The organism is Pseudomonas fluorescens, assembly GCF_002022275.1.
Lineage (GTDB): Bacteria > Pseudomonadota > Gammaproteobacteria > Pseudomonadales > Pseudomonadaceae > Aquipseudomonas > Aquipseudomonas fluorescens_AJ.
On record NZ_MSDF01000007.1, the window covers coordinates 199,822 to 257,492 of the forward strand.

Here is a 57,671-nt window from a genome sequence, read left to right on the forward strand (position 1 = left end):
CATCAATGCCTTCATCGAGCTGCCAGCTGGCCACACCAAAACTGGCAGTGACCACCCCCACCGCCTCCATCGGCGCACTGCGCAATGCCTGCCACAATTCCATCGCCACGCTGTACGCCTGCTCGCCATCGGTATTGGGGCACAGCACCACAAACTCTTCGCCGCCCAGGCGGCAGAACACATCGGTGCGACGCAGGCGCTGGCCGATGCGCGTGCACACCTCCTGCAATACCCCGTCTCCCACGCCGTGCCCGTGCAGGTCGTTGATGCGCTTGAAGTGGTCGATGTCGAGCATGATCAACGACAGGGTTCCCGAGTTGCGGTTGAGCCGGAGCATTTCGGCCTTCAGGCGATCCTGAAAATAGCGGCGGTTATGAATGCCCGTCAGGGCGTCGGTGATGGACAGCGCACGCAGTTCTTCCTCAACGCGCTTGAGATCAGAAATGTCCGACACGTAGCCGTGCCACAGCGTACCGCCTCCCGGTAACTCTTCCGGCGTAGCCTCGCCGCGAATCCAGCGCAGGCCTCGCTGCGGCAACAACACGCGATACTCTTCGCGCCAATGGCTCAACTGCAGCGCCGACAGGCGGATCGACGCCCGCACCCGCTCGGCGTCCTGGGGGTGGATGCGCTCGAACACCTTGTTCGCATCCTGCTGCAGCACCCCGGGGTCGATCTCATAGATGTCGCGCATGCCATCGCTGGCGTAGATGAAACGCCAATTGTCCTGAGGCTCCAGGGTGAACTGAAAGATACCGCCGGGCACATGGGAACTGAGTTTTTTCAGCAACCGATCTCGCGCCGCCAGCGCCTCATAGGCACGCTTTTGCTCGGTGACATCCAGGTAAATCGCCAAGTGCCCGATCCACAGGCCATAGTCGTCGAGCAATACAGTCCCGAGCATGTTCACGGTCAACGGGCTGCGGTCCTGGCGTAACAGCGTCCACTCGCGCGCTTCGTGCAAGCTATCCGGGCTCTCCACCAACATTGCCTGGCTCGGCGGAATACGCTTGCCCAAGGTGATGCTTAAACTGGCGGCGCGGGCTTCAAGCTCGGCAGCCAGGTGCAGGCTTTCCAGGGTCATGCGCCCAAGCACTTGCTCGGCCTTGAAACCGAGCATCTGCTCGGCGCCTGCATTGAACGTATTGATCACGCCACGCAAGTCAGTGGCAATGATGGCGACCTGAGTGGCGGCATTCAGCACACTGCGCAATTGCCCGTGCGCGCCGCGCAATTCCTGCTCACGCGAACGCAACTGCAGGGTACGCTGCTCCACCAGCTTCAGTGCGCGTTGACGTTGGCTGACCAACACATACAGCAGCGCGCTGAGCAGCAGGCTAAGGAGCCCGCCCATGGTCAGGATCGTGTTCATCGAGGAGTGGTTGGCCAGGTCAAACACCTGGCTGGTGCGCAAGGTCAGCGCGTAGACATGATCGCCAAGGGTCAAACGGCGCGCCGCCGTGAGGTCGCTGTTGCCCACCGCATTGCTGGACGCGTAGAGCACGCGCTGTTGCGAATCGGAGGTGTCGACGATCTGCATCACCAGGTTATCGCGATTGGGTTTGGGCAAGCCGTCGGCCACCAGCTGACGCATGCTGATCACCGCCATCACAAACCCGTAAGGCTCGGCATTCGGGGTTTCACTGACGGGTGAGACCAACAGAACCCCGGCAGCATAGGCCGGCTCCACGCCCACCAACTGCATCGGCTGAGACACGGCAGGCTCACCACTCTTTTGCGCCCGCTCCACGGCCGAACGCCGCAGCGGCTGGGCCAGCAGGTCAAACCCTAACGGCGATCCCAGCAGGCTTTGAGTCTGGCTGTACAACACCGGCACGTATTCATCACGCTCGGAGGCCGGCGAAAGCTCTCCCGATGAATTGAGTTCGCGAATGGCAAACGGAGTGCCGCGCTGGCGCGAAATTTCCTGCTCGAACTGGCTGCGTTGGTCGCGGTAAATCCGCGGTGCCCACGCATAAGCACGGGTGCGCAATAGCAGGGGTTGGGCAAAGCCCTCAAACTCGGCGCGGGACACATCGCTGGAATTGGCGAAGAAGCGCCGCAGGCTGCCAAGACGTTGCTCCTGGTCTTCAAACCGCTCCTGCAGGCGGGTGTAGCGCTCGTTGACCAACAGCTGAAAACGCTGGCGAACCTGTTGGTGGTAGAGGTCGGCTGCCGCCCAGGCAACGATCGCCGTCAGCGCGCAACCTGCCAATAACACCACCAATGCCACCAGCCAAGCCGACGCCTGCTCACTGATAAAGCCTAGGATTTTCGGGCGTACGGCTTGCATCGGCATAGGCAACACTCACAACGCCAGCGTGCGGGGGTGTCACTTTGGCTAGGCTTTCATTTATAGCCACAGGGTTTGTATTTGACCAGCGCAAAAAAGCCGCAAGCCTCGAATAATCAAGGCTTGCGGCTTTTATGTGCCAACTTGGTGCAGCGATCAGCGCGCGGTGATTTTCCACGCCCGGTGGATCTTCGCGTTACGTGCGAAATCCGGGTCGATGGTCTTGTCGCTGATCTCCTCGACCGCGTAGCGCTCGACGAGGTTGTCCTCCAGCACAAACTTGCGGAAGTTGTTCGAGAAGTACAGCACGCCGCCCGGTGCCAGGCGCGCCATGGCCAGGTCGAGCAACTGCACGTGGTCACGCTGCACGTCGAAGATGCCTTCCATACGCTTGGAGTTGGAGAAGGTTGGCGGGTCGATGAAGATCATGTCGAACTCATCGCGGCTGGCCTCCAGCCACGCCATCACATCACCCTGCTCCAGACGGTTCTTGTCGGAGAAACCATTGAGGGAGAAGTTGCGACGCGCCCAGTCCAGGTAAGTCTTGGACAGGTCGACGCTGGTGGTGCTGCGCGCGCCGCCCTTGGCTGCGTGCACACTCGCGGTGGCGGTGTAGCAATACAGATTGAGGAAGCGCTTGCCGGCCGCTTCTTTCTGGATGCGCAAGCGCATCGGACGGTGGTCGAGGAACAGGCCGGTGTCGAGGTAATCCGTGAGGTTGACCAGCAGCTTCACGCCGCCTTCGCTGACTTCAGTGAACTTGCCCTGGGCGCTCTGACGCTCGTATTGCTTGGTGCCGCTCTGGCGCTCGCGACGCTTGACCACCACACGACTCTTGTCGATGTTCAGTGCCTGAGGAATAGCGGCCAGGGCATCGAACATGCGCGCGGAGGCTTTTTCCGGGTCGATGGATTTCGGCGCGGCGTATTCCTGCACATGGACCCAGTCGTGGTACAGGTCGATGGCCATGGAGTATTCCGGCATGTCGGCGTCGTACACACGGTAGCAATCCACGCCTTCACGCTTGGCCCACTTGCCCAGCAGCTTGAGGTTTTTCTGCAGGCGGTTGGCGAACATTTGCCCACCTTCGCTCAAGCGCGCCTGTTCAACCACAGGGGCCGGAGCAGGTTTGATCGGGTTGCCGTTCTTGTTGTACTGGCGCTCTTGCGGCTCGACCGGGGCTTGATCGTAAGCGGCTTGCTCGCGCTCGGCCTGGCGCTGCTCCGGAGTGCGACGCTCGCCGGTGACGAACTGGTCCGGGTTGACCTTGATCAGCAGCAACTTGCACGGCAAGGCGCCGTTCCAGAACGAATACTGTTTGTGGCTGCGGATACCCATGCGCTTGCCCAGGTCCGGCGCGCCGGTGAACACCGCCGCTTCCCAGCCCATGCACGCTTGGCGCAGGCGCTCGCCGAGATTCTGGTAGAGGTACAACAGGCTGGCTTCATCACCCAGACGCTCGCCGTACGGCGGGTTGCAGATGACGAGGCCTTTCTGGTTCTGGTCCGGGCGCGGCTCGAAGGTGCCGACTTCGCCCTGGTACACCTTGATCCAGTGGCTCAGGCCTGCGCGTTCAATGTTGTTGCGCGCGGGCTGGATCAGACGCGGATCGGCTTCGTAGCCACGAATCCACAACGGTGTCTTGTTCATGCCGATGGCGGCACGTTCACTGGCTTCGGCGTGGAGTTTTTTCCACAACGCAGGGACGTGCCCCAGCCAGGTGGTGAAACCCCACAGTTCGCGATTGAGGTTGGGCGCCATGTCGGCCGCGATCATCGCGCCTTCCACCAGGAAGGTGCCCACACCGCACATCGGGTCCGTCAGCGCGCCGCCTTCGGCAGCAATGCGCGGCCAGCCCGCGCGGATCAGGATCGCGGCGGCCAGGTTTTCTTTCAGCGGTGCCGCGCCCTGCTGCAGGCGATAACCGCGCTGGTGCAGGCTGTGGCCGGAGAGGTCAAGGGACAGGATCGCTTCACCACGGTCCAGACGCAGGTGGATGCGCAGGTCAGGGTTGATCTTGTCGATGGACGGGCGCTCGCCGGTCGGCGTGCGCAGCTTGTCGACGATCGCATCCTTGACCTTCAACGCGCCGAAGTGGGTGTTGTCGATGCCTGAACCGTGACCACTGAATTCCACCGCCAGGGTGCCGTCGGACACCATGTGGTCAGCCCATTCGATATCCAGCACGCCGTGGTAGAGGTCTTCGGCGTCCTTCATCGGGAAGCGCTTGAGCACCAGCAATACGCGGTTGGCCAGGCGCGACCAGAGGCAAAGGCGGTAAGCGGTTTCCATGTCGGCCATGCCGCGCACGGCCGAGGTGTGCTCGCGGGCTTCCTCAAGGCCAAGCCCGACGGCTTCCTCGATCAGCAGGCCTTCGAGGCCTTTGGGGCAAGTGAGGAAGAGTTCAAAACGGTCCGACATGGGGCATTCCAGGCTTTTCAGCAATAAATGAACGGGCGACGCATCGCCGGCTCGGTTTTCAATCAAGCACTTTTCTTGAAGAGTGCTCGCGTGGCACGAATGTGCCGTCCCACCCCGTCTGCCGGGCCTTTGGGCCTTGGTGGACGGGGCAGATAAAGCTTTTGGTGACAGAAGTCACGCAACAAAAAGAAATATTCCGACCCTTCGTCGAATAATAACCGACTGCAACGGGCGGGCATTCTCACTAAAGGATTAAACCCATCCTCTTTGCAGGGCACATCATAGCTGGGTTTAGCGATTAAAAGGGGCGAAAAGCCATCCCAGCTTATGGCTATAGCATCATTATCGTTACGTGCTTATGACAAAACGGTCATTGAATCCATGTGACCTATTGGTTAGAACTCAACACAGGTTGACGCCGTAACGACGTCGACACACAGGCTCGCCACGCCGGCAGCGAGCCCACCAACGGCAGAAAAACTCTGCCCGGCTTCCCCCGAAGCCGAAGGATATCAAGACAGTCAACAAGTGAGGGAAACACCCTATGAGAAGACTTAAGCGTGATCCGTTGGAAAGAGCATTTTTACGCGGATATCAATATGGCGTTCATGGCAAATCCCGTGAGCTTTGCCCATTTACTCTACCGTCGGTACGCCAAGCCTGGATCAACGGCTGGCGAGAAGGACGCGGCGACAACTGGGACGGTATGACTGGCACTGCGGGCATCCACAGACTCAACGAACTTCACGCCGTCGGCTAATCAAGGGCATTTAATTCCGACATCAGCACGAATATGTAATGACTTAACCACGCGCGCCCCATCCGGGCGGCGGGCTTCGGCCCAGGGGCTCCTTTAGGGAGCCCTTTTTAATGGCTGATGTTTTTTAAGGTTTTATCGTTCCCATGCAGAGCGTGGGAACGATAAAAGCATCAGCGCAGGGCGGCGATCGCGTCCACCGACTCGCGAATCAGCGCCGGGCCTTTGTAGATAAAGCCCGAGTACAGCTGCACCAGGCTGGCGCCGGCGGCGATTTTCTCGGCCGCGTGTTTGCCTTCGGTAATGCCACCTACGGCAATGATCGGCAAACGCCCCGCCAGCTCGGCGGCCAGCACTTTGACGATGTGGGTGCTCTGATCACGCACCGGCGCGCCCGACAGCCCGCCCGCCTCGTCACCATGGGCCAAGCCTTCGACGCCAACACGGCTCAGGGTGGTGTTGGTGGCAATCACCGCGTCCATACCCGAATCCACCAGGGCCTGGGCGACCAGCACGGTTTCTTCGTCGCTCATGTCCGGGGCAATCTTGATAGCCAACGGCACACGCTTGCCATGACGCACGGCCAGGTCTTCCTGACGCTGACGCAGGGCTTCAAGCAGTTGCTTGAGGGAGTCGCCAAACTGCAGGCTGCGCAGGCCCGGGGTGTTGGGCGAGCTGACGTTGACGGTCACATAGCTGGCGTGGGCGTAGACCTTGTCCAGGCAGATAAGGTAGTCATCGACCGCGTTCTCCACCGGCGTGTCGAAATTCTTGCCGATATTGATACCCAGGATGCCCTTGTACTTGGCCGCCTGAACCCGCGAGAGCAGGTGATCAACGCCCAGGTTGTTGAAGCCCATGCGATTGATGATCGCCTCGGCTTCCGGCAAACGGAAGATACGCGGCTTGGGATTGCCCGGCTGCGGACGTGGCGTCACGGTGCCGATTTCGACAAAACCGAAGCCCAGTTGCGCAAAGCCATCAATGGCCGCGCCATTTTTGTCCAGGCCAGCTGCCAGGCCGACAGGATTAGGGAAATCCAGACCCATTACCGACACCGGCATTTTCGCCGGTGCCTTGCATACCAGGCCATTGAGCCCCAGACGACCACCGGCACCGATCAGGTCCAGGGACAGATCGTGGGAAGTTTCCGGGGAGAGTTTGAACAACAGCTGGCGGGCCAGGGTATACATGGGCGGGCTAGACTCGGATGGCAGCGAAAGGTGGCGCCGATTATAGCCGGGGTGGCGGCTCGGGTGCGAGGCGTGCCGCCCAATCGTCAGTGACGTTGCGCAACCAATGCTTCATACCGCGCCCATATTTTTTCGGCATACCGCAGGCGTAAGGCTTCGCGCTCGGGTGCTGAACCCGCGTTGTAGGAGCCCACGGCGGTCCAGTTGTAGCCGAATCGCTGGATAAACTCGGCAAGGATCGATGCACCCACCTCGACCGATAAGCACGGTTCACTCAGCAGCCGCTCTTCGGTAATCCCCTGCTTGGCCAGACGCGGCAAGTGCATGCTGTTGATCTGCATCAGGCCGATATCCCGGGAGCCATCGCTATTGGCGGCGTTCCTTGCATCCGCACGGTAACCCGACTCCACCGCCGCAATGGCTTGCAGCAACTCGGGCTCGATATCGTACCGGCGAGCCACCTCATCCCAGCAACCGGCCCAGACTTGCTGAGCACCCATCAATGCACTCAACAACATGGTTTTAACCATTGCCTTAATCATGTTTCACCTGGCCGCACGCCAAACAAATATGCTGCGCGCCCCTCTGACCCTGCGGGCGGGAGGCGAGCTGCTCGATTCGCACGGCACAGGTAAAGCGATATCCCCGGCCATAGATCGTCTTGATAAACCCCTTGTCCTTTTTCAGGTGTTTGCGCAACGCGTAGATGCAGCGGGTGAGCGACTCCTCGGCTACGTCCCCGCCGGGCCAGACCGTTTCCAGTAAACGGTCCTTGGTCATCAGCGCCCCGTCGGAGGTCAATAACAGCCGAAGTACATGCCATTCCTTGGGCGGCAATTGAATATCCGCGTCCTCGCCGGTCAACCGGCCGTCGCCATGCAAGGACCAACCGGCAAAAAACCGTGAGGCCGTCAGCCCATCACTGTCGATGGTCATACACACCTCTACATCCGACTACAGACATTGAATTCCTTACTTCCAGAAACGGCCGATACGCCAACACCGCGACTATAAAAACCTGAGCCCCGAACAACGTTAGGAAAAAGCCGATGTAATCGAAGCTTTTGGCGGGTACTGCGTAGGACTTTGCGCATGCACTTGCCGCGCGCTCACTCCAATGCCGGGATTTCACGGTTCTCCCGCACAAACGCACGTTGCACGCGCTCATATTGGCTCTGTGTCAGGGGCGGAGGCCCGATCGCTCCAGACAGCAGCCTGGGCTCGTTGCCAACCGCCCGCGCCTGAATCACGAACAGCCGTACGTCGGCACGCCGACTTGCGACCGCGCCCTCATCCTCACGCCGAAATCCCCCCACCCACAGGCGCCGGCCCTGGGGCACACGTACCACCGTGCTGATGCCCACCCGCCCCACCGTCGCCGCCAAGTCCGGCTTGGGTTTGCCCCCCATCTGCCGGTCATCCTCAAGGGTCAGTTGCATTTCAATCTGATTGGCTTGCGCAAAGCGCGGCAGCACGCTGGCTTGCGTGCCATAGCGCACCGGTTGCCATTCGCTGCCCTCGTCTGCGGGTTTTGGCAGGTAAAACGTGTGGTCATCCTGGAAGACTGCCGGCACATTTTCCTGAGTGAGAATGACCGGAAACGCGACGATCCTGGCCTTGCGTCGACGCTCCAGCGCGACGAGTTGCGCCATCAAGCGATTATCTTCCAGGGGTTCCGCGACGTGGGTCGCCGCAACTGTGGGGTCACTCGCCCGCGCCCACGCCACGTCCATTTTGCGCAACTCGTCCCGGTCCACATCCACTCGCCATAGCGATACTTCAATCGCCCGCTTCGGCTTGTCGAGTTCCGCCACCAGCTCTTCAAGCACCTTGATCTGGGCAGGTTTGCCCTTGACCAGCAGGCTGTTGGAGTCCGGATAGGCCATGACCACCAGGCTCTTGTCAGCCAGCACATTGGGCGGGCGCTGCGTTTCACCCTTCTGCTCGATGGCCAGCATGGCTTCGATCATCGAAGCCATGCCCGGCACCTCGACCGTCTCATTACCCAAGACGTACTGACGATCTGCCACGTGCGTGTTGAACACCTGCACCACGCCGAAGGACTGGGCACCCACACGCACTTGAGTGCGTTGCCTGTCCATCAATTGGGCCAGGTGCAGCACCTGATCCACGTAATTGGGTGGCCCGGACACATAGAAGGTGCGCCCGCCGCTCTCCCTGAGGGGATAGCTCGACTCATCCAGCCCCGAGCGACGCATAAAGCCCCGCAACCGGTCGACCGAAATATGCCGCAACGCCACCGCCGTACTTTTCGCTTCCGCGGCGTCATACACATAGAACGCCTGCCCGTCGCTGTACCAGATCAGGCGTTGCTGCTCGGCGATTAACGCCAGCGTCTGCTGCGCCGCTCCCAGGTCAAAGGTGCCGGAAATACGCGTGCGCGCCACATCGCGACTGACAACGACAGGCAGGCCCAACGGCACCGACAACGCGGTGAACAAGGTGTGCAGGCTGTCATCCTTCGCCTGGTAGCTCTCTGCCAGGGCGGAAATGTTGATCAACATCAGCGCGAAACACAGCAGCCATCGGCACAACCAACGGCAACTCAGCATGGCCTGGGAATCGATAGACACCGTGGGGTTCCTGGTGGTCTGGTGTAAAGAGGCGGCCATACTGAGAGGGCGTCAGCTTTCAATCTTGATGGAAAGCTGACGGCAGACACCGCCTGTCTGCCCGTGGCATGTGCCTTGCTTTGCACTCTGCATCAGAGCGCGCGCCAACGTCGGAGCGGGCTTACGGACAAAGGCGTCGTTACCTTCAATGGCCTACATTGCCATCCGGGGAAACGGCGCTTTTTTTTGAGAGAAAAGGTAGGTGTTGATGAACGATTCGGAGGGCAACAGCCCGGTGAACAATCCGCTGGCCTGGGTACATGGCAGTGACGCCCCGGAGAAAAGCAGCCTGGACCTGGGCTTCATGGCCCTCACCGACTGCGCCTCGCTTGTGGTCGCCGCCACCCAGGGCTTTGCCCAACCCTACGGCCTGACACTGAACCTCAAGCGCCAATCGTCCTGGGCCAACTTGCGCGACAAACTGGTCAGCGGTGAACTGGACGCCGCCCACAGCCTGTACGGGCTGATTTACGCAGTGCACCTGGGCATCGGCGGTGTAGCGCCCACTGACATGGCCGTGCTGATGGGCCTGAACCAGAATGGTCAGAGCATCAATTTGTCCCACGCCCTGCAACAACAAGGGGTGGTCACTCCTGAGGCACTGGACCGTCACGTGCACCAAAGCCGAACAAAACTGACCTTCGCCCAGACATTTCCCACAGGCACCCACGCCATGTGGCTGTATTACTGGCTCGCAAGCCAAGGCATCCATCCGTTGCAGGATGTTGACAGTGTGGTGGTGCCGCCGCCGCAGATGGTCGCCCACCTGCAAGCCGGGCGCATCGACGGCTTTTGTGTCGGCGAACCCTGGTGCGCCAGCGCGGTGAAGCAAAACCAGGGCTTTACCCTGGCGACCACCCAAGCTATCTGGCCAGACCACCCTGAAAAAGTCCTCGGCTGCACCCAGGCCTTCGTCGACCAATACCCCAACACGGCCCGCGTGCTGGTCATGGCGATCCTGGAGGCCAGCCGATTTATCGAGCAAAGCCAGGAAAACCGCCGCTCCACTGCACAGTTACTCAGTGCCCGCGACTACCTCGACGCACCGCTGGACTGCATCGAACCACGCCTGCTCGGCACTTATGACGACGGCCTGGGCAACCGGTGGCAAGATCCGCATGCGCTGCGGTTTTTCGGCGACGGCGAGGTGAACCTGCCCTACCTGTCCGATGGCATGTGGTTCATGACCCAATTCCGACGCTGGGGCCTGCTGCGTGAAGACCCGGACTACCTGGGCGTCACCCGTCAGGTGCAGCAGCTGGCGCTGTATCGCGAGGCCGCCAGCGCTGTCGGCGTCCCGACCCACAGCCAGGACCTGCGCAGCAGCCAACTGATTGATGGCAAAATCTGGGACGGCACCGACCCCGCCGCCTACGCTCGCAGCTTCCGCCTGCATGCCATGGCCGACCACATCGGCCGTCAGGCCTTGCGCTGACAGGAGGACGACTATGTTACGAATCCTGTTGATCAACGACACCCCGCGCAAGGTCGGGCGCCTCAAGGCCGCGCTGATCGAAGCCGGGTTTGAGGTCATTGACGAGTCCGGCCTGACCATCGACCTGCCCGCGCGCGTCGAAACGGTGCGCCCGGACGTGATCCTGATCGATACCGAGTCACCCGGGCGCGATGTGATGGAGCAGGTCGTGCTGGTCAGCCGCGATCAGCCCCGGCCAATCGTGATGTTCACCGACGAGCACGACCCGAACGTGATGCGCCAGGCGATCAAGTCCGGCGTCAGCGCCTACATCGTCGAGGGCATCCAGGCCCAGCGCCTGCAACCGATCCTCGACGTCGCCATGGCGCGCTTCGAGAGCGACCAGGCCCTGCGCGCCCAGCTCCAGGCCCGCGACCAGCAGCTCGCTGAGCGCAAGCGCATCGAACTGGCCAAGGGCATGCTGATGAAAATGAAGAGCTGCAATGAGGAAGAGGCCTACACCCTGATGCGCCGTCAGGCCATGAGCCGCCAACAGAAACTGATCCAGGTGGCGGAGCAGATTATCGCCATGAGCGAGCTGCTTGGCTAATCTGGCTCAGCTCTTGCTAAGCATTCATCACAGGTAACCAACGGCGGTTGCCCCTCCACGACAAAGACGTCGCACATCCGGTTTGCCCTTGCGAACCCGGTGGCGGCGTTTTTTCGTTTTGGCCCCAGCGCATGGGGCCGGTGGGGCGGCCTTTTACCGGAGCCCCATCACCAGGCCTTCTTACAAGACCCCCAACCGTTGAGGTGCGTGATGAAATCAAGCTTCTGGAAATCCGGGCACACCCCGACCCTGTTTGCCGCGTTCCTGTATTTCGACCTGAGTTTCATGGTCTGGTACCTGCTGGGCCCTTTGGCGGTACAGATCGCCGCCGACCTGCACCTGACCACTCAACAGCGCGGCCTCGTGGTGGCGACGCCGATCCTGGCGGGTGCCGTGCTGCGCTTTCTGATGGGGATGCTGGCCGATAAGCTGTCGCCCAAGACGGCCGGGCTGATCGGCCAGGTGATTGTCATCGCGGCGCTGTTCGGCGCCTGGAAACTCGGGATTCACAGTTACGAACAAGCGTTGTTGCTGGGCGTGTGCCTGGGCATGGCCGGCGCGTCCTTTGCCGTCGCCCTGCCCCTGGCGTCTCAGTGGTACCCGGCTGAACACCAAGGCAAGGCCATGGGCATCGCCGGCGCCGGTAACTCCGGCACCGTGTTTGCGGCCTTGTTGGCGCCCGTACTGGCCGCCGCGTTCGGCTGGAGCAATGTATTCGGCTTTGCGCTGATTCCGCTGATCATCACCCTGATCGTCTTCGCTTGGCTCGCGCGCAATGCACCGCAGCGCCCGAAAGCCAAGTCCATGGCCGACTACTTCAAAGCCCTGGGCGACCGCGACAGCTGGTGGTTCATGTTTTTCTACAGCGTGACCTTCGGCGGTTTCATCGGCCTGGCCAGCGCCCTGCCCGGCTACTTCAACGACCAATATGGCCTGAGCCCGGTGACCGCCGGTTACTACACAGCCGCCTGCGTGTTCGGCGGCAGCCTGATGCGCCCCTTGGGCGGCGCACTGGCCGATCGATTTGGCGGGATTCGCACCCTGCTCGGCATGTACAGCGTGGCGGCCATCTGCATCGCGGCGGTGGGTTTCAACCTGCCGAGTTCCTACGCGGCACTGGCGCTTTTCGTCTGCACCATGCTCGGCCTCGGCGCAGGCAATGGCGCCGTGTTCCAACTGGTGCCCCAACGCTTTCGCCTTGAGATTGGCGTGATGACCGGCCTGATCGGCATGGCCGGCGGTATTGGCGGCTTCGCCCTCGCGGCGGGCATGGGCGCAATCAAACAGAGCACCGGCAGCTATCAACTGGCCCTGTGGTTGTTTGCCAGCCTCGGCGTGTTGGCCTGGTTCGGCTTGCACGGCGTGAAACGTCGCTGGAGAACCACCTGGGGCTCGGCTGCCGTGACCGCTGCCCGCGTCTGATGGGCCTGCAACTGAGCATTGCTCAGGCCAGTGCCATCGGGCCTCGAGCGGAAAATCAGGACGCGCTGCGGGTGGTCACACCCGTGGCGGAACTGGCGGCGAGCAAAGGCTACCTGTGCGCATTGGCCGACGGCGTGAGCCAGTGCGCCGACGGCGGCCTGGCCGCACGCTCGACCTTGCAAGCGCTGGCCCTGGACTACTACGCCACGCCGCAAACCTGGGGCGTGGCCCAGGCACTGGAACGCCTGCTGCTCGCGCAAAATCGCTGGCTGCAGGCCAATGGCGGTGGCCAGCCGTTGCTGACCACCCTCAGCGCCCTGGTGTTTCGCGGCAGGCGCTTCACCCTGGCGCATGTCGGCGATTGCCGGGTGTATCGCTGGCTGGACGACGAGTTGCAGCGCATCACTGAAGACCATGTGTGGGAACAACCGGGCATGCAGCATGTGCTCAAGCGCGCCCTGGGTCTGGATCAGCACCTGGTGCTGGACTTCCTTGATGGCGAGCTGCGCGCCGGCGAATGTTTCCTGATGCTCAGTGATGGCGTATGGGCCACGCTCGGCGATCACAGCATTTGCGCGATCCTGCGTGAGCAAGCCGACCTTGAGGTGGCGGTCAACACACTGGTCAATGCTGCGCACCTGGCCGGTAGCCTGGACAATGCCAGCGCTCTGCTGGTACGCGTCGATGAACTCGGCGCGGCGACCCTCGGCGATGCATTGGTGCAGTTGCAGCAATGGCCATTGCCACCGCCGCTCAAACCCGGTCAACGCTTTGAAGGCTGGCACGTTGAAAGCGTGCTGGCGCAGAGCCGACAGTCTTTGCTGTACCGGGTCCGTGATACCCAGCAGCAACCCTGGCTGCTGAAAACCTTGCCCCTCAACCGCGACGATGACAGCGATGCCGGCCAGGCATTGCTGTCGGAGGAATGGTTTCTGCGGCGTGTTGCCGGGCGCGCATTTCCTGAAGTCCACGCGGCCGCCGGGCGTCAGCATTTGTACTACGTGATGCGTGAATATTCCGGGCAAACCCTCGCAGCGCTGTTTAAGCATCAGGGCCCATTGCCGCTGGCGCAGTGGCAGTCCATCGCCGAGCGCCTGCTGCGGGCGGTGGGCCTGCTGCACCGGCGGCAGATTCTGCACCGCGATATCAAACCGGAGAACCTGTTGCTGGGCGAGGATGGCGAGCTGCGCGTGCTGGATTTCGGCCTGGCCTACTGCCCGGGGCTCTCCGAGGACCGCGCTCACTTGCTGCCCGGCACGCCGAGTTTTATCGCGCCCGAGGCGTTCGGTGGCGAGCGTCCTACGCCGCAGCAGGATTTGTACAGCGTTGGCGTGACCCTGTATTACCTGCTGACCGGGCATTACCCCTACGGAGAAATCGAGGCTTTCCAACGGCCCCGCTTCACCCAAGCGGTCAGCGCCAGTCGTTACCGCCCTGACCTGCCCGACTGGTTGCCACTCAGCCTGGAACGGGCCGTGGCGGCGCAACCTGCGCAGCGTTATGAAACCGCCGAAGAATGGCTGCTGATACTGGAACAGGCCGACCGCCGCGAACTCAGCGTGCGGCCGAGGCCATTGCTGGAGCGTGAACCGCTGAAGGTCTGGCAGACCCTGGCGATGGCGTCCTTGTTGATCAATCTGGTGCTGCTGTACTGGTTATTGCACCACTAAAGCGCGAAACCTGACTGGCCATTACGGGCGCACCCCCTAAATCCGGGCGCCTGGCAACTTGGCACAACCGCTGCATTAGCTAACCCAACAACATACATATAGCCGCCCCTTCAACGTCGAAGGGTCGTGCTTCCCGAGAGAACGGGACAAGGACAAAGGCGTCCTCGCTAGCTTGCTAGCGGGGACGCCTTTTTTTGTTTGCGCGTGATTTGTCGAGCCATTGCGGAGAACGACATGAAAAAACTCAAATTGGTGATGATCGGCAACGGCATGGCCGGGGTTCGCACCCTTGAAGAATTGCTCAAGCTGAGCAGCGACCTGTACGACATCACGGTGTTCGGCGCCGAGCCCCACACCAACTACAACCGTATCCTGCTGTCGCCGGTGCTGGCCGGTGAACAGACGTTTGAAGAGATCGTGCTCAACGACCTCGACTGGTACCTGGATAACAACATCAAGTTGTTGCTCAACCGCAAAGTCGTGCAGATCGACCGCGTCAAACGCATCGTCATCGCCGAAGATGGCACCGAGGCCGAGTATGACCGCCTGTTGATTGCCACCGGCTCGACACCGTTCATCCTGCCGATTCCGGGCAATACATTGCAGGGTGTGATCGGCTACCGCGACATCGCCGACACCCAGGCCATGATCGACACTGCCAAAACCCACACACACGCGGTGGTGATCGGTGGCGGCCTGCTCGGCCTCGAAGCCGCCAACGGCCTGATGTTGCGCGGTATGCACGTGACCGTGGTGCATATCGGCGAGTGGCTGCTGGAGCGACAACTGGACAAGACCAGCGGCCAATTGCTGCAAACCGAACTGGAAAGCCGTGGCCTGGTGTTTCGCCTGTGCGAGCAGACCCAGGCGCTGCATGACGCGGGCAATGGCCGGGTTGGATCGGTGCAATTCAAAAATGGCGACATCATCCCCGCCGACCTGGTGGTGATGGCCGCCGGCATTCGCCCCAATACCGAACTCGCGGAAAAATCCGGCATCCCGTGCAACCGTGGGATTTTGGTCAACGACACCCTGCAGACCTACGACCCACGCATCTACGCAATTGGCGAATGCGCCAGCCACCGCGGAATCGCTTATGGCCTGGTCGCCCCATTGTTCGAACAGGCCAAGGTCTGCGCCAATCACCTCGCGCAGCTGGGCTTCGCCACCTATAAAGGCTCGGTCACGTCGACCAAGTTGAAAGTCACCGGCATCGACTTGTTCTCCGCCGGCGACTTCATGGGCGGCGAAGGCACCGAAACCATCACCCTCTCCGACCCGATTGGCGGCGTGTACAAAAAACTGGTGATCAAGGACGACATCCTTGTCGGCGCCTGCCTGTACGGCGACACCGCCGATGGCGGTTGGTATTTCCGCCAGATCCGTGAGAACCATGCCATTGGCGAAATTCGTGATCACCTGATGTTCGGCGAAAACGCACTGGGTGATGTAGGCCACCAAGGCCAGGACAAAGCCATGAGCATGGCCGACACTGCCGAAGTCTGCGGCTGCAACGGCGTGTGCAAAGGCACCATCGTCAAGGCGATCCAGGAACACGGGTTGTTCAGCGTCGATGATGTGAAAAAACACACCAAAGCCGCCAGCTCCTGCGGCTCCTGCGCAGGCTTGGTGGAACAAATCCTGATCAACACCGTGGGCGGTGCAGCCGACGTCAAACCGAAAAGCGAAAAAGCCATTTGCGGCTGCAGCGACCTCAACCACGGGCAAATCCGCCAGGCCATTCGCGATCAGCACCTGCTGACCATCGCCGGCACCATGAGCTACCTGAACTGGCGTACACCGAATGGCTGTGCCACCTGCCGTCCGGCGCTGAACTACTACCTGATTTCCACCTGGCCCGGTGAGGCGAAGGACGACCCGCAATCGCGCCTGATCAACGAACGCGCCCACGCCAACATTCAGAAAGACGGCACCTACTCGGTAGTCCCAAGGATGTGGGGCGGTGTGACCAATCCGTCAGAGCTGCGGCGTATTGCCGACGTGGCCGACAAGTACAACGTGCCGATGGTCAAGGTTACCGGCGGGCAACGCATCGACTTGCTGGGTATCAAGAAGCAGGACTTGCCGGGCGTCTGGAAAGACCTCGACATGCCGTCCGGCCACGCCTACGGCAAATCCATCCGTACCGTGAAGACCTGCGTCGGCAGCGAGTTCTGCCGCTTTGGCACGCAGAACTCCACGCAGTTGGGGATTGAGCTGGAGCATGACCTGTTCAATATGTGGTCGCCTCACAAGGTGAAGCTGGCGGTGTCCGGATGCCCACGCAACTGCTCGGAAGCAGGCATCAAGGACGTAGGAATAATAGGCGTCGACTCGGGCTGGGAGATGTACATCGGCGGCAACGGCGGGATCAAAACCGAAGTCGCGGAGTTCTTCGTCAAGCTGAAAACCGCCGAAGAAGTGCGTGAATACAACGGTGCATTCCTGCAGCTTTATCGCGAAGAAGCCTTCTACCTCGAGCGCACTGTGCACTACCTGCAACGGGTGGGCATGGAGCACATCAAAAAAGCCGTGCTGGAAGACCCGGCGCGGCGCCAGGCCCTCAATGAGCGGCTGCAATTCTCGCTGTCCTTCGAGCAGGACCCCTGGAAAGAACGCCTGGAACAGCCGCTGCTGAAAAAGGAATTTGATGTGATCCCCGTCAAACAGCTGGAGGTATTGGCATGAACTGGCTGGATATCTGCGCCCTCGATGAAATCAACGCCCTGGGCTCGCGCATCATCAGCGGGCCGAAAGGCGACATTGCGATTTTTCGTACGAGCGACGACGAAGTTTTCGCCCTCGACGACCGCTGCCCGCACAAAGGCGGCCCGCTGTCCCAAGGCTTGATCTACGGCAAACGCGTGGCGTGCCCGCTGCACAACTGGCAGATCGACCTGGCCTCCGGCGAAGCCCAGGCGCCGGATATCGGCTGTGCCCATCATCACGCCGCCCGTGTGGAAAACGGCCGGGTGATGCTGGCCCTGCGGGACGCCGGTTGATGAACCGCCAGACCACCGCGTCCACCTGCTGTTATTGCGGGGTGGGTTGCGGCGTGCTGATCGAGCATGACGGCGAGCAGATCCTGGGCGTGACAGGCGACCCGAGCCACCCGGCGAATTTCGGCAAACTGTGCAGCAAGGGATCGAGCCTGCACCTGACCGGCGACTTGAGCGCTCGCGCCCTGTACCCGGAGCTGCGCCTGGGCAAAGGCCTGGCGCGCGCCCGCACCGATTGGGACACAGCGCTGGAACACGCCGCCAACGTGTTCGCCGACACCATCGCCGAACATGGGCCGGACAGTGTGGCGTTCTACATTTCCGGGCAATTGCTCACCGAGGACTATTACAGCTTCAACAAGCTGGCGCGGGCATTGGTGGGCACCAACAATATCGATAGCAACTCGCGGCTGTGCATGTCCTCGGCAGTGGTCGGCTACAAGCGCAGCCTGGGCGCCGATGCGCCGCCGTGCAGTTATGAAGACCTGGAAAGCAGCGACTGCGTGATGATCGTCGGCAGCAATATGGCCTACGCCCACCCGGTATTGTTCCGACGCCTGGAGGAAGCCAAAGCGCAGCGCCCGCAGATGAAAGTGCTGGTGATCGACCCACGCCGTACAGACACCTGCGATTTGGCTGACTTGCACCTGGCGATCTTGCCGGGCACGGACGTGGCGCTGTTCCACGGGATTTTGCACCTGTTGCTGTGGGAAGACTGGATCGACCGCGCGTTTATCCAGGCGCGCACCGAAGGCGTGGCCGAGCTTAAACGCTTGGTGCATGACTACACGCCACAGATGGTGACGCAGCTGTGCGGGATCAGCGTCGAGCAATTGCGCCAGTGCGCGGAATGGGTCGGCACCTCCAGCAGTTTTCTGTCGTTATGGTGCATGGGGCTGAATCAGTCCACCGCCGGCAGCGCGAAAAACAGTGCGTTGATCAACTTGCATCTGGCTACCGGTACCCTCGGCCGGCCGGGGTGCGGGCCGTTTTCTCTGACCGGTCAACCCAATGCCATGGGTGGGCGCGAAACCGGGAGCCTGTCGAATTTGCTGCCGGGTCATCGCGAAGCGTCCAACCCCGAACATCGGGCAGAAGTCGCGGCCTACTGGGGGATTGACTCGTTGCCGGCATCGACCGGGCTCACGGCCGTCGAGCTGTTTGAACAGGTCCAGGCGGGCAAGATCAAGGCTCTGTGGATCGCCTGTACCAACCCGGCGCAATCGCTGCCGGACCAGAACAGCGTGCGCGCAGCATTGGAGGCCTGCCCCTTTGTGGTCTTGCAGGAGGCTTTTCGCACCACGGAAACCGCCGCCTATGCCGACTTGCTATTGCCCGCCGCCAGTTGGGGCGAGAAGGAAGGCACCGTGACTAACTCCGAGCGGCGGATTTCCCACGTGCGCCGCGCCATTGTCCCACCGGGAGAAGCGAGGTCGGACTGGGCGATTACAGTGGATTTCGCTCAGCGTCTGGAGAAACGTCTGCGCCCAGGGATGACGAGCCTGTTCGCTTTCGAGGGCCCTGCGCAGATCTTTGATGAATACAAGGTCCTGACCCGCGAGCGAGACCTCGACCTGTCGGGCATCAGCCATGCCCTGCTTGACCGTATAGGCCCACAACAATGGCCATTTCCCGAGGGCGCACAGGCCGGAACGCCACGCCTGTACACCGATAGCGTGTTCCCGACCACCAACGGTCGTGCGCGCTTTATTGCCGACCCTTACCGCGCCGCCAAGGAGCAGCGCGACGCGCGCTTCCCGCTGACGTTGATCACTGGGCGCCTCCGCGACCAGTGGCATGGCATGAGCCGCACCGGCACGGCAGCACAATTGTTCGGGCATGTGAGCGAGGCGTTATTGAGCCTGCACCCGGATGAACTGCGTCGCCATCGCTTCAAGGAAGGCGACCTGGTCAACCTGAAGAGCCGTCGCGGCAACGTCATCGTCGCCGTCAGCAGTGATGACAGCGTGCGCCCGGGTCAGGCGTTCTTGCCGATGCATTGGGGTGATCGTTTTCTCAAGGGCGGCGTCAATGCGCTGACCCAACCGGCATTCGATCCCTTGTCGAAACAGCCGGAACTCAAGCACAGCGGCGTACGTCTGGAAGCGGTGCAATTGCCATGGCAACTGTTTGCGCTGATCGAAGGAAATGTTCAGCAACACTTTGAAGCGCTACGCCCCCTGTGTGAGGGCTTTTCCTACGTCAGCTTGAGCCTCACCGGGCGTGAGCGGCCGGCCTTATTGGTGAGGGCTGCACATACCGAGGCGCCTGATCTGCAACTGCTGACCCGAATCGATGAGCTGTTGGGCCTGAACGACGGCCCCGTGATGGCTTACGACGACCCGCGCCGTTCAATCGGCAAGCGCGTGAAGATCGAGAAAGGCCGTATCACGGCCCTGCGCCTGGCCGGTGAAACCCTGGCGCGGCATTGGTTGCAGAGCCTGTGGCTGGAAGGCCGCGCTGACGATCAACTGCGCCGCTGGCTGTTGGCGCCGTTAAGCGCGCCACCGGGTGGCGCGGCGGTGAGCAGCAAGATCCTGTGCAACTGCAAAAACGTCAGCGAGAGCGCCGTGTGCGCCGGTATTGCCCGTGGCCTCGGCCTGGATGAGCTCAAACAGGCACTCGGTTGCGGCACGCAATGCGGCTCCTGTGTGCCGGAAATAAAACGTCTTTTGGCAAGCAATCCGAAGCCAATCGCACTAGGTGTGTAAGGGGAAGAACATGAGCGCAAAAGTCTGGCTGGTGGGCGCAGGGCCCGGTGATCCGGAGCTGTTGACCCTAAAAGCGGTTAGGGCGATGCACGAAGCCGATGTGGTGTTGATCGACGATCTGGTCAACCCGGCAGTGCTGGAACACTGCGTAGGTGCGCGCGTAATCACCGTAGGTAAACGTGGTGGCTGCCGTTCTACACCGCAAGACTTCATCCACCGCTTGATGCTGAGGCATGCGCGCCAGGGCAAATGCGTGGTGCGCCTCAAAGGCGGTGACCCGTGTATTTTTGGCCGGGGCGGCGAAGAAGCCACGTGGTTGCGTGAGCGCGGGGTGGAAGTTGAGCTGGTCAACGGCATTACCGCGGGCCTGGCGGGGGCGACGAATTGCGACATTCCACTGACCTTGCGCGGTGTCAGCCGTGGCGTGACGCTGGTGACGGCACATACCCAGGATGACAGCAGCCTGAATTGGCGCGCGCTCGCAGAGGGCGGAACGACGTTGGTGGTTTATATGGGTGTGGCCAAGCTGGAGGAAATTCGCCAGCAATTGCTGGACGGGGGCATGGCCGCGGATATGCCGGTGGCGATGATCGAAAATGCATCGCTGCCCCAGCAGCGCGAATGCCGCAGCGATCTGGCACGCATGCATATCGATGCGCTGGCGTTCGCCTTGAAAAGCCCGGCGATCCTGGTAATTGGCAGCGTCGCCGCCGCTGCTCAGGCCGTCTGCATTGCTGTGTCAGCCAGCGCCTGAGTCAAATTCGAGGCGAAAAAAGCCCGGCCTAAACCGGGCTTTTTTCTACCACTCAGTAATTACTGAGCAGCTTGAGCTTCAACCGAGGCTTCTACGCGACGGTTAACAGCACGGCCTGCTTCAGTTGCGTTGTCAGCAACTGGACGGGATTTACCGTAACCAACCGAGCTAACGCGGTTAGGAGCGATACCGTCTTTGACCAGAACTTGCTTGACCGCGTCAGCACGACGCTGGGACAGCTTCTGGTTGTAAGCGTCTGGACCTACGGAGTCAGTGTGACCTTCAACCACGGTGGTGGTCTGTGGGTACTGCTTCATGAAGTCGGCCAGGTTTTTCACGTCGCCGTAGCTGTTAGGCTTAACAACGGACTTGTCGAAGTCGAACTTGACGTCCAGCTCAACACGAACAACCTGAGCAACTGGAGCTTCTGGCTCTGGAGTTGGCTCTGGAGCTGGTGCTGGGGTAGGAGCTGGAGCTACTGCGCCAGCGTTGCCGCCGAAGTTCACACCCAGGCCGACCAGTGCGGAGTAGTCCCACTTGCCGTTGTCGATAGCGTAGTCAGCTTCAACGCCAGCACGAGCGAACAGGTTGTTGGTGAAGTAGTACTTCACGCCTGCGCCAGCGATAGCCAGAGTCGACTGATCGCGACCTTTGTGGCCGTCGGCTTCTACGTTGGTGCGGCTCTGGTGACCGAAACCACCTTCTACGTATGGACGCAGGGAGTCAACACCAGCCTGACCGAAGTGGTACTGAGCAGTCACGCTGCCAGTGTCACCCTTGATCTTCTGGCTACCAGTACCGTCGTTCGAACGGGTGTGGTTAGTAGTGTCGTAGTTCAGGTTGATCGACACATCGTCGGTCAAGAAGTAACCGATGCTCGCGCCAGGGTTGAAGCCGTCTTCGATGTGCTTGACGCTATCGTTGAACTGCTTCTTGTAGAACAGCTGGCCTTCAACTGCGCCTTGGCCTTGTGCCAGTGCGCCGAAAGAAGTAGCGGCAATAAGAGTACCAATGGCCAAGCCCAAGGTGTTTTTCAGTTTCATCCGTTAAATCCCCATCTGGTGATTGTAAAGCAGTCCCACAAACCGGGGGACAACTCGGCGACAAGTCTAACAGAACTTGCCTACACGTAAGAGATATTTGCCACGCACTAAGTTTCAGTCTCGCCCGCAAATTTCTCACGTAATTTATCAAGAGCACGTTTGTAACGCATTTTTGTAGCACTCAAACCCATGTGCATGATGTCAGCAATTTCCTGAAACTCCAGCTCTGCGACAAAACGTAGCACCAGAATTTCGCGGTCAATCGGATTCACATGCACCAACCAGCGATCAAGTCCGGCCTTTTCCTCGGGTGCTGGCGCCTTCTCTTCAGACGCTTCCTCAAGGGGGTCCAGACTCAAAGCGTCCATCAAGCGACGCTTTCGCCGTTCCTTACGATACTGCGTGATGCACTCGTTGTACGTGATGCTGTAGAGCCATGTCTTGAACTTCGATTTGCCCTCAAAGTTCTTCAGGCCGTACAGCACCTTGAGCATCACTTCCTGACAGACATCGTCCGCATCTCTATCGTTCCCTAAATACCTTGAACAAACGTTGAACAGAGTGCGTTGATATCTGCGCATCAATTCTTCGTACGCGCGTGTTACGTGAAACAGCTCCGTGTGCGAGCGCGCGACCAACTCCTCATCAGAGAGCTCACGGGGGTCATAGCGCGTGGACAGCGTTTGGGCTTTATTCAAAACAAGTCGTGCCGACAGTCAGGTCAATGTCCGCTACAGCCCGGTCAACCGGGTTTGCGGCGGCGTACATTAGCAGGGTTTGCCGGGTTAGCGGCTACTGACCTGCTGCTCCAGGAGAATCCGATTGGACAGCGACACTAGCTCACCGTCATCGGTCAGCACCGTCGTCTTGACCGTACCGATCTCCTCGATTTGCCCTTCAACCTCGCCCACACGCACCTGTTGCCCTACCTGATACAACTCACGCACATAGATTCCCGCAAGAATCTGACCGGCAATTTCCCGGCTTCCCAACCCCATGGCCAGCGCAACGGCCAGACCAACGGTAATCAAAACAATCACAATCACGTGGTTGAGCAGGTCAGTTTTGACCTCCAACTGGCTGATCGCGACGGAAATACTGATGATGATCACCAGGCCTTGGGCGATTCGCCCCAGGCCCGCAGCATAGTCCAACCCCACGCCTTCAGCCGCCCCGCGCACCAGCCCATTGGCCAGCTGCGCCAGTAAAACGCCTACCAGCAACACCAGCGCGCCGCCGAAAACCTTTGGCAAATACAGTGCCAGCATGTCGAGCGTAGCTGAAACTCGCTCAAGGCCAAGGGATTGAGCTGCCGAAACCAGAAAAACAAGCAAAATAAACCAATAGACGATCTTGCCGATCAACGTAGAGATCGGCACCTGCAACCCGACGCGGCCCAGCATCTTGGTCAGGCCAGTGCCTGCCATCAGTCGGTCAAGGCCCAGCTTTGCGAGTAGTTTGGACAGCAAGGTGTCGAGCAGCTTGGCCACGACAAAACCCAGCAGCACCAACACCAGGGCACCAAACAGGTTGGGAATGAAATTCGCCACCTTGGTCCACAATGCGGTCATAGCGGTGACCAGGCTCTGGGTCCAGAGATCAAGTTCCATATTCAATCAGCCTTATCAGCAGTGCGAGCAAGAGGTTTACGACGGGAAACCGGGGATACGTGGGCCGAACCATTGTTCAGGGCCATCATCAACGCCGGTACCCAACGACCGAGCAGACCGAACAGATCCCCCGCCCCAACCTGACGGTTGGCGGTTTTCAACACGCGGCCCAGGCAGGCGTCGTCATCACGGTTGGATGGCGAAGCATTGAGCATGTCACGCAAAGACTGTTCGAACGGATCGTGCATAAAGACCTCTCGCAAGTGATTTAAAAGACGAGGGTAAAATTCTTGGGGTCACATAGGACCCTTCCTACGTTCAGGTCATATTCAGGTCAAACCCAGCGCAATCGTCGAAATAGCCACCATTGTCCCAGCGCAACCGCCACCATCATCAAGCAGGCAATCACGAATCCATAGGGGCTGGCGGAGAACGGAATACCGCCCACATTGATACCCAGCAAGCCGGTCAGAAAACTCATCGGCAGGAAGATCCCGGTGATGATTCCGAAGCGGTACATCGTTCGATTCATGCGCACGCTCAAGCGCCGATCTTCGGCCTCAAGCACCAGCCCTACGCGCTCCCGGGTCAATTCGAGCTCTTCCAGGTAGCGGGTCAGGCTGTTGTTCAATTCGTTCCAGTAGTCGGCATCGTCGTCACAGAACCACGGCAATTTGATGCGCGTCAATTGAGCAAAAATATCGCGCTGCGGCGCGAGAAAACGCTTGAGCCCAGCGGCTCGCCGACGGATCTGCAAAACGTTGCCATGCTCGGGAGTATACCGTTCGTCGGCGTCGAGTTTTTCTTCTTCGGAATCGACGATTTCAGACAGGTCAGTGACCAGATCCTGCACTTTATTGGTCAGGTACTGCGCCATATAAAGGATGAGTTCAGACGCAGTTTTTGGCCCTTTGCCGTCCGCCAGCTGCACCAGCAGCTCATCGGTCGCGCGCAATGGGCGCAGGCGCAGGGAAATGACGCGGCTGGCGGCGGCGAAGATACGCACCGACACCATGTCTTCCGGCTCGGCACCCGGGTTGAGGTTGACCCCGCGCAGGAACAGCAGCAATTCAGCGTCCGGCAGCGGCAACAGGCGCGGCCGGGTGTTTTCTTCCAGCAGCAGATCACAGGCGAACTCACTCAAACCGCTGGATTTACGCAGCCAGGTCTGGGTTTGCGGGTGGCTGCGATCCCAATGCAGCCACAGGCTTTCCTGGGGCTGCAGCTGCAAGTCGTCGAGCTCAGTCCGGGCAATCGAACGCGCACCGCCTTTACCGTCCAGCACCAGGGCATGCACCAGCCCCCATTGCGCGTTTTCTTCCTCGAACATCCTCACCCCTGTCGGCTATTGCGGTTTATTCAGGCATCTTCAGCGGGCTGGGCGACACGATCACGCCATTATTGTCGGCGTAAACATATTCACCCGGGCGGAACGTCACGCCGGCAAACGTCACCACTACGTTCAGGTCGCCGATACCGCGCTTGTCGGTTTTCATCGGGTGAGTGGCCAGCGCCTGCACCCCCAGGTCGGTCTGGGCGATGACATCCACATCGCGGATGCAGCCGTAGATCACCAAGCCTTCCCAGCCGTTTTTCGCGGCTTTCTCGGCGATCATGTCGCCCAGCAGCGCACGGCGCAGGGAACCCCCGCCATCGACCACCAGCACCTTGCCGGCGCCCGGCAGGTCAGCCTGTTCCTTGACCAGGGAATTGTCTTCGAAGCATTTGATGGTGACGATTTCGCCACCAAAGGAATCTCGGCCACCGAAGTTACTGAACATCGGCTCAAGCACCTGCACCAGGTCGGGGTAGGCGTCGCACAGGTCGGGGGTCACGTAATGGTTCATTGAAAAATTCCTTTCTGTCAAAGAGGTGTCTTTCGAAAGAAGCGCCAGGCAAAGCGGGTGTGGACAATCCCACCCGCACCGCCGCAACGCAATAGCCACTGCGCGACTGAATATGACCAGAAGCGTTTAACGCGTCATATCTTAGCCGCAACCACGCATGAGCGAAACGCCCTTGGTAGAGCGCTTCGTCAATCCACTGCCGCCACTTCCGATTGCGCCCCGAATAAAGGTGTCAGAGGATCTTTCAACCACTGCCCCACCAGCGGCCACACTTCGGCCTGGGCGGCTTTGCTGACCAACATTTCAACATGCCCGAAATCGCCGGTGAACCCCTGCCGGCGTCCCAGACACAGGTACTGACGGTGCTCGGAACCGACTTGCTCGAACAGCTTGCGGCACGCCCAGTCCGGGTCTTGCTGATCACCTGCCGCGCTGACGGCCAGCAGTGGCACGTCAACTTCGGCCAAGCCTTTCCACCAGTCACGCTCAGCGTCGCCAAAACGCCCGAACAGGCCATTCCAGCGCATGGCTTCGATCATCACGCCCGCCGGCTCGTCTTCAGGGCCACGCTTGAAGCGCGGGCCAGACACTCGAGCGAAGCGTTTCAGAAGGAAACGACTGCCCCACTCCACCGGCGGAATTTTCAGCGGCCAATGAGTACGACTGACCTGACAGCCGAACAGCGCCACAGATGCCACCGCAGGCGCGCCGAGGTGCTGGCCGCCAAGCGCGGCTGCCAGGGTGGTCGCACCCAGTGAATGGCCGACCCAATGCGGGACCTGCCCGCTTTGCTCACGCACAAAGGCGCCAATGGCGGGCAAGTCGAAACGTGCATAGTCCGCCACGCAATTTTTGACGTAGTGCTGATTGCGCTTGGACAGGCCATGCCCGCGCATCTCGGGAATCCACACATCAAAACCCTGGCATGCCAAGTAGGCGCCCAGCCCGATACCCTTGGGTGAATACCAAAAGCGCCGATTGGAAAAACTGCCGTGCAATAAAATAACCGGCGTGCCCCGGTTTTCCGGGACATCGGCCAGGCCCAAACGGGTCACAGCCAGCTCGACAGTGCCGTCGGGGCTGTTACCGGGTTTAAGGCGGTACACATCTTCACTCAGGTCGCCACGACGTTCAGCACTGATCAGGGCGACGGGAAACAGGTTGCTGCTGCTTTGCATAATGCTCTTGCACAAAAAAGGGCGACGTCCGCAAGGATTCCGCCCTGTACAGAAAAGAATGCCAGTCACCCTCTAAGAGTGACCGGCACTTTTGACGTTTCGACCTTAGGCGGGCGCTTGACTTTCCGCGAGGAAGAACCAGGTTTCCAGCACGGAGTCGGGGTTCAGCGAGACGCTTTCGATGCCCTGCTCCATCAGCCATCGGGCCAGGTCAGGGTGGTCGGAAGGGCCCTGGCCGCAGATGCCGATGTACTTGCCGGCCTTGTTACAGGCCTGGATGGCGTTGGACAGCAGCTTCTTGACCGCAGGATTTCGCTCGTCGAACAGGTGAGCGATGATCCCGGAGTCACGGTCCAGGCCCAGGGTCAGCTGGGTCAGGTCGTTGGAGCCGATGGAGAAACCGTCGAAGAACTCCAGGAATTCTTCGGCCAGGATCGCGTTGGACGGCAGTTCGCACATCATGATCACGCGCAGGCCGTTGTCGCCGCGGCTCAAGCCGTTTTCAGCCAGCAGGTCGACCACCTGGCTCGCCTCGCCCAGGGTGCGCACGAAGGGCACCATGATCTCGACGTTGGTCAGGCCCATCTCGTTGCGCACGCGCTTGAGGGCGCGGCATTCGAGCTCGAAGCAGTCACGGAACGACTCGCTGATATAACGCGAGGCGCCACGGAAGCCCAGCATCGGGTTTTCTTCTTCCGGCTCGTAGAGCTTGCCGCCGATCAGGTTGGCGTATTCGTTGGACTTGAAGTCCGACAGACGCACGATGACCTTTTTCGGGTAGAACGCTGCCGCCAGGGTGCTGATGCCTTCCACCAGCTTCTCGACGTAGAAGCCTACCGGGTCGTTGTAGCCGGCGATGCGCTTGTCGACGCTTTCCTTGATGTCCAGCGGCAGGCCGTCGTAGTTCAACAACGCCTTGGGGTGCACGCCGATCATGCGGTTGATGATGAACTCCAGGCGGGCCAGGCCCACACCGGCGTTCGGCAACTGTGCGAAGTCAAAGGCGCGGTCCGGGTTGCCGACGTTCATCATGATCTTGAACGGCAGGTCCGGCATGGCGTCGACGGAGTTTTGCTTGATGTCGAAGCCCAGCTCGCCTTCAAAGATGAAACCGGTGTCGCCCTCGGCGCAGGAAACCGTCACACCCTGACCGTCTTTCAACAGTTGGGTGGCGTTGCCGCAACCGACGACTGCCGGAATCCCCAGCTCACGGGCGATGATCGCCGCGTGGCAGGTACGCCCGCCACGGTTGGTGACGATGGCACTGGCGCGTTTCATCACCGGTTCCCAGTCCGGGTCGGTCATGTCGGACACCAGCACGTCGCCTGGCTGGACTTTGTCCATTTCGGACACGTCCTTGATGATCCGCACCTTGCCCGCGCCGATGCGCTGGCCGATGGCACGGCCTTCCACCAGCACCGTGCCGGTTTCTTTCAGCAGGTAGCGTTCCATGACGTTGGCCGAAGTGCGGCTTTTCACGGTTTCCGGGCGGGCTTGCACGATGTACAGCTTGCCGTCGTCGCCGTCTTTGGCCCACTCGATGTCCATCGGGCACTTATAGTGCTTTTCGATGATCATCGCTTGTTTGGCCAACTCGCTGACTTCGGCGTCGGTCAGGCAGAAACGCGCCCGTTCAGCCTTGTCCACATCAACGGTTTTTACCGAGCGACCGGCCTTGGCCTCGTCGCCGTAGATCATCTTGATGGCCTTGCTGCCAAGGTTGCGGCGCAGGATCGCAGGGCGACCGGCCTCAAGGGTGTGTTTGTGGACGTAGAATTCGTCAGGGTTGACCGCGCCCTGTACGACGGTTTCGCCGAGGCCGTAGGCGCCGGTGATAAACACCACGTCGCGAAAGCCCGATTCGGTGTCCAGGGTGAACATCACGCCGGCAGTGCCGGTTTCCGAACGCACCATGCGCTGCACGCCGGCAGACAAGGCCACCAGCTTGTGGTCGAAGCCCTGGTGCACGCGGTAGGAAATCGCGCGATCGTTGAACAGCGAGGCAAACACTTCCTTGGCCGCGCGGATCACGTTGTCGACGCCGCGGATATTCAGGAAGGTCTCTTGTTGACCGGCAAAGGAAGCGTCCGGCAAGTCTTCGGCGGTGGCCGAGGAACGCACGGCGACGGCCATGTCCGGGTTGCCCGCCGACAGGGTGGCGAAGGCGGTGCGGATTTCTTCGTTGAGCTTCTCGGGGAACTCGGCTTCCATGATCCATTGGCGGATCTGGGCACCGGTCTTGGTCAGGGCGGCGATGTCGTCGACATCAAGAGCGTCCAGCGCGGCGTGGATCTGAGCATTGAGGCCGCTCAGTTCGAGGAAATCGCGGTAAGCCTGGGCCGTGGTGGCGAAACCACCGGGCACCGAGACACCAGCGCCTGCAAGATTACTGATCATCTCGCCGAGGGATGCGTTCTTGCCCCCCACATGCTCTACATCATGGACGCCGAGCTTATCGAGGGAAACTACGTACTCTACCAAGGTGATCTCTCCACTAACTGTGTTGGAAAAGCTCAGGACGCCGACTGCTCAGTAGGAGCTTTCTGCGGCGTTTGTGGCCTGGACCTGGAAAATAAGTGAGAATGCGGCCCACTGCGGGACGGCAAAATCGCGCCTATCATATCCAAGATTCGCCATCAGCTTAAGGCCCAGGGCTCAAATGAAACGATCTGCTTTCTTTATCTCCGACGGCACCGGCATCACAGCCGAAACATTGGGTCAAAGCCTGCTCGCGCAGTTCGAAAACATTACCTTCGCCAAATTCACGCGGCCCTATATAGACAGCGTGGATAAAGCCCGGGCCATGGTACAACAAATCAATCTGGCGGCCGAAAAAGACGGCATGCGCCCGATCATTTTCGACACCATCGTCAATCAAGACATTCGTGAGATCCTCGCAACCTCCAATGGTTTCATGATCGACATTTTCTCCACGTTCCTGGCGCCCCTGGAACAGGAGTTGAGCGAACACTCGTCTTACTCCGTAGGAAAGTCCCATTCCATTGGGCACAACTCCAATTATATGGAGCGTATCGAGGCGGTGAACTTCGCCCTCGACAACGACGACGGTGCCCGCACGCACTACTACGACAAGGCCGATTTGATCTTGGTGGGCGTGTCCCGCTGCGGCAAAACGCCAACCTGCCTTTATATGGCCATGCAGTTCGGCATCCGCGCCGCCAACTACCCGTTGACCGAAGACGACATGGAGCACCTGACGCTGCCCGCCGCCCTGCGTGCGCATTCGCACAAGCTGTTCGGCTTGACCATTGATCCGGACCGCCTCACGGCCATCCGCAACGAGCGCAAGCCCAACAGCCGCTATTCCAGCTATGCCCAGTGCGAGTTCGAAGTGCGCGAAGTGGAAAATCTGTTCCGTCGCGAGAATATTGCGCACATCAATTCCACGCATTTTTCGGTGGAAGAGATTTCGGCGAAGATTTTGGTGGAGAAAGGGGTGGAGCGGCGGTTCAAGTAATTTTTGTTGCCAGGGCCGGCCTCATCGCAGGCAAGCCAGCTCCCACATTTGACTGCATTCACACATCAAAATGTGGGAGCTGGCTTGCCTGCGATGAACGATAACGCGGTAAACCTGCCTACAGATGAAACCTGCCGCCACCCTGCCCCAAGGCGGTGGCCAACGCATCAAACCCCTCCTTCAACAACTGATCATCCCCCGACGTATTACAAATACTCGCCCGAATAAACTGCGGCACCGCCGTCTGCCCAACGGCAAACGCTTCAGCGGTGGCGATCAGGTAATTATTCTGCCTGAGCTCAGCCTCGATTTCCGACGCGCGCCATGGCTCCGGCACTTCAATCCAGAAGTGCGGACTGTTCAGATGAGTACGGTATTCCAGCCCGCCCAACAGGTCACGCACCAGGGCTTTTCGCCGACTGATCTCGTTGATCTGCTGACGCAGCAGGTATTCCGCCGTGCCGTTTTCAATCCACTGCGTCGCCAATTCCAGGGTGACCGGCGTGGCCATCCAGCAGGTTGAACGCAACGCTGCTGAAATACGGCTGACCAGCGCCGGCGGCGCGTGCACATAACCCACACGCAAGCCGGCCGACACTGCCTTGCTCAGGCTGCTGATCAAAATCGTACGTTCAGGGGCGAAATAACTGAGGGGCGGCGGCCGGTCTTCGACCAACACGCCGTGGGCTTCGTCCTCAAGAATCAGCAAATTGTGTTCGCGACACACTTTGGCCAAGGCTTCGCGGCGCGCAACCGAGAGTACGGCCGTGGTCGGGTTCTGGATAGTCGGGGTGCAGTACAACGCCGAAACCCGGTGATTTCGACAGACTTCATCCAGCGCGCCCGGCAGCACGCCCTCCTCATCCATCTCCAGGCCAATCAACCGCACACCGAGCATGCGCGCGGCGGTGATCAGCCCAGGGTAGGTCATTTGTTCGGTGACCACCGTATCGCCCGCGCGCAGCAGCGCCATCATTGCGCACAGCAAGCCATGCTGGCCGCCATTGACGCAGATGACCTGCTCGGGAATCGGGTGGAAATCGCGCTGCACCAGCCACTGCGCTCCGGCTTCACGGTAGCGCGGCAAACCGGCGTCCGGGGTGTAGGCGCTGATGTCCTGCAGAAACTTGGCGTTGGTCGACAGGGTCTGGAAGCTCTGGGCGAGAAACACGGTCTCCTGCCCGGGAATATGCATGTTGCGGCTCATGTCGAAGTATTGGCGCGGCTCTTCGCTGAAATTGCGAAAGCCCTCATCGCGCTGACGCTCCATCCCACGCTTGCGCACGAAGGTGCCGTCACCCACCCGCGCCACCACCAGCCCCAGGCGTTCGAGCTCGCCGTAGGCCCGGCTGATAGTGCCGATGGTTACACCCAGATTGTCGGAAAGCACCCGATGGGGCGGCAGTTTTCTTCCCGGTTCAATCAAGCCTTCAAGGATGCCCCGTTCCATGACATCGGACAGGCGCTTGTACTTCACGCCCTGCCCGTTGGACAACCCCTCACGCATAATTGACACCATGTCAATATTTGTTTTGACAGTCATCTTTGGCCCTAATAGTGTGCTTTTACGGGTTCAATCACCGGATGAAACAACTTAATACACAGTCAATATAGAGTTCAATTCCGGCTCAGGGAAGCAATAAACGATGCCAATGTCCGCCGTTCTCGAAAACACAACAAAAACAAAAACTCAGAAGCAGTGGTTGGCCGGGCTGGTCACCAGCGTGATGTTCCTTATCGTGTGCCTGAGTTGGGGGACTACGTGGCTGGGCATCAAGATTGCCGTGGAGAGCGTGCCGCCGCTGACGTCCGCAGGCCTGCGCTTTCTGATCGCCTTCCCGCTGTTCCTGTGTTTCGCCTTCGTGCGCCGCGAGCCGATTCTGTTTCCGCGCGAAAGCCGCTGGTTCTTCGTCTTCGTGACGCTTTCCTACTTCAGCGTTCCGTATTACCTGCTCAACTACGGCGAGATGCATGTGTCGTCCGGCCTTACTGCACTGCTGTTCAGCTGCATGCCGGTGTTCATCTTGATTTTCTCCGCGCTGTTCCTGCGTGAGCGCATCTACTTCTCCCAAGTGGTCGGCATCGGCATCGGTTTCGGCAGCCTCTACATGATCATCAAGAGCCAGGGCCTGCACCTGGACCACGCCGAGTTCTTCGGGGTGCTGGCGATTCTGACCGCCGCGATCATGCATGCCTTGTGCTACGTGATTACCAAGCAAAAAGGCAGCGCCATCAGCGTCATCACCTACAACACCCTGCCCATCGGCATTGCCGGGCTGATGCTGTTCGTGGCCGGCCTGTGGTTTGAAACGCCGGCCTTCGAAAACATCACGCTGCGCTCGTGGAGCGCGCTGTTTTACCTGGGGCTGGTGGCGTCCGTGGGCGGGTTTATCGTGTATTTCATGCTGCTCAAGCGCTTGAGCCCGATCATTCTGTCGTTCGTGTTCATCATCTTCCCGGTGTTCGCAGTGATCATCGGTGCCTGGTACGAAGGCGTGACGCTTTCCCGCGACCTGATGCTCTACTCGGCCATCCTGCTGGCCGGCTTTGCGATCACCAAGTTGCCGATTGAAAAGCTCCTGGCCAAGAAAAATTGACCCTCCCAACCCAACGACATCAGCCACGCGAGAGCAACATGGAAGTCCTCCGCCCCGAAGCCCTGGAACAGATCTACGCCCACGCCAGCCGCAGCTATCCCGAGGAGTGCTGTGGTTTTGTCTTCGCCGACGGCAGTGTGTACCTGGGCAGCAATATCCAGAACGAGCTGCACCGCAAGAACCCCGAGATCTACCCGCGCAGCGCGGCCAATGGCTACACCTTTTCAGTGGCCGATACGCTGTTGATGAACAAGGCGTTTCGCAGTGACAACCCGGTGGTGGTGATCTACCACTCCCACCCGGATGTCGGTGCCTATTTCAGTGACGAAGACCAGGACAAGGCGCTGTTCCTGGGCGAGCCGATCTACCCCGTCAGCTACCTGGTGGTCGATGTTCGTCAAGGCCAGGCCCTGGGTTCAAAACTGTTCGCCTGGGACGGCAAACAGTTCGCCCTTAACCCTATCAACGACCTGCACACGGAGTTGTCCATGAACGCTGTCTCTTTCCCTGACATTCTGGTTCGCGTCGCCAAGCTGCCGGAATCGACCCTTGAGGGCACCGGATCGACATTGCGCGAAGTCATTGAAAACCTCTGTAGCAGCCACCCGCAATTGCGCCCGCACCTGTTCCACGAAAAGAACAACCAGCTCAAGGAGCATTTCCTGTTCACCGCCGAAGAAGAACTGATCGGCGCCGATGAGCCGCTACCGGAAAAAGCCAAAATTGAAGTACTGCTCGCCACCTCCGGCGGTATGGACGTGGACGCCCTGAGCAACGAGGAAGTACAACGCTACGTACGCCACATCACCCTGCCCGGCGTTGGCCGCGAAGGCCAATTGAACCTGAAGAAAGCCAAAGTGCTGATCATCGGCACCGGCGGCCTCGGCTCGCCCATCAGCCTTTACCTCGCGGCAGCCGGCATCGGCACCCTCGGTCTGGTGGATTTTGACGTAGTGGAAAGCAGCAACCTGCAACGCCAGATCGTGCATGGCAACAGCACGCTGGGCATGCCGAAAGTCGAGTCCGCCAAGAGACGCCTGCAGGATCTGAACAGCCATATCCAGATCAATGCCCACGACACCGCCCTGAACGCCGACAACGCCCTGGAACTGGTGGGCGCCTACGACCTGGTGATCGACGGCACCGACAATTTCGACACGCGCTACCTGGTCAACGACGCCTGCGTGCAACTCGGCAAACCGTTGGTCTACGGCGCCATCTACCGTTTCGACGGGCAAATCAGCGTCCTCAACTATAAAGGCGGGCCCTGCTACCGCTGCCTGTTCCCCTCACCACCGCCGGCTGAACTTGCACCCAACTGCAGCGCGGGCGGCGTGATCGGCGTACTGCCGGGCGTGGTCGGGATGATCCAGGCCACCGAAGCCATAAAACTGCTGATCGGCATTGGCGAACCCTTGTCCGGGCGCTTGATGCGCTTTGACGCACTGGCGATGAGGTTCAGCGAAATCCGTTTCAAACGCCGCGCCGACTGCCCTTGCTGCTCCGAGCTGCGTCACAGTGAAACCCTGGCCCCGACAGTCTGTGCAGATGCCGTCCCCAGCCAACCGTCCCTCGCCGAAGAGCGCTACATCAAGCCACGTGTACTCAAGCAAGTGCTCGACCATCACCGCAGCGCCGACGTGCTGCTGGATGTACGCGACGCCAGCGAGCTGGAGGTGTGCAAATTGCCGGGCGTGGTGCATATCCCCCTCGCCGAGCTGGATGGGCAACTCGACCGCCTCAGCCGCGACAACACCCACTACCTGATCTGCTACGCCGGCACTCGCGCCGAGCAAGCCGCCAGCACGCTGTTGGCCGCTGGGTTTGCCAACACCAAGGTCTTGCAGGGCGGCATGAAACACTGGGTTCGCGACGTCGAACCCGACATGCCGTTGTATTGAGTCGGGGGCTGACTGATGTTGCATAACTCCATTCTCGACGTGATCGGCCAAACGCCGATCGTGCGCCTGGCGCAGTTTTCCGAAGACCTCGGCATCGAGGTCTACGCCAAGCTTGAATCCCTCAACCCCGGCGGCAGTCACAAGGCGCGCATCGCCCTGGGCATGATCCTCGACGCCGAACGCCGGGGTGTGCTGATCCGCGATTCCGGGCAAACCATCATCGAACCCAGCGGCGGCAACACCGGCATCGGCCTGGTGATGGCCGGCAATGTGCTGGGCTACAAAGTAGTGCTGGTGATCCCCGACAATTACAGCCCCGAGAAACAGAAACTGCTGCGCCTGTACGGCGCCAGGGTGGTGCTGTCGGACAGCCGCCTGGGCAACAATTCCCATGGCGAAAAGTGCATGGAACTGCAGCTGGAAAACCCCAATTACGTGATGCTCAACCAGCAGCGTAACGGCGCCAACCCGCAGACCCACCGCGACACCACCGCGCCGGAAATCCTGCGCGCCTTCGGTGCGCAGCACGTGGACTATTTCGTCAGCGGCATCGGCACGGGTGGGCATATCACCGGCATTGGCGAAACCCTGAAAGCCGCATGGCCCGCTCTGCGCGTGATGGGCGTGGAGCCGGAGGAGTGCGACCTGCTGAAAGACCGGCACGCGCCGCACCACATCCAGGGCCTGTCGATTGGCCTGATCCCGAGCATTCTCAACGTGGACGTGCTGGACGGCATGCTCAAGGTGTCCCGCCAAGCGTGCATCGACATGATGAAACGCATCATGCGCACCGACGCCATCAGCCTGGGCTTGTCATCTGCCGCCAACATGGTCGCCATCGCTCAACTTGCCCCCGAACTGCCGCCCGAAACGGTGGTGTTGACCATGGTCTACGACAATGCTGACAGCTACCTGCCCAGTTTCGAATAACCGGTTTTCCCACCAACCAGATTGCGGGGGTGCCTCCATGGGGGGCTTTATCGACATGCAACAGTTGCACGATGAGCTGATCACCCACCTCATCAAGACCCTGACGCCTGCGCAAATGAAGCAGCTGGAACCGCACCTGGCACCGCTGATTCAGAACGCCGCCCAAGCCGTCGCCGAAGATTTGATTGCCTATGCCTACCGCGACCCGGCATCCCGTGGCCGTGGGGAATTGATCCTCGAGTCCTACGCCTCGTTCAAGGCGGTATTGTTCTATCGCCTTGCACACCTGGTGTGGAACTTCCCCGACCAGACCAACGGCGTGTTTTCGCGCATGGCCCTCAAGCTCAGCAACCAGGGCAAGATCCTTTCCGGCGCCGAAATTCACCCGGCGGCGCGCATCGGCCGGCGCTTTGTGCTGGACCACGGCTACGGCACGGTGATCGGCGAAACCTGCGAAATCGGCAACGACTGCTACATCCTCTGCGGCGTGACCCTCGGCGCCCGGGGCATCGCCAACAACCCGGACGGCAAGCGCCACCCGCGGCTGGGCAACAATGTCGAGGTCGGCGCCGGTGCGCGTGTGCTGGGTTACGTGCTGATCGGCGACAACGTGTTCATCAGCCCATCGTGTGTGATCACTCAAGACGTTCCGGCCGGCACAAAGGTCAAAGTGGTCAACCAGATTCAATTACAGAAAAACACCGAATCCGACCACAGCAACTACCTCGGCGCCTTTGCCCTGGATGAACGCTTGCATGTGGTCGGTGAGGTCAATGCCAGCCACAAGGTCACTGTGCTGGATGCCGACTTTCATCCCTTGCAGGGCTTGATGCTGGAACCCACGGTCAAGGAACGTCACCACCTGCAATTTCGCCTGCGGCGCCTGGAGGTCAGCGAGCACCTGCCGCGCCTGCCGCTGAACCTGAAAGTCAGCGGACCGGAATTTGAAATTACCCTGCTCTCCCCCCCTGGTTTGAGTGCAATGGTGCGTCACCTGTTGCAAGCCAGCCCACTGATTGTCGGAGGTTGAAGATGTCTGTGCACACCATGGAAACCCTGGCGCTGTTTGACAGCGCGCCCTACCAGAACGCCTTCAGCGCCCGGGTGATTGCCGTCAGCGAACACGGCATCGCCCTGGAGCACACGCTGTTCTATCCCACCGGCGGCGGGCAGCCGGGTGACACCGGGCACCTCACGCTGGCGGATGGAACGCGAGTCGAGGTGACCGGCACCGTGCGCGACCCGGTGTTGCGCTCAATCATCTGGCATCAGGTTGAACACTGCCCCGAACAATTGACTGCCGGCGTGCAGGTGGACGCGGGCCTGGATTGGGAGCGCCGCTACCAGCACATGAAGATGCACACCTGCCTGCACTTGTTGTGCTCGATCATCGATGCACCTGTGACCGGGTGCAGCATAGGCGCCGACAAAGGCCGGCTGGATTTCGACCTGCCGGAAATGACCCTCGACAAAGACACCATCACCCGTGACCTGAACGCCCTCATCGAACAGGCTCACGCCGTGAAAACCCTGTCGATGCCCGCTTCGGAGTATTCGACCCTGCTGCAGATCACCCGCACCCAGGCCGTCGCACCACCGGTGATCCAGGGTTCGGTGCGGGTGATTGAAATCAGCGGAATCGACATCCAGCCCTGTGGCGGCACCCACGTGATCAACACCGAGGAAATCGGCCGGGTGTTCTGCGAGAAGATCGAGAAGAAGAGCAAGCATAACCGTCGGGTGATTCTGCGATTCGAGGGCTAGAGAGAGCAGATACGGCAAAGCGTGGGCGCGAATGCCCACACTTGCCGGGGCGAGGCTGAGCGTTACTGTTTTCGCTTGTTGATTTGTGCTTTCACATCCTCAATGGACTTTTCAAGCTCTGAAATTTGAGTATTGAATTGTGTCTTGGTGCTCGCAATCGCCTCCTCAAGCTCAGTGTTGTTGTTCCTGTAGTCATCCGCTGTCGGTGTGTTCTGCCCTGAAGACTCACTTGTAAAGGTCGACTGTTCATCTGTGTGCGGTGCCGATGTTGCTGGCTGCACAGGGTCCTGCTCATGAGAAGTGTGGGATTCAGGCTTGTTCATGGCCTTGACTTGCTGAAGCACCTTTTCGAGCTCCTTTTTCAGCTGTGCAAATGACTCAATGATCGTGCGAATGAGGTCATTGATGTCCTGGCGCAACTCATTGTTAAGCTCGTCAGCCTCGTCAAGCTCAGGTTGCCGGGCAGGCTCAGTGGTCGGCGGCGCAGCCTTTTGCTCATTGACGCGGCTCTGTGGCTGGGTGTCAGGGGCGATAGCGTTTTTATCGGTACCTGCGCCTGATGCATCGAGCTGCTGACTCAGCCCGGCCAGCTCTTTCTGAAGTGCTGCAATCTTCGCCTTGCACTCGGAGAGAAGCGCTTTGTACTCGCTGAGAAGCTGATTATTTTTGGTCGCCAACTCCCTCAACTCGCGCTTTGCGTCAGCCTGTTGCGACGGCGACTGATTGACGAGGTTGCCATGGCTGGAAAACTGACCGCGCTGCTCCGGGGTCATCGGGGGCTTGGGAGGTGCGGAGTTGGCGTGTGTATCTGCGCTTGCAGAGGTATCGGCGTTGTTTACCTCGGGGGAACGGGCCGGGTTTTGGCCCGCGTCATAGCTCGCGGTGTAAGGCGTTTGTGGCTGAGTGTTTACGCTGGTCATGGGGCACCTTTCAGGCTCGGATAGTCAATTCTTGATTGGCGATAAGCGAAAGACCTGCAACGGCAAGTCATCTGGTTACCTGATTGGCATTTATCTGAAGGAGGTTCCCTGGGCGGTGGGCACATGAGTGGCCAAATGTATCGTCACCTGAAAACTGCAGGGTCTGCCGGGGGGTTCAGGGCCCAAGCCGCGTTTCGTACAGGAAACTGACAGCAAATTTATGCGCCTGTAACATTTAGAAACGTACAATTCCGCCAACAGCCCATCGCCCCCAGATGCGCTGCCCCTGACTCATGGAGAAAGAGCGCCAGCCCCTTCTCGGTGGGTGCTTGTAGAGAAGCTAAGCTCACACCCACCACGCCTTTGCGAACCTGATTGCCGCAGGACTGACTGCCTATGAACAAAGTGTTTCGTGACTACCTGCCGGCGTCCACATTGCGTTTGCTGCCCAACCGCTGGGATTTGGTCGCCCTGCCCCTGGTCATCGGCTTTCTGCTGTTTTTCTCCATCACTGCTCGGGAAACCTGGGCCCCCATCGCCACCTTGCAAAGCGAAGTAATCTCGCTGGACCCGGCCAACCTGCCGGAGTACGCGATGCGCACAACCTTGCGCATGCTCGCAGCGATGGTTGCGGCGCTGGTCTTCACCTTTTTGTACGGCACGCTGGCCGCCAAAAGCCGGCGCGCTGAAAAGCTCTTGGTGCCGGTGCTCGACATCCTGCAATCGGTGCCGGTGCTGGGCTACATCTCGTTTACCGTGACCTTCTTCCTGCTGCTGTTCCCCGGCCGGGTGCTGGGTGCCGAGTTCGCGGCGATCTTTGCGATCTTCACCAGCCAGGCCTGGAACATGACGTTCAGCTTCTACCAGTCGCTGCGCATGCTGCCCCACGACCTGGTGGAAGTGTCGACCAACCTGCGGCTTTCCGGCTGGCAGAAGTTCTGGAAGCTCGATGTGCCGTTCGCCATGCCCGGGCTGGTCTGGAACATGATGATGAGCATGTCCGGCGGCTGGTTTTTCGTGGTCGCCTCCGAAGCCATTACCGTCGGCGACAAGACCATCACCCTGCCCGGCGTGGGTTCATACCTCGCCCTGGCCATCGCGCAGAAAGACCTGCACGCCGTGGGTTATGTGATCCTCGCCATGGTCGCGGTGATCCTGATGTACGACCAGTTCCTGTTCCGCCCGCTGGTGGCCTGGGCCGACAAGTTCCGTATGGAAACCACCGCCTCACAGGGCGCAGCGCCGCAATCCTGGCTGCTGAACCTGATCCAGCGCACGCGCATCGTGCAGCGCATTCTGCGTCCGATTACCCGCGCCATCAGCCGTATCGGTAACAAACGTTTCAGCTTTGGAAGCGGTGCGTTCAGAGCGTTGCCGGCAGAAACCCCGGCAGCCTCGAAAGTGATCGATCTTGTCTGGGGCACGGTGATCGCGCTGATGGCCGCCTACGCGCTGTATCACATTGTGTTGTACGTCGGCACCGAAGTGACCTTCGCCGAAGTCGGCCATGTGTTTGTGTTGGGCCTGATCACACTGCTGCGGGTGGCCGGGCTGATCCTGATCGCTTCGCTGATCTGGGTGCCGTTGGGTGTGATGATCGGCCTGCGCCCGCGCCTGGCGGAAAAGATCCAGCCACTGGCGCAGTTTCTTGCGGCCTTCCCGGCGAACCTGCTGTTCCCGGTGTTTGTGATTGTGATCCTGCACTACAACCTCAACCCGGACATCTGGCTGAGCCCGCTGATCGTGCTGGGCACCCAGTGGTACATCCTGTTCAACGTGATCGCCGGGGCCAGCGCGTTCCCGAATGACTTCAAGGAAGCCGCCGCCAACTTCCGCATTCGCGGCTGGCTGTGGTGGCGCAAAGTGATGTTGCCGGGGATTTTCCCTTACTACGTGACCGGCGCGATTACCGCGTCGGGCGGTGCGTGGAACGCCAGCATCGTGTCCGAGTATGTGTCGTGGGGCCAGGACAACGTGGTCGCCCACGGGCTGGGCGCCTACATCGCCCAAACCACCGCCGCCGGCGACTTCCCGAAAATCGCCCTGGGCGTGGTGGTGATGTCGATCTTTGTGGTGGCCTTCAACCGTGCGGTCTGGCGGCCGATGTACGCCATCGCTGAAAACAAACTTCGTTTGAATTGACGGGATTCGCCGTGATGACTACCTCTACTGAACACACTGTCGACACCCCGGAAATTTACTCGCTGAAAAACGTGAACCGGGTGTTCGGCAAAGGCAAAGACGAGCTGCAAGTACTCAGCGGCGTGGACCTGAGCCTGCACGAAGGCGAGATCGTGGGCATGCTCGGCCGCTCCGGCTCCGGCAAGTCTACGTTGCTGCGCATCATCGCCGGGCTGATCCAGCCCTCGTCGGGCGATGTACGTTATCGGGGCAAACCGCTCAATGGTCCGGCCGAAGGCGTGGCCATGGTGTTCCAGACCTTCGCCCTATTCCCGTGGCTGACCGTGCTGGAAAACGTCGAAGCCGGCCTGCAAGCCTTGCAGGTCGAGCGCAAGGAAACCCGCCGACGCGCGCTGGCGGCCATCGACCTGATCGGCCTCGACGGTTTCGAAAACGCCTACCCCCGCGAATTGTCCGGTGGCATGCGCCAGCGCGTGGGCTTCGCCCGTGGCTTGGTGGTCAACCCGACGCTGTTGTTGATGGACGAGCCCTTCTCTGCACTGGACGTACTCACCGCCGAAACCCTGCGCACCGACCTGCTGGATTTGTGGAGCGGCAAGCAGCTGCCGATCAAGTCGATCCTGATCGTGACCCACAACATCGAAGAAGCCGTGTTGATGTGCGACCGCATTCTGGTGCTGTCGTCCAACCCCGGCCGCGTGGTCGCCGAGATCAAGGTGCCATTTGCCCACCCGCGCAATCGCCTCGACCCGACGTTCCGGCAGATGGTCGATGACATCTACGCGCTGATGACCGACCGGCGCAGCGCCGATGCCAGCCGTGGCTTGCCCGAGCTGAAAATGGGCAGCCTGTTGCCGGAAGTGTCCACCAACCTGATGGCCGGTCTGATCGAAACCCTCGCCGCCGAGCCTTACAACGGCCACGCCGGTCTGCCCACCGTGGCTGAACGGCGCTTGCTGGAGGTCGATGATCTGTTTCCGGTAGCCGAAATGCTCGAGCATTTGGGCTTCGCCGAACTCAAGGGCGCCGATATCACCCTCACCGACGCTGGCAAGCTGTTCGCCGACTATGGCACTCAGGAACGCAAAACCCTGTTCGCCGAGCATTTGATCCGCCATGTGCCGCTGGCCGCGCGCATTCATCAGGTGCTGCTGGAGCGCAGCGGCCACCGCGCGCCAAGGGTGCGTTTCGAGCAGGAACTGGAAGACTCGATGACCGAGGCCTTTGTCGAGAAAACCCTGGAAAGCGTGGTGGCGTGGGGGCGGTATGCGGAGATTTTTTCGTATGACGACCATACCGAGACGTTCAGCCTGGATGATGTGGAAGGCAGTATGTAAACCAGCTTGAACAACACCGAACAACTGTGGGAGCAGGGTTTGTGTGGGAGCTGGCTTGCCTGCGATGCGGGCAACTCGGTCTTTCAGTTAAACCGAGGTGATGCCATCGCAGGCAAGCCAGCTCCCACAAAAGCCAGCTTCACATCGACGGGTTAGATCACGAACAAGTCCACAAACCGGTTCACCGGAGTGGCCTCAAGCTTTGCCTGATCCTTGCACAACGCAAAAATCTCCCCACTGCGCTGCGCGGTAAAGCGCGTGGCCAGGTTGGCCTTGAATTTGTCTTCCAGCAACGGAATGCCATCCGCCCGGCGACGGCGATGGCCGATCGGGTATTCCACCGCCACTTGCCCGGTGCTGGAGCCGTCCTTGAAAAACACCTGCACCGCGTTAGCAATGGAGCGCTTGTCGGCCTCCAGGTATTCGCGGCTGTAGCGCGGGTCTTCGACGATTTCCATCTTGTCACGCAGCGCGTCAATGATCGGGTGCGCGGCGTGGAAATCATCTTCGTACTGCTCGGCCACCAGGTTGCCGAACGCCAGCGGCACGGCGGTCATGTATTGCAGGCAATGGTCGCGGTCGGCGGCATTGGCCAACTGCCCGACCTTGGAAATGATGCGAATCGCCGACTCGTGAGTGGTGATCACGATGCGCTCGATCTCGTGCAGGCGATGCTTGACCTGCGGATGCAAGGTCACTGCCGCCTCACAAGCGGTTTGCGCGTGGAATTCGGCGGGGAAGCTGATCTTGAACAGCACGTTTTCCATCACGTAGGTACCGTACGACTGGGACAGGCTGAACGCCCGCTTGTCCTCGGGCTTGAGCGCCAGATCCTTGTTGGTGTGGCTGAACAGCACGTCGTAGAAGCCCCACTGCGGCGCGCTCAACACGCCAGGAATGCCCATCTCGCCGCGTAACGCGATATCCGCCAGGCGCACGCCCCGGCTCGACGCATCCCCCGCCGCCCAGGATTTGCGCGAACCGGCATTCGGCGCGTGGCGGTAAGTGCGCAACGCCTGACCATCGACAAACGCATGGGATAGCGCGGCAAGCAGTTGCTCGCGATTGGCGCCCATCAGCTTGGCCGTAACGGCCGTGGAGGCGACTTTCACCAGCAGCACGTGATCAAGGCCTACACGGTTGAAGGAGTTTTCCAACGCGATCACGCCCTGGATTTCGTGGGCCATGATCATCGCTTCCAGCACCGCGCGCACCGTCAGCGGCGCATCGCCATTGGCCACGCGTTTTTGCGAGAGGTGATCAGCCACGGCGAGGATACCGCCGAGGTTGTCCGAGGGGTGGCCCCATTCGGCGGCGAGCCAGGTGTCGTTGTAGTCGAGCCAGCGCACGATGCAGCCGATATCCCACGCAGCCTTGACCGGATCCAGACGGAACGACGTGCCTGGCACGCGAGCGCCAAAGGGTACGACCGTGCCCTCCACGATGGGCCCCAGGTGCTTGGTGCACTCGGGGAAACGCAGGGCCAGCAGGCCGCAACCGAGGGTGTCCATCAGGCAGTTGCGGGCGGTGTCCAGCGCGGCTTGGGAGTCGATCCGGTAGGTGAGGACGTAATCGGCGATGTCCTGCAAAACCTGGTCGTAGTCGGGGCGGTTGTTCTGGTCGACGTTGGCGCTCATGGCAGTACTCCAAAAGTGGGTGGGGTAGTCCTCGGGCTCACGGTTGTTGGAGAGCAGATCTTGTGTGTCTGCCTTGAAATACAAATCACCTGTGGGAGTGGGCTTGCTCGCGAATGCGGTGTGTCAGCTATGAATCTGGTGACTGACACACTGCATTCGCGAGCAAGCCCGCTCCCACATTGGGTCGGTGCAAGCCTCTAGAACGCGTCGCCGGGCACGCGCACGAAGCCTTCCATCAGGACCCGCGCGCTGCGGCTCATGATGGCTTTTTTTACCACCCATTCACCGTTCACCTGACTGGCTTCAGCGCCCACGCGCAGGGTGCCGGACGGATGCCCGAACCGCACCGCGTTACGCTCAACACCACCGGCCGCAAGGTTGACCAAAGTCCCGGAAATCGCCGCTGCCGTGCCAATCGCCACCGCCGCCGTGCCCATCATGGCGTGGTGCAATTTGCCCATGGACAGCGCGCGAACCAGCAAATCCACGTCACCGGCCTTTATCGCCTTGCCGCTGGACGCCACGTAATCCGCAGGCTTGGCCACAAACGCGACTTTCGGCGTGTGCTGACGCTGGGCGGCTTCGTCCAGGTGTTTGATCAGGCCCATGCGCAAGGCACCGTAGGCCCGCACGGTCTCGAACATCGCCAGGGCTTTGGGGTCGCTGTTGATTGCACTTTGCAGCTCAGTGCCGGTGTAGCCGAGGTCTTCGGCGTTGATGAAAATCGTCGGAATGCCCGCGTTGATCAACGTGGCCTTGAAGGTGCCGACACCCGGCACTTCCAGGTCGTCGATCAGGTTGCCGGTGGGGAACATCGAGCCGCCGCCGCCCTCTTCTTCCGCCGCCGGGTCCATGAACTCCAGTTGCACTTCGGCGGCCGGAAAGGTCACGCCGTCGAGCTCAAAGTCACCGGTTTCCTGCACGGCGCCGTCAGTGATTGGCACGTGGGCGATGATGGTTTTGCCGATATTCGCCTGCCAGACCCGCACCACGGCCACGCCGTTTTGTGGGACGCGGGCCGGATCGATCAACCCGGCGCTGATGGCGAACGAACCCACCGCTGCCGACAGGTTGCCGCAGTTGCCGCTCCAGTCCACGAACGGCTTGTCGATGGAGACCTGGCCAAAGAGGTAGTCCACGTCGTGATCAGCCCGGGTGCTTTTGGCCAGGATCACGGTTTTGCTGGTGCTCGACGTCGCGCCGCCCATGCCGTCGATCTGCTTGTCGTAGGGGTCGGGGCTGCCGATCACCCGCAACAGCAAGGCATCGCGCGCGGCGCCCGGCACCTGCGCCGATGCGGGCAGGTCCCTGAGGCTGAAAAACACACCCTTGCTGGTGCCGCCACGCATGTAGGTGGCGGGAATCTTGATTTGCGCTGCGTGTGTCATGGTTAACCCCTTAAGCGGTCGCCGCCGATTCCAGGAAGTCTTGAGCAAAACGTTGCAACACGCCGCCCGCCTCGTAAATCGACACTTCTTCGGCGGTGTCCAGGCGGCAGGTCACCGGCACTTCGACACGCTCGCCATTTTTGCGGTTGATCACCAGTGTCAGCGTGGCACGCGGGGTGCGTTGGCCGAGCACGTCATAGGTTTCGCTGCCGTCGATCTTCAGTGTGTGACGGTCGGTGCCCGGCAAGAATTCCAGTGGCAGCACGCCCATGCCCACCAGGTTGGTGCGGTGGATGCGCTCAAAACCTTCGGCGGCAATCGCCTCCACACCGGCCAGACGCACGCCCTTGGCTGCCCAGTCGCGGGACGAGCCTTGGCCGTAGTCAGCACCGGCAATGATGATCAGCGGCTGCTTGCGTTCCATGTAGGTTTCGATGGCTTCCCACATCCGCGTGACCTGGCCTTCCGGCTCGATGCGCGCCAGGGAACCCTGCTTGACCTTGCCGTTTTCCACCACCATTTCGTTGAACAGTTTCGGGTTGGCAAAGGTTGCGCGTTGCGCGGTCAGGTGGTCGCCACGGTGAGTGGCGTAGGAGTTGAAGTCGACTTCCGGCAAGCCCATTTTCGCCAGGTATTCACCGGCGGCGCTGTCGAGCATGATCGCGTTGGACGGCGACAGGTGATCGGTGGTGATGTTGTCCGGCAGCACCGCCAACGGGCGCATGCCCTTGAGCGGCCGCGCCCCGGCCAGCGCGCCTTCCCAGTACGGCGGGCGGCGGATGTAGGTGCTTTGCGGGCGCCAGTCGTACAGCGGCGTGACTTTCGGGCCGGTGTCTTCATGGATGGCGAACATCGGAATGTAGACCTTGCGGAACTGCTCCGGCTTGACCGAAGCCTTGACCACCGCGTCGATCTCTTCGTCGCTCGGCCAGATGTCTTTCAGGCGGATTTCATTGCCGTTCGCGTCGAGGCCCAGCACGTCCTTTTCGATATCAAAACGAATGGTACCGGCGATCGCATAAGCCACCACCAAAGGCGGCGAGGCCAGGAACGCTTGCTTGGCGTACGGATGAATGCGTCCGTCGAAGTTGCGGTTGCCCGACAGCACGGCGGTGGCGTACAGGTCGCGGTCGATGATTTCCTGCTGGATCACCGGGTCCAGCGCGCCGGACATGCCGTTGCAGGTGGTGCACGCGAAGGCCACTACCCCAAAACCCAGTTGCTCCAGCTCAGCCGTCAAGCCCGCTTCATCGAGGTACATCGCCACGGTTTTCGAACCGGGCGCCAGGGACGATTTGACCCACGGCTTGCGCGCCAGCCCCAGCTTGTTGGCATTGCGTGCCAAGAGGCCTGCTGCAATCACGTTGCGCGGGTTGCTGGTGTTGGTGCAACTGGTGATGGCGGCGATGATCACCGCGCCGTCGGGCATTTGCCCCGGCACGTCCTCCCACTGGCCAGAGATACCTTTGGCCGCCAGGTCGCTGGTGGCGACACGAGCATGCGGGTTGCTCGGGCCAGCCATGTTGCGCACAACGCTGGACAAGTCGAAGGTCAGGCCGCGCTCATACTGTGCGCCTTTCAAGTCGTCAGCCCACAGGCCAGTGTGGCGAGCGTATTGCTCCACCAACGTGACTTGTTCGTCTTCGCGGCCGGTGAGTTTGAGGTAGGCGATGGTCTGCTGGTCGATGTAGAACATCGCGGCCGTGGCGCCGTACTCGGGGGCCATGTTGGAGATGGTCGCGCGGTCGCCCAGGGTCAGTGCCGATGCGCCCTCGCCGAAAAACTCCAGCCACGCGCCGACGACTTTTTGCTTGCGCAGAAACTCGGTCAGCGCCAGCACCATGTCGGTGGCGGTGATGCCCGGTTGCAGCTTGCCCGTGAGCTCCACGCCGACGCTTTCCGGCAGGCGCATCCACGACGCGCGGCCGAGCATGACGCTCTCGGCTTCGAGGCCGCCGACGCCGATGGCGATCACGCCCAGCGCGTCCACGTGCGGCGTGTGGCTGTCGGTGCCGACGCAGGTATCCGGGAAGGCCACCCCGTCGCGCACCTGGATCACCGGGGACATTTTCTCCAGGTTGATCTGGTGCATGATGCCGTTGCCGGGCGGGATCACGTCGACGTTCTTGAAGGCCTTTTTGGTCCACTCGATAAAGTGGAAACGGTCTTCGTTGCGACGGTCTTCAATGGCGCGGTTTTTCTCGAATGCGTCCGGGTCGAAACCACCGGCTTCGACGGCCAGGGAGTGGTCGACGATCAGTTGGGTCGGCACTACCGGGTTGACCTGGGCAGGGTCGCCGCCTTGCAGGGCGATGGCGTCACGCAGGCCCGCGAGGTCGACCAAGGCAGTCTGGCCGAGGATGTCGTGGCACACCACGCGGGCCGGGAACCACGGAAAATCGAGGTCGCGTTTGCGCTCGATCAACTGGCTCAGGGAGGCGTTGAGGGTAGCCGGGTCGCAGCGGCGTACGAGGTTTTCGGCGAGCACGCGAGAGGTGTAAGGCAAGGTGGTGTAGGCGCCGGGGGTGATCGCCTCGACAGCCGCGCGGGCGTCGAAGAAATCCAGGCGGCTGCCGGGGAGCGGTTTGCGAAATTCAGTGTTCATCGGTTAGGACTCGGTCACGGTAGGTTCACAGGGCGAGCTGTCGACACTGGCCTGGCTTTCTGTGGGAGCTGGCTTGCCTGCGATGGCATCACTGCGGTGTGACAGGTACACCGAGTGGATGCCATCGCAGGCAAGCCAGCTCCCACAAAAAAGCACATGTGCCTGTGTGCTCAGCTCATCCCATTCAGCGACGTTCGATTGGCACGAACTTGCGCTGCTCAACGCCGATGTACTCGGCGCTTGGACGGATGATGCGGTTATTCGCGCGCTGCTCGAACACGTGCGCGGCCCAGCCGGTCAGGCGCGAGCAGACGAAAATCGGCGTGAACAGTTTGGTCGGAATGCCCATGAAGTGGTACGCCGAGGCATGGTAGAAATCGGCATTGGGAAACAGTTTTTTCTGTTCCCACATGGTTTTGTCGATGGCTTCGGACACCGGGAACAAGACCTTGTCGCCGGCTTCGTCGGCCAGCTTTTTCGCCCAGCCCTTGATCACTTCATTGCGCGGGTCGCTGTCTTTGTAGATCGCGTGGCCGAAGCCCATGATCTTGTCTTTGCGCGCCAGCATGCCGAGGGTGCCTTCGACGGCTTCCTCTGCGGACGAGAAACGCTCGATCATTTCCATCGCTGCTTCGTTGGCGCCGCCGTGCAGCGGGCCGCGCAGGGAGCCGATGGCGGCGGTGACGCAGGAATACAGGTCCGACAGGGTCGAGGCACACACCCGTGCTGTGAAGGTCGAGGCGTTGAATTCATGCTCGGCGTAAAGAATCAGCGAGACGTTCATCACTTTGACGTGCAGCTCGCTCGGCGTCTTGCCGTGCAGCAGGTGCAGAAAGTGCCCGCCGATGCTCGGCTCGTCAGTCACGCAGTCAATCTTTTTGCCGTCGTGGCTGAAGCGGTACCAGTAGCACATGATCGCCGGGAAAGCCGCGAGCAGGCGGTCGGTGACGTCGTGCTGGGCGCTGAAATCTTTCTCCGGCTCGATGTTGCCGAGGAACGAGCAACCGGTGCGCATCACGTCCATCGGGTGGGCGTCGGCGGGGATGCGTTCGAGCACTTCTTTCAGCGCTTGCGGCAGGTCGCGCAGCTTACTCAGCTTGGCGCTGTACGCGGCCAGCTCGGCCTTGGTCGGCAACTCGCCGTACAGCAACAGGTAGGCGACTTCTTCAAACTGCGCATCGGCGGCCAGTTCGCGCACGTCGTAACCGCGATAGGTCAGCCCGGCGCCGGCCTGGCCCACGGTGGACAGTGCGGTCTGCCCGGCCACCTGGCCACGCAGGCCGGCGCCACTCAGTACTTTTGCTTCAGCCATGGTGCTTCTCCAATTTTGTATTTATACGCAGGCTTTATTTTTTCGCAGCAAACAGCGCGTCGAGCTTCTGCTCGAAGGTGTGGTAGTCGATGCGGTCGTAAAGCTCCATGCGCGTTTGCATGGTGTCGATCACGTTCTGCTGGGTGCCGTCGCGACGGATCGCGGTGTAGACGTTCTCGGCGGCCTTGTTCATGGCGCGGAAGGCCGAGAGCGGGTACAGCACGATGGAAACATCGGCAGATTTCAGTTGTTCAGTGGTGTAGAGCGGCGTGGCACCGAACTCGGTGATGTTGGCCAGGATCGGCGCTTTCACACGCGAGGCAAACAGCTTGTACATCTCAAGCTCAGTGATGGCCTCCGGAAACACCATGTCAGCGCCGGCTTCGATACAGGCGGCGGCGCGTTCCAGCGCCGACTCCAAACCTTCAACGGCCAGCGCGTCGGTGCGTGCCATGATCACGAAGCTGTCATCGGTGCGCGCATCCACAGCGGCCTTGATGCGGTCGACCATTTCCTGCAGCGGCACGATTTCCTTGTTCGGGCGATGACCGCAGCGCTTGGCGCCGACCTGGTCTTCGATATGGATAGCGGCCGCGCCGAACTTGATCATCGACTTGACGGTACGCGCGACGTTGAACGCCGAGGAGCCGAAACCCGTGTCCACATCCACCAGCAGCGGCAGGTCGCACACGTCGGTAATGCGGCGCACGTCGGTCAGCACGTCATCCAGCCCGGTGATGCCCAAATCCGGCACGCCGAGAGAGCCGGCGGCGACACCGCCACCCGACAGGTAAATCGCCTTGAACCCGGCGCGCTTAGCCAGCAGCGCGTGGTTGGCATTGATCGCGCCAACCACTTGCAGTGGGTGCTCGCTGGCGACGGCGTCACGGAAACGCTGGCCGGGCGTAGTTTTATTATTCGAACTCATGACTCACCTCTTTCAGGGGCGCCGCCGGGGAAATGACGGGCAATGTTGCGTTTGGACGCGCCGATGTGACGGCGCATCAACAATTCGGCCAGTTCACCGTCGCGGTCGGCAATCGCATCCAGGATGCGGTGATGCTCGGCAAAGGCTTGGCGTGGGCGATTGGGCGTGGCGGAGAACTGGATGCGGTACATGCGCACCAACTGGTACAGCTCGCCGCAGAGCATTTGGGTCAGGGTACGGTTACCGGCGCCTTGAATGATCCGGTAATGAAAGTCGAAGTCACCTTCCTGCTGGTAGTAGCCGAGGCCCGCCTGGAAGGCTTCGTCGCGCTCGTGGGTGTGCAATACCTGGCGCAGTTCTTCGATTTCGGCGTCGGTCATGCGCTCGGCGGCGAGGCGACAGGCCATGCCTTCGAGGGATTCGCGGATTTCATAGAGTTCGACCAGCTCGGCGTGGCTCAGGGATACCACCCGCGCGCCGACATGGGGCACGCGCACCAGCAGGCGCTGGCCTTCCAGCCGGTGGATCGCCTCGCGCAGCGGGCCCCGGCTGATGCCGTAGGTACGCGCCAGTTCCGGCTCGGAGATCTTGCTGCCGGGGGCGATCTCGCCTTTGACAATGGCGGCCTGGATACGCCGGAAGACATTCTCCGACATCGTCTGGGATTCGTCCGAGGCAGCCAACGGGGCTTCCGCTTGATCCAGCATATTGTCGACACCTTTAAAAGCAATGCCGCAAAAACTAGCGAATCAGCCTCGGATAGTCAAAGAATAAATATACATTGTCGACAATCGTCTAATAACCTCGCCTGCACTCAATAGAGGCATGGCCGCCTGCCAGCGCTGGCGCCAGAAAAGCATCATGTTAGAATGCCCGCCGCTTTTGCCTGACATCGCTAGATGAAACGGCGCACGAGGGAGCTTGCGCAGTAATGCCAGTCGCCTTGAATCACACATCGCACTGCACCGCCTCGGGATTTATGAGACTCAAGCCCTTCCTTCTATTGATTTGCCTGCTCCTGCCCGGCCTTGGCGTTGCCGCCGAGAAGACCGTGTATGGCCTGAACGAATACGCAAAACTGGCGGGCATCGACCTGGAGGTCGCCGCCAAACTCGACACCGGCGCCAAGACCGCATCCCTCAGCGCCCGTGACATCAAGCGCTTCAAGCGCAACGGCGAATCCTGGGTGCGCTTTTATCTGGCCATCGACACTGCCCATTCCCACCCCATCGAACGCCCTCTGGCCCGCGTCAGCAAAATCAAGCGCCGCGCCGGTGACTACGACCCCGATGAGGACAAGAACTACACCGCCCGCCCAGTCATCGCGCTGGATATCTGCATGGGCACCGCTTTACGCAGCATCGAAGTGAACTTGACTGACCGTAGCGCTTTCCAATACCCGCTGCTGATCGGCTCCGAAGCGTTGAAACGCTTTGATGCGCTGGTCGACCCCAGTCTTAAATACGCAGCAGGCAAACCTGCCTGCGCCACCGACGCTCATACCGCCGAGTAAACCGAATGCGCTCTTTGACCCTGCACCTGAGAATCCTCATCACCATTTTGGTGGTGCTGGGTATTTCGGTCACCGCCTACCAGATTTTCGTGCTGGGCATTCCCGTCACCGAGGACGCCACCGACGACTTGTGGAACATCGACGCCAAGGTCGAGTTCGTCGCCAGCCCCAAGGACCCGGTAAAAATCTCGATGTTCGTGCCGCCTCTGAGCCGCGACTTTGTCAGCCTCAATGAGAGTTTCATTTCCAACAACTACGGCGTGAGCGTCAACCGCACTGACGGCAACCGTAAGGTCACCTGGTCGGCGCGCCGCGCCAAGGGCAACCAGACCCTGTATTACCGCCTGGTGCTGACCAAGCGTTACAGCGGCGAGAAGGTCAAGGTCAAAGGCCCGACCTTCCGCGACAGCATTGCCGTGGAAGGCCCGGAAAAAATCGCCGCCGAAGCCCTGCTCGCGCCGATCCGCCAACACTCGGCGGACGTCGAAACCTTTATTACCGAAGCCATCAAGCGCACCAACAACCTCAACGACGACAACGTGAAGCTGCTGCTGGCGGGCGACCCATCGATACCGCACAAGGCCAAGATCGTCGAGTTGCTGCTGTCCATCGCCCACGTGCCGGTGGAAAAAGTCCACACCATCCGCCTCGTTGCCGACCAGCCGCAAACCCCTGAACTGTGGCTGCGCAGCTTCAATGGCAACGACTGGCTGTACTTCAACCCGGAAACCGGTGAACAGGGCCTGCCGGCTGACCGCCTGCTGTGGTGGACCGGCGATGAAAACCTGATCACGGTGGATGGCGGCAAGAAAGCCATGGTCACCTTCAGTATGAACAACAGCGAGATGAACGCGATTCGCCTGGCCAAGCTGACAGATGAGAACACCGACGCCAACTTCCTCGAATACTCGCTGTACGGCCTGCCGCTGCAAACCCAGCAGACCTTCATGATCATGGTGATGATCCCGATTGGCGTGCTGGTGATTCTGATCCTGCGCAACCTGATCGGCCTGCAAACGCTGGGCACTTTTACGCCGGTGCTGATTGCGCTGGCGTTCCGCGAGACGCAGCTGGGCTTCGGGATTGTGCTGTTCACCATTATTACGGCGCTGGGGCTGTCCCTGCGGTCGTACCTCGAACACTTGAAGCTGCAGATGTTGCCGAGGCTGTCGGTGGTGCTGACCTTCGTGGTGGTGCTGATCGCGGCCATCAGCTTGTTCAGTCACAAGCTGGGGCTGGAACGCGGGCTGTCGGTGGCGCTGTTCCCGATGGTGATTCTGACCATGACCATCGAACGACTGTCGATTACCTGGGAAGAACGCGGCGCCAACCATGCGCTGAAAGTCGCGATCGGTACGCTGTTCGCCGCCTCCCTCGCCCACATCATCATGAGCGTGCCGGAGCTGATCTATTTCGTGTTTACCTTCCCGGCGGTCCTGCTGATTCTGGTGGGCTTCATGCTGGCCATGGGTCGATATCGCGGCTACCGCCTGACCGAACTGGTGCGTTTCAAGGCCTTTTTGAAGGCTGACCAGTAATGTTCGGCTTCTGGAAGACCTGGAAGGCCCTGGAAACGCGGGGGATCATGGGCATCAACCGGCGAAACGCCGACTACGTGCTCAAGTACAACAAGCGCAGCCTGTATCCGCTGGTGGATGACAAGATCATCACCAAGGAACGCGCCCTGGCCGCCGGCCTGCATGTGCCCGAAATGTACGGGGTGATTTCCACCGAGAAAGGCATCGACAAGCTCGACGAGATCATCGGCGGGCGCAGCGACTTCGTGATCAAACCCGCGCAGGGCGCCGGCGGTGACGGCATTCTCGTCGTGGCGGACCGGTTTGAAGGGCGCTACCGCACGGTGTCCGGCAAGATCATCAGCCATGAAGAAATCGAGCATCAGATCTCCAGCATCCTCACCGGCCTGTATTCCCTTGGCGGCCACCGCGACCGCGCGCTGATCGAATACCGCGTGGTGCCCGACCAGATCTTCAAAAGCATCAGCTACGAGGGCGTGCCGGACATCCGCATCATCGTGCTGATGGGCTACCCGGTGATGGCCATGCTGCGTTTGCCGACCCGGCAGTCCGGCGGCAAGGCCAACCTGCACCAGGGCGCGATCGGCGTGGGCGTAGACCTGGCCACCGGCCTGACCCTGCGCGGCACCTGGCTGAACAACATCATCACCAAACACCCCGATACCACCAATGCGGTGGATGGCGTGCAACTGCCCAACTGGGACGGTTTCATGAAGCTTGCGGCGGGCTGCTATGAGCTGTGCGGGTTGGGTTATATCGGCGTGGACATGGTGCTGGATCAGGAAAAAGGCCCGCTGATTCTCGAACTGAATGCGCGGCCGGGGCTGAATATTCAGATCGCCAACGACTGTGGGTTGACCTTGCGCACACATGCGGTGGAAGCAAGATTGGAGGAATTGAAAGCTGCCGGTGTGACGGAAACGCCGGAAGAGCGGGTGAGGTTTGTGCAGGAAATGTTTGGGCACATTCCTGCGATGGCAAGCAATACCCCTTCAAGATCAGCCCTCAATCTGCTTATCCCCGACATCCCCCCTAGGACCAAAACCGACAGGGGACTACAATCGCCTCCCCCAAGCCAACCGCTGATTCGCTTCGCATGTCGACCTGTTCCGTACACCCGCTGCCCTACAGGGCCAACCCCGCCGAGTACTTCACGGCGATTCGCCACGCCCCCGGCGCGGTGCTGCTCGACAGCGGCCGCCCGGCGGCCGAGCGCGGGCGTTATGACCTGCTGAGCGCGTGGCCGAATGCCACGTTGACGGTGGCGCCTGACGAAAACGGCAGTGATTTCCTGCAGCGTTTGCGGCAAAACCTTACACAGCTCGGTGAAGCGGGTTTGCCGGCTGGCTATGAATTGCCGTTTGCCGGCGGGCTGATCGGCTACCTGAGCTACGACTTCGGTCGGCATCTGGAAAACATGCCGCACCTCGCCGTAGACGATTTACACCTGCCGGATGCGCGCTTCGGGCTCTATGCCTGGGCGCTGATCAGCGATCACCACGCGCAGACCAGCCAGCTGGTATTCCATCCATCACTTGCTGACAGCGAACGGCAACGCCTGATTGCATTGTTCAGCCGTGAAACTGTCGACACCCCGGCAAGCTTCAAACTGCACGGCCCCATGGCCCCGGACCTCACCGCCGAGGCCTACCGGCAGGCCATCGTGCGCATTCAGGATTACATCCAGGCCGGCGACTGCTACCAGGTCAACTTCGCCCAACGCTTTCGCGCACCGTGCATCGGTGATCCGTGGGCGGCGTATTGCGCCTTGCGTGAAGCCTGCCCTACCCCGTTTTCCGGGTTCCAGAGCCTGCCGGATGATGGCGCGGTGCTTAGCCTGTCGCCGGAACGCTTTGTGCGCATCAGCGAGCGCCAGGTCGAAACCCGCCCGATCAAAGGCACCCGCCCACGTGGCCTGACGCCCGAAGAAGATGCGGCCAACGCCGCCCAACTGCTGGCAAGCCCCAAGGACCGTGCCGAAAACCTGATGATCGTTGACCTGCTGCGCAACGACCTCGGCCGCACTTGCCGCACCGGCTCGGTCAAAGTGCCGGAGCTGTTCAGCCTGGAAAGCTACCCCAACGTTCACCACCTAGTGAGCAGCGTGACGGGTGAGCTGGCCGCCGACAAAGACGCCCTCGACCTGATCGCCGGCAGCTTCCCCGGCGGCTCCATCACCGGTGCGCCGAAGATCCGCGCAATGCAGATCATCGACGAACTGGAGCCGACGCGCCGCGGGTTGTACTGCGGTTCGCTGGTGTATCTGGATGTGCGCGGCGAGATGGACAGCTCTATCGCGATCCGCAGCTTGCTGGTCAAGGATGGGCAGGTGTGCTGCTGGGGCGGCGGCGGGATCGTCGCGGACTCGGAGTGGGAGGCCGAGTATCAGGAGTCGCTGACGAAGGTGCGGGTGTTGTTACAAACGCTGGAAAACCTGTAGGGCCCAGGCCTTTCGTTTACAAGCCCGATATTTAATAGTCAAAAATGTTTCCGGGGTTGCATCTGCACAACGCGCGGCTCAACACCTCCCAGTTTCGGATGGAGCAACTGGGCATGACCGCCCGCGACCTGGAGCCTTTTATCGGCACCAGTGGGCGGGTGTCGGAAGTGTTGAATCACAAGCGCAAGCTGGGTTTGTCGATGATCAAGCGACTGCATGAGGGCTTGAGCATTCCATATGAGAGGTTGCTGGCAGGGGTTTGACCGACGATATGCAGTGACTGGACTGACCTCATCGCAGGCAAGCCAGCTCCCACATTTGATCGGGTTCACACAATTCAAAGGTGGGAGCTGGCTTGCCTGCGATAGGGCCATCAGCCCATCGAATGGCTTACAGGCTCAACTGCCGATTCGACGCCTTGATAAATTCCTTCTTCAAATCCTCAAACGTATGCACCGCCGGAAACTGCGGGAATTCGCGAATCACGTTCTCCGGCGCATGGAACAAAATCCCGCGGTCCGCTTCGCCCAGCATGGTGGTGTCGTTGTAGGAATCGCCGGCGGCAATCACGCGGTAATAGAGGGTTTTGAAGGCCAATACCGACTGGCGTTTCGGATCTTTCTGACGCAGCTGGTAGCTCACCACGCGGTCGTTTTCGTCGGTAATGAGCCGGTGACACAGCAAGGTCGGGAACCCCAGCTGGCGCATCAGCGGCTGGGAAAACTCGTAGAAGGTGTCCGACAGGATCACCACCTGGAAGCGTTCGCGCAGCCAGTTGACGAACTCGATGGCGCCGTCCAGCGGCTTCAGCGTGGCGATCACTTCCTGGATGTCGGCGAGCTTGAGCCCATGTTCATCAAGGATGCGCAGGCGTTGCTTCATCAGCACGTCGTAGTCGGGAATGTCACGGGTGGTGGCCCGCAGGGATTCAATACCGGTTTTTTCGGCGAAGGCGATCCAGATTTCCGGAACCAGTACCCCTTCCAGGTCGAGACAGGCAATTTCCACTAGACACTCCCATTGATGTTGTTAGTTGAGCGAGCAAAAGGACTGCCGAACTCTAGCGATTCAAGCTCGCCGCCGCAACGCAGAGCGGATTTTGATACCATCGCTCCCCTAGAGAGCGCTCAGCGCCACTGACCTGTAGGAACCGTCCTGATGAACCAAGCCTTCGACGTCGCTGAACTCGCCGCGACTTATGCCAACAAATCCGCCCAGGACATTCTCAAGCTGGCGTTCAGCCAGTTCGGTGATGACCTGTGGATTTCCTTCAGCGGTGCCGAGGATGTGGTGCTGGTAGACATGGCCTGGAAGCTCAACAAGAACGTCAAGGTGTTCAGCCTCGACACCGGCCGCCTGCACCCGGAGACCTACCGGTTTATCGAGCAGGTGCGCGACTTCTACAAGATCGACATCGAACTGATCTCGCCGGACCAGACCAAACTGGAACCTTTTGTTAAAGAAAAGGGCCTGTTCAGCTTCTACAAAGACGGCCATGGCGAGTGCTGCGGCGTGCGCAAGATTGAACCACTGCGCCGCAAACTCTCCGGCGTCAGCGCCTGGGCCACCGGCCAACGCCGCGATCAAAGCCCGGGGACACGCAGCCAGGTGGCCGTGTTGGAAATCGACACGGCGTTCTCCACCCCGGAACGCACCCTGTACAAATTCAACCCGCTGGCGCAGATGACCAGCGAGGAAGTCTGGGGTTACATCCGCATGCTGGAGCTGCCGTACAACAGCTTGCATGAGCGCGGCTTTATCAGCATCGGCTGCGAGCCTTGCACTCGCCCGGTGTTGCCGAACCAGCACGAACGCGAAGGCCGTTGGTGGTGGGAAGAGGCAACGCAGAAAGAATGCGGGCTGCATGCGGGGAATATCATCAGCAAGGCGTAAGCCTTGGCGCAGTAAAAAGTGTGGGAGTGGCCTTGTGTGGGAGCTGGCTTGCCTGCGATAGCATCACCCCGGTATCACTGATACACCGAGGTGCCTGCATCGCGGGCAAGCCCGGCTCCCACACAAGCCCGCTCCCACATTTGTTTTGTGTTGAGCAAAAAAATGTACACACACATGTAACCATCGGTGCCATTTATGTGTGCAATCCAAATTCCTTCGCACCAAAACGTAACACCCCTCTCCCCACACTCTATGCCTGTTTAATAGAGTGCCCTCCTGGCAGAAAATAAATACCTGTTCAAACGGTCAATTTATATCGCTTTAGATTCAACCATTTATTAATCACACCTGCAAAAACGAAATTAACCACAGTTTTCATAGATCAAAAACTGGCACGCATGTGGCTTAAGGTGAAATACGCTTTGTATACAATAAATACAAAACCTACATACACTTTGCCATCCGCCGCTTTGCTGCAGATGCGCTGGAGCCTGCCGGAATGCGTACAAGCCTCTCGAATCACATCGCACTGGATCTGCCCTCCCTGAACCCCGAGGCCGCGAGCCCCGGCCCGCTGGTGCTTAGCCCACGGTTGCACAACAAGGACCTGGCGCCCACCAAGGTTGAAGGTCGACGCTGGGGGCGTTACAGCATCTTCGCACTGTGGACCAATGACGTGCACAACATCGCCAACTATTCGTTTGCCATTGGCTTGTATGCGCTGGGCCTGGGCGGCTGGCAGATCCTGTTATCCCTCGGGATCGGGGCGGCGCTGGTGTACTTCTTCATGAAC

The 57,671-nt window shown here is 60.4% G+C and carries 45 protein-coding genes and 2 pseudogenes (2 of these 47 only partly in view); 24 read left to right on the forward strand and 23 right to left on the reverse strand.

From position 1 onward, the window contains the following. Window positions 1–2,299, reverse strand: partial view of a sensor domain-containing diguanylate cyclase gene (locus BFW87_RS03250; protein WP_078738540.1) — the 5' portion only. It extends 86 nt beyond the left edge of the window; 2,299 of the gene's 2,385 nt are visible here — the first part of the coding sequence; the start codon lies at window positions 2,297–2,299; its stop codon lies off the left edge, out of view. A 150-nt stretch (window positions 2,300–2,449) separates the two neighbouring features. Next, window positions 2,450–4,714, reverse strand: a complete 2,265-nt coding sequence (rlmKL, locus tag BFW87_RS03255; protein ID WP_078738541.1) for a bifunctional 23S rRNA (guanine(2069)-N(7))-methyltransferase RlmK/23S rRNA (guanine(2445)-N(2))-methyltransferase RlmL — start codon at window positions 4,712–4,714, stop codon at window positions 2,450–2,452. Window positions 4,715–5,258: 544 nt separating this feature from the next. On the opposite strand from rlmKL, the gene rmf reads away from it, so the two are divergent. Continuing rightward, on the forward strand, window positions 5,259–5,474 hold the full coding sequence (gene rmf / locus BFW87_RS03260; protein ID WP_002553055.1) for a ribosome modulation factor: 216 nt from the start codon (window positions 5,259–5,261) through the stop codon (window positions 5,472–5,474). A gap of 170 nt (window positions 5,475–5,644) precedes the next feature. Here rmf and BFW87_RS03265 read toward each other — a convergent pair whose 3' ends face one another. From BFW87_RS03265 to sctC, 4 genes are all read right to left on the reverse strand, one after another. After that, complete coding sequence (locus BFW87_RS03265) at window positions 5,645–6,664, reverse strand: quinone-dependent dihydroorotate dehydrogenase (protein WP_078738542.1); 1,020 nt, start codon at window positions 6,662–6,664, stop codon at window positions 5,645–5,647. A gap of 86 nt (window positions 6,665–6,750) precedes the next feature. After that, a complete protein-coding gene (locus tag BFW87_RS03270) occupies window positions 6,751–7,206 on the reverse strand; it encodes a transglycosylase SLT domain-containing protein (protein WP_078738543.1) in 456 nt (151 codons plus the stop codon). Then, complete coding sequence (locus BFW87_RS03275) at window positions 7,199–7,600, reverse strand: winged helix-turn-helix domain-containing protein (RefSeq protein WP_078738544.1); 402 nt, start codon at window positions 7,598–7,600, stop codon at window positions 7,199–7,201. Before BFW87_RS03275 ends, BFW87_RS03270 begins: the two co-directional genes overlap by 8 nt. A gap of 173 nt (window positions 7,601–7,773) precedes the next feature. Beyond that, window positions 7,774–9,258, reverse strand: a complete 1,485-nt coding sequence (gene sctC, locus BFW87_RS03280; RefSeq protein ID WP_078738545.1) for a type III secretion system outer membrane ring subunit SctC — start codon at window positions 9,256–9,258, stop codon at window positions 7,774–7,776. A 247-nt stretch (window positions 9,259–9,505) separates the two neighbouring features. Between sctC and BFW87_RS03285 the strand changes: the two genes are divergently transcribed. The 8 genes from BFW87_RS03285 to cobA all read left to right on the forward strand — a co-directional run bounded on the left by BFW87_RS03285 (window position 9,506) and on the right by cobA (window position 20,877). Further along, window positions 9,506–10,732: a CmpA/NrtA family ABC transporter substrate-binding protein gene (locus BFW87_RS03285; RefSeq protein WP_078738546.1), complete on the forward strand. Its 1,227-nt coding sequence runs from the start codon at window positions 9,506–9,508 to the stop codon at window positions 10,730–10,732. Window positions 10,733–10,745: 13 nt separating this feature from the next. Then, a complete protein-coding gene (locus tag BFW87_RS03290; protein WP_078738547.1) occupies window positions 10,746–11,321 on the forward strand; it encodes an ANTAR domain-containing response regulator in 576 nt (191 codons plus the stop codon). Between the two features lie 210 nt (window positions 11,322–11,531). Further along, window positions 11,532–12,743 (forward strand): nitrate/nitrite transporter, encoded by a 1,212-nt coding sequence (locus BFW87_RS03295; RefSeq protein ID WP_078738548.1) that lies wholly within the window; start codon window positions 11,532–11,534, stop codon window positions 12,741–12,743. After that, on the forward strand, window positions 12,743–14,413 hold the full coding sequence (locus BFW87_RS03300) for a bifunctional protein-serine/threonine kinase/phosphatase (RefSeq protein WP_078738549.1): 1,671 nt from the start codon (window positions 12,743–12,745) through the stop codon (window positions 14,411–14,413). The genes BFW87_RS03295 and BFW87_RS03300 overlap by 1 nt, the downstream gene beginning before the upstream one ends. A 234-nt stretch (window positions 14,414–14,647) precedes the next feature. Next, window positions 14,648–17,101 carry a nitrite reductase large subunit NirB gene (nirB, locus tag BFW87_RS03305; RefSeq protein ID WP_078738550.1) on the forward strand — a complete coding sequence of 818 codons (2,454 nt, stop codon included), beginning with the start codon at window positions 14,648–14,650 and terminating at the stop codon, window positions 17,099–17,101. Beyond that, on the forward strand, window positions 17,098–17,415 hold the full coding sequence (gene nirD, locus BFW87_RS03310) for a nitrite reductase small subunit NirD (RefSeq protein WP_078738551.1): 318 nt from the start codon (window positions 17,098–17,100) through the stop codon (window positions 17,413–17,415). Before nirB ends, nirD begins: the two co-directional genes overlap by 4 nt. After that, a complete protein-coding gene (locus tag BFW87_RS03315) occupies window positions 17,415–20,123 on the forward strand; it encodes a nitrate reductase (protein ID WP_078738552.1) in 2,709 nt (902 codons plus the stop codon). The genes nirD and BFW87_RS03315 overlap by 1 nt, the downstream gene beginning before the upstream one ends. Window positions 20,124–20,133: 10 nt before the next feature. Then, complete coding sequence (gene cobA / locus BFW87_RS03320) at window positions 20,134–20,877, forward strand: uroporphyrinogen-III C-methyltransferase (protein ID WP_078738553.1); 744 nt, start codon at window positions 20,134–20,136, stop codon at window positions 20,875–20,877. A gap of 59 nt (window positions 20,878–20,936) precedes the next feature. On the opposite strand, the gene BFW87_RS03325 is transcribed toward cobA, so the two are convergent. From BFW87_RS03325 to ppsA, 8 genes are all read right to left on the reverse strand, one after another. After that, the gene (locus BFW87_RS03325) at window positions 20,937–21,920 is read right to left on the reverse strand and encodes an OmpA family protein (protein ID WP_078738554.1); all 984 of its coding nucleotides are present in this window, start codon (window positions 21,918–21,920) and stop codon (window positions 20,937–20,939) included. A gap of 107 nt (window positions 21,921–22,027) precedes the next feature. Beyond that, the gene (gene sigX / locus BFW87_RS03330; protein WP_078738555.1) at window positions 22,028–22,618 is read right to left on the reverse strand and encodes an RNA polymerase sigma factor SigX; all 591 of its coding nucleotides are present in this window, start codon (window positions 22,616–22,618) and stop codon (window positions 22,028–22,030) included. Window positions 22,619–22,705: 87 nt separating this feature from the next. Next, complete coding sequence (locus BFW87_RS03335) at window positions 22,706–23,530, reverse strand: mechanosensitive ion channel family protein (RefSeq protein WP_078738556.1); 825 nt, start codon at window positions 23,528–23,530, stop codon at window positions 22,706–22,708. Between the two features lie 2 nt (window positions 23,531–23,532). After that, window positions 23,533–23,778 carry a hypothetical protein gene (locus BFW87_RS03340; RefSeq protein WP_025854229.1) on the reverse strand — a complete coding sequence of 82 codons (246 nt, stop codon included), beginning with the start codon at window positions 23,776–23,778 and terminating at the stop codon, window positions 23,533–23,535. 86 nt (window positions 23,779–23,864) lie between these two features. Continuing rightward, complete coding sequence (locus tag BFW87_RS03345; RefSeq protein ID WP_078738557.1) at window positions 23,865–24,860, reverse strand: zinc transporter ZntB; 996 nt, start codon at window positions 24,858–24,860, stop codon at window positions 23,865–23,867. Between the two features lie 25 nt (window positions 24,861–24,885). Then, window positions 24,886–25,377: a ribonuclease E activity regulator RraA gene (gene rraA, locus BFW87_RS03350; RefSeq protein WP_078738558.1), complete on the reverse strand. Its 492-nt coding sequence runs from the start codon at window positions 25,375–25,377 to the stop codon at window positions 24,886–24,888. A gap of 188 nt (window positions 25,378–25,565) precedes the next feature. Further along, a complete protein-coding gene (locus BFW87_RS03355) occupies window positions 25,566–26,555 on the reverse strand; it encodes an alpha/beta fold hydrolase (RefSeq protein WP_078738559.1) in 990 nt (329 codons plus the stop codon). 105 nt (window positions 26,556–26,660) lie between these two features. Further along, window positions 26,661–29,036: a phosphoenolpyruvate synthase gene (ppsA, locus tag BFW87_RS03360; RefSeq protein WP_078738560.1), complete on the reverse strand. Its 2,376-nt coding sequence runs from the start codon at window positions 29,034–29,036 to the stop codon at window positions 26,661–26,663. A 178-nt stretch (window positions 29,037–29,214) separates the two neighbouring features. Between ppsA and ppsR the strand changes: the two genes are divergently transcribed. Next, window positions 29,215–30,033: a posphoenolpyruvate synthetase regulatory kinase/phosphorylase PpsR gene (gene ppsR, locus BFW87_RS03365; RefSeq protein ID WP_078738561.1), complete on the forward strand. Its 819-nt coding sequence runs from the start codon at window positions 29,215–29,217 to the stop codon at window positions 30,031–30,033. 118 nt (window positions 30,034–30,151) lie between these two features. On the opposite strand, the gene BFW87_RS03370 is transcribed toward ppsR, so the two are convergent. Continuing rightward, window positions 30,152–31,576 carry a PLP-dependent aminotransferase family protein gene (locus BFW87_RS03370; protein ID WP_078738562.1) on the reverse strand — a complete coding sequence of 475 codons (1,425 nt, stop codon included), beginning with the start codon at window positions 31,574–31,576 and terminating at the stop codon, window positions 30,152–30,154. A gap of 160 nt (window positions 31,577–31,736) precedes the next feature. On the opposite strand from BFW87_RS03370, the gene BFW87_RS03375 reads away from it, so the two are divergent. Genes BFW87_RS03375 through BFW87_RS03395 form a run of 5 tightly spaced genes read left to right on the forward strand, consistent with a single transcriptional unit; the run spans window position 31,737 to window position 37,225 of the window. After that, the gene (locus BFW87_RS03375) at window positions 31,737–32,630 is read left to right on the forward strand and encodes a DMT family transporter (protein ID WP_176159702.1); all 894 of its coding nucleotides are present in this window, start codon (window positions 31,737–31,739) and stop codon (window positions 32,628–32,630) included. A 38-nt stretch (window positions 32,631–32,668) separates the two neighbouring features. Further along, window positions 32,669–34,531 carry a molybdopterin-synthase adenylyltransferase MoeB gene (gene moeB / locus BFW87_RS03380; RefSeq protein WP_078738564.1) on the forward strand — a complete coding sequence of 621 codons (1,863 nt, stop codon included), beginning with the start codon at window positions 32,669–32,671 and terminating at the stop codon, window positions 34,529–34,531. 15 nt (window positions 34,532–34,546) lie between these two features. After that, window positions 34,547–35,461 (forward strand): PLP-dependent cysteine synthase family protein, encoded by a 915-nt coding sequence (locus BFW87_RS03385; RefSeq protein ID WP_078738565.1) that lies wholly within the window; start codon window positions 34,547–34,549, stop codon window positions 35,459–35,461. A 37-nt stretch (window positions 35,462–35,498) separates the two neighbouring features. Next, window positions 35,499–36,491: a serine O-acetyltransferase gene (locus BFW87_RS03390; protein WP_078738566.1), complete on the forward strand. Its 993-nt coding sequence runs from the start codon at window positions 35,499–35,501 to the stop codon at window positions 36,489–36,491. A gap of 2 nt (window positions 36,492–36,493) precedes the next feature. After that, complete coding sequence (locus BFW87_RS03395; RefSeq protein ID WP_078738567.1) at window positions 36,494–37,225, forward strand: alanyl-tRNA editing protein; 732 nt, start codon at window positions 36,494–36,496, stop codon at window positions 37,223–37,225. Window positions 37,226–37,287: 62 nt separating this feature from the next. Here BFW87_RS03395 and BFW87_RS03400 read toward each other — a convergent pair whose 3' ends face one another. Next, on the reverse strand, window positions 37,288–38,145 hold the full coding sequence (locus BFW87_RS03400; RefSeq protein ID WP_078738568.1) for a hypothetical protein: 858 nt from the start codon (window positions 38,143–38,145) through the stop codon (window positions 37,288–37,290). Between the two features lie 396 nt (window positions 38,146–38,541). On the opposite strand from BFW87_RS03400, the gene BFW87_RS03405 reads away from it, so the two are divergent. Both BFW87_RS03405 and BFW87_RS03410 read left to right on the forward strand, forming a co-directional pair. After that, window positions 38,542–40,287, forward strand: coding sequence for an ABC transporter permease (locus BFW87_RS03405; protein WP_078738569.1), 1,746 nt, complete (start codon window positions 38,542–38,544; stop codon window positions 40,285–40,287). A 14-nt stretch (window positions 40,288–40,301) separates the two neighbouring features. Beyond that, the gene (locus tag BFW87_RS03410) at window positions 40,302–41,624 is read left to right on the forward strand and encodes an ABC transporter ATP-binding protein (protein WP_078738570.1); all 1,323 of its coding nucleotides are present in this window, start codon (window positions 40,302–40,304) and stop codon (window positions 41,622–41,624) included. Window positions 41,625–41,776: 152 nt separating this feature from the next. Here the strand turns inward: BFW87_RS03410 and prpD are convergent, their stop codons facing one another. From prpD to BFW87_RS03440, 6 genes are all read right to left on the reverse strand, one after another. After that, the gene (gene prpD, locus BFW87_RS03415; RefSeq protein WP_078738571.1) at window positions 41,777–43,261 is read right to left on the reverse strand and encodes a 2-methylcitrate dehydratase; all 1,485 of its coding nucleotides are present in this window, start codon (window positions 43,259–43,261) and stop codon (window positions 41,777–41,779) included. Window positions 43,262–43,458: 197 nt separating this feature from the next. Further along, window positions 43,459–44,649 (reverse strand): 2-methylaconitate cis-trans isomerase PrpF, encoded by a 1,191-nt coding sequence (gene prpF / locus BFW87_RS03420; RefSeq protein ID WP_078738572.1) that lies wholly within the window; start codon window positions 44,647–44,649, stop codon window positions 43,459–43,461. A 10-nt stretch (window positions 44,650–44,659) separates the two neighbouring features. Next, on the reverse strand, window positions 44,660–47,254 hold the full coding sequence (gene acnD / locus BFW87_RS03425) for a Fe/S-dependent 2-methylisocitrate dehydratase AcnD (RefSeq protein ID WP_078738573.1): 2,595 nt from the start codon (window positions 47,252–47,254) through the stop codon (window positions 44,660–44,662). Between the two features lie 184 nt (window positions 47,255–47,438). After that, window positions 47,439–48,566, reverse strand: coding sequence for a bifunctional 2-methylcitrate synthase/citrate synthase (gene prpC, locus BFW87_RS03430; protein WP_078738574.1), 1,128 nt, complete (start codon window positions 48,564–48,566; stop codon window positions 47,439–47,441). 34 nt (window positions 48,567–48,600) lie between these two features. Then, window positions 48,601–49,494, reverse strand: a complete 894-nt coding sequence (gene prpB / locus BFW87_RS03435; RefSeq protein WP_078738575.1) for a methylisocitrate lyase — start codon at window positions 49,492–49,494, stop codon at window positions 48,601–48,603. Next, window positions 49,491–50,201 (reverse strand): GntR family transcriptional regulator, encoded by a 711-nt coding sequence (locus BFW87_RS03440; RefSeq protein ID WP_078738576.1) that lies wholly within the window; start codon window positions 50,199–50,201, stop codon window positions 49,491–49,493. The genes prpB and BFW87_RS03440 overlap by 4 nt, the downstream gene beginning before the upstream one ends. 272 nt (window positions 50,202–50,473) lie before the next feature. Here BFW87_RS03440 and rloA point away from each other — a divergent pair, with 272 nt between their 5' ends. From rloA to BFW87_RS03465, 5 genes and pseudogenes are all read left to right on the forward strand, one after another. Beyond that, entirely contained in the window at window positions 50,474–51,007 is a 534-nt protein-coding gene (gene rloA, locus BFW87_RS03445) for a retropepsin-like aspartic peptidase RloA (RefSeq protein WP_078738577.1), read from the forward strand. A gap of 5 nt (window positions 51,008–51,012) precedes the next feature. Further along, window positions 51,013–52,545 (forward strand): osmotic stress tolerance membrane protein RloB, encoded by a 1,533-nt coding sequence (gene rloB, locus BFW87_RS03450; protein WP_078738578.1) that lies wholly within the window; start codon window positions 51,013–51,015, stop codon window positions 52,543–52,545. Further along, window positions 52,545–53,513: pseudogene (locus tag BFW87_RS03455) on the forward strand (alpha-L-glutamate ligase-like protein); the annotation flags it as partial. The gene rloB and the pseudogene BFW87_RS03455, both read left to right, overlap by 1 nt. A gap of 128 nt (window positions 53,514–53,641) precedes the next feature. Beyond that, window positions 53,642–54,985, forward strand: a complete 1,344-nt coding sequence (gene pabB, locus BFW87_RS03460) for an aminodeoxychorismate synthase component I (RefSeq protein WP_078738579.1) — start codon at window positions 53,642–53,644, stop codon at window positions 54,983–54,985. Between the two features lie 89 nt (window positions 54,986–55,074). Next, a pseudogene (locus tag BFW87_RS03465) lies at window positions 55,075–55,248 on the forward strand (helix-turn-helix domain-containing protein); the annotation flags it as partial. Window positions 55,249–55,375: 127 nt separating this feature from the next. Here the strand turns inward: BFW87_RS03465 and thrH are convergent. Then, the gene (gene thrH / locus BFW87_RS03470; protein WP_065929901.1) at window positions 55,376–55,993 is read right to left on the reverse strand and encodes a bifunctional phosphoserine phosphatase/homoserine phosphotransferase ThrH; all 618 of its coding nucleotides are present in this window, start codon (window positions 55,991–55,993) and stop codon (window positions 55,376–55,378) included. A gap of 150 nt (window positions 55,994–56,143) precedes the next feature. Between thrH and BFW87_RS03475 the strand changes: the two genes are divergently transcribed. After that, entirely contained in the window at window positions 56,144–56,878 is a 735-nt protein-coding gene (locus BFW87_RS03475; RefSeq protein WP_078738580.1) for a phosphoadenylyl-sulfate reductase, read from the forward strand. Window positions 56,879–57,377: 499 nt separating this feature from the next. Further along, window positions 57,378–57,671: the beginning of an NCS1 family nucleobase:cation symporter-1 gene (locus BFW87_RS03480; RefSeq protein WP_078738581.1), read on the forward strand. It continues 1,230 nt past the right edge of the window; the window shows 294 of its 1,524 coding nt (coding positions 1–294); it begins with the start codon at window positions 57,378–57,380; the stop codon falls past the right edge of the window.

What these genes read in the sequence shown, in the direction of transcription:
- BFW87_RS03390 (WP_078738566.1), top strand. Translation starts at nt 35,499, where the DNA reads ATGGGGGGCTTTATCGACATGCAACAGTTGCACGATGAGCTGATCACC.
- BFW87_RS03395 (WP_078738567.1), top strand. Translation starts at nt 36,494, where the DNA reads ATGTCTGTGCACACCATGGAAACCCTGGCGCTGTTTGACAGCGCGCCC.
- BFW87_RS03295 (WP_078738548.1), top strand. Translation starts at nt 11,532, where the DNA reads ATGAAATCAAGCTTCTGGAAATCCGGGCACACCCCGACCCTGTTTGCC.
- BFW87_RS03290 (WP_078738547.1), top strand. Translation starts at nt 10,746, where the DNA reads ATGTTACGAATCCTGTTGATCAACGACACCCCGCGCAAGGTCGGGCGC.
- pabB (WP_078738579.1), top strand. Translation starts at nt 53,642, where the DNA reads ATGTCGACCTGTTCCGTACACCCGCTGCCCTACAGGGCCAACCCCGCC.
- prpD (WP_078738571.1), bottom strand. Translation starts at nt 43,261, where the DNA reads ATGAGCGCCAACGTCGACCAGAACAACCGCCCCGACTACGACCAGGTT.
- BFW87_RS03340 (WP_025854229.1), bottom strand. Translation starts at nt 23,778, where the DNA reads ATGCACGATCCGTTCGAACAGTCTTTGCGTGACATGCTCAATGCTTCG.
- BFW87_RS03300 (WP_078738549.1), top strand. Translation starts at nt 12,743, where the DNA reads ATGGGCCTGCAACTGAGCATTGCTCAGGCCAGTGCCATCGGGCCTCGA.
- BFW87_RS03355 (WP_078738559.1), bottom strand. Translation starts at nt 26,555, where the DNA reads ATGCAAAGCAGCAGCAACCTGTTTCCCGTCGCCCTGATCAGTGCTGAA.
- rloA (WP_078738577.1), top strand. Translation starts at nt 50,474, where the DNA reads ATGAGACTCAAGCCCTTCCTTCTATTGATTTGCCTGCTCCTGCCCGGC.
- BFW87_RS03315 (WP_078738552.1), top strand. Translation starts at nt 17,415, where the DNA reads ATGAACCGCCAGACCACCGCGTCCACCTGCTGTTATTGCGGGGTGGGT.
- rraA (WP_078738558.1), bottom strand. Translation starts at nt 25,377, where the DNA reads ATGAACCATTACGTGACCCCCGACCTGTGCGACGCCTACCCCGACCTG.
- BFW87_RS03475 (WP_078738580.1), top strand. Translation starts at nt 56,144, where the DNA reads ATGAACCAAGCCTTCGACGTCGCTGAACTCGCCGCGACTTATGCCAAC.
- BFW87_RS03345 (WP_078738557.1), bottom strand. Translation starts at nt 24,860, where the DNA reads ATGTTCGAGGAAGAAAACGCGCAATGGGGGCTGGTGCATGCCCTGGTG.
- BFW87_RS03385 (WP_078738565.1), top strand. Translation starts at nt 34,547, where the DNA reads ATGTTGCATAACTCCATTCTCGACGTGATCGGCCAAACGCCGATCGTG.
- BFW87_RS03410 (WP_078738570.1), top strand. Translation starts at nt 40,302, where the DNA reads ATGACTACCTCTACTGAACACACTGTCGACACCCCGGAAATTTACTCG.
- BFW87_RS03270 (WP_078738543.1), bottom strand. Translation starts at nt 7,206, where the DNA reads ATGATTAAGGCAATGGTTAAAACCATGTTGTTGAGTGCATTGATGGGT.
- prpC (WP_078738574.1), bottom strand. Translation starts at nt 48,566, where the DNA reads ATGGCTGAAGCAAAAGTACTGAGTGGCGCCGGCCTGCGTGGCCAGGTG.
- nirB (WP_078738550.1), top strand. Translation starts at nt 14,648, where the DNA reads ATGAAAAAACTCAAATTGGTGATGATCGGCAACGGCATGGCCGGGGTT.
- BFW87_RS03440 (WP_078738576.1), bottom strand. Translation starts at nt 50,201, where the DNA reads ATGCTGGATCAAGCGGAAGCCCCGTTGGCTGCCTCGGACGAATCCCAG.
- BFW87_RS03370 (WP_078738562.1), bottom strand. Translation starts at nt 31,576, where the DNA reads ATGACTGTCAAAACAAATATTGACATGGTGTCAATTATGCGTGAGGGG.
- acnD (WP_078738573.1), bottom strand. Translation starts at nt 47,254, where the DNA reads ATGAACACTGAATTTCGCAAACCGCTCCCCGGCAGCCGCCTGGATTTC.
- BFW87_RS03335 (WP_078738556.1), bottom strand. Translation starts at nt 23,530, where the DNA reads ATGGAACTTGATCTCTGGACCCAGAGCCTGGTCACCGCTATGACCGCA.
- prpF (WP_078738572.1), bottom strand. Translation starts at nt 44,649, where the DNA reads ATGACACACGCAGCGCAAATCAAGATTCCCGCCACCTACATGCGTGGC.
- rlmKL (WP_078738541.1), bottom strand. Translation starts at nt 4,714, where the DNA reads ATGTCGGACCGTTTTGAACTCTTCCTCACTTGCCCCAAAGGCCTCGAA.
- BFW87_RS03265 (WP_078738542.1), bottom strand. Translation starts at nt 6,664, where the DNA reads ATGTATACCCTGGCCCGCCAGCTGTTGTTCAAACTCTCCCCGGAAACT.
- rloB (WP_078738578.1), top strand. Translation starts at nt 51,013, where the DNA reads ATGCGCTCTTTGACCCTGCACCTGAGAATCCTCATCACCATTTTGGTG.
- cobA (WP_078738553.1), top strand. Translation starts at nt 20,134, where the DNA reads ATGAGCGCAAAAGTCTGGCTGGTGGGCGCAGGGCCCGGTGATCCGGAG.
- BFW87_RS03325 (WP_078738554.1), bottom strand. Translation starts at nt 21,920, where the DNA reads ATGAAACTGAAAAACACCTTGGGCTTGGCCATTGGTACTCTTATTGCC.
- nirD (WP_078738551.1), top strand. Translation starts at nt 17,098, where the DNA reads ATGAACTGGCTGGATATCTGCGCCCTCGATGAAATCAACGCCCTGGGC.
- prpB (WP_078738575.1), bottom strand. Translation starts at nt 49,494, where the DNA reads ATGAGTTCGAATAATAAAACTACGCCCGGCCAGCGTTTCCGTGACGCC.
- BFW87_RS03400 (WP_078738568.1), bottom strand. Translation starts at nt 38,145, where the DNA reads ATGACCAGCGTAAACACTCAGCCACAAACGCCTTACACCGCGAGCTAT.
- rmf (WP_002553055.1), top strand. Translation starts at nt 5,259, where the DNA reads ATGAGAAGACTTAAGCGTGATCCGTTGGAAAGAGCATTTTTACGCGGA.
- BFW87_RS03405 (WP_078738569.1), top strand. Translation starts at nt 38,542, where the DNA reads ATGAACAAAGTGTTTCGTGACTACCTGCCGGCGTCCACATTGCGTTTG.
- BFW87_RS03275 (WP_078738544.1), bottom strand. Translation starts at nt 7,600, where the DNA reads ATGACCATCGACAGTGATGGGCTGACGGCCTCACGGTTTTTTGCCGGT.
- moeB (WP_078738564.1), top strand. Translation starts at nt 32,669, where the DNA reads ATGGAAGTCCTCCGCCCCGAAGCCCTGGAACAGATCTACGCCCACGCC.
- BFW87_RS03285 (WP_078738546.1), top strand. Translation starts at nt 9,506, where the DNA reads ATGAACGATTCGGAGGGCAACAGCCCGGTGAACAATCCGCTGGCCTGG.
- ppsR (WP_078738561.1), top strand. Translation starts at nt 29,215, where the DNA reads ATGAAACGATCTGCTTTCTTTATCTCCGACGGCACCGGCATCACAGCC.